Here is a 47,469-nt window from a genome sequence, read left to right as displayed (position 1 = left end):
ATTTAATTTAAATATTACAAAGATATTAACAGGATATACATGGATAATACTTATCAAATTTTTCTAATTTCTGATTCAACAGGGGAAACATTGGATAGAATTTTTTTATCCCTTAAAGCACAGTTTCAAAACATAGAATATAAAGTTAATTCGTATTCATTTACAAGAACAGAAAACCAAGTTTTAAAAATACTTGATATTGCCAAAAAAGAAAAAAATTCAATTATTTTGTATACAATAGTTGATAATAATTTGGCTAAATTTTTAGCAAATAAAAGTGATGAAAAAAAAATTCCATGTTTTGGTGTTTTAGGAAGCTTAATATTAAGTTTTTCTAAATTATTTAATCAAAAAGCCTCTCACGAACCAAGCGGTCAACATGCTTTAAATGATGAGTATTATGATCGTATTGAAGCTATCCAATATACAATGAACCATGATGATGGAAATCTTCTTAATGATATTGGAAAATCTGATATTATTTTATTAGGTGTTAGTAGAACAAGTAAAACTCCAACATCAATTTATCTAGCAAACAAAGGTTTTAAAACAGCAAATATTCCTTTGGTTAATCAAAAATCTATTCCGGATATTTTAAAAAAAGAGCCACAAAATTTCTGTGTCATAGGGCTTACCACAGAAGCAGAAAGACTTGTAGATATAAGAAAAAATAGAATGAATTCTCTTAAAGAAACCACAAGCCAGGACTATACTGATCTAGAGAAAATAAAGAAAGAAGTACAAGATTCAAAAGAGTTATTCAGGAAATATAGTTGGCCATCAATTGATGTTACAAGAAAATCAGTAGAGGAGACAGCGGCATCCATTATTAAAATTTATGATATATATATAAGTAAAAAAAATGGGTAGAAAAATAATTTTAGCCTCTAAAAGCAAAGTTAGAAAAGAAATTCTTAATAAACATGGTTTAATTTGCGAAGTTCAACCATCAAATGTTGATGAAGATATTGTTAAAGAAAGTTTAGAAAAACATAAAGCATCACCTGAAGAAGTTTCAAAAAACTTAGCAGAATTAAAAGCAAACAAAATAAGTCAAAAATTTGCTGAAGAATTTGTGATAGGAGCAGATAGTGTAATTGATCTTAACGGTAAAGTTATTTCAAAGCCAACAAACCGAGATCAAGCATATGAAATTTTAAAAAATTTAAATGGTGAAACACACCATTTAATTAGTTCTGTTTGTATATCCAAGGGAGGAAATATGATTTGGAATTATACTGATAAAGCTGCTCTTACTATGAAAAATATGACCGAAGATCAGATAAAAGAATATTTATCAAATATAAGTGATGAAGCTTTATATGCTTACAATGTATATCAAATCGAAGGACTAGGCAGAACTTTGTTTTCTAAAATAGAAGGAAATGAAAATACAATTATGGGTCTACCAGTTGAAAAAATAAAAGACTATTTAAAAAATTATAATGAATAGAAATTATCTTATTATCGGTAATCCCGTAGAACATTCTCTTTCACCAAAAATTCATAATTTTTGGTTTAATAAAAATAATATTAACGCTACTTATAAAAAAGAAACACTATTAGAAAGTAAGCTAGAAAATTTAGTTAAGAGAATAAAAGAAGGGGATATAAGTGGGGCCAATGTTACCGTTCCGTTCAAACAAAAGATAATACCTTTTCTTGATGAATTATCAGATCTTGCAAAAAAAACCCAATCGGTGAATACATTATATAAGGAGGATGATCTTGTGATTGGTGATAACACTGATGTGTACGGCTTTTCACAATCAATTTTAAATCAAAACATTAGCCTTAAAAATAAAGATGCTCTTATTGTGGGTGCTGGTGGAGTGGTTCCATCCGTAATAACTGCGCTGGAAGATTTATCGATAAGAAAAATTTATATAAAAAATAGAACACAAGAAAAGCTATATAAATTAAAAGAGATATTTACTAACATAAACCCTTTGGAATGGGATCAAGAGATTGACTGCAATATTGTAATAAACGCTACTAGTCTTGGATTAAAACCAAATGATCAAATAAACTTAAACTTTGATAATTTAAAAAACAAAACAATTTTTTATGATACAATTTATAATCCGCCTGTAACTAATTTTTTAAAGAACGCAAAAGAGAAAGGGCACGACATTATAAATGGAAAGTTAATGTTGCTTTTACAAGCTCAAAAAGCGTTTGAAATTTGGACTGGAATTAATCCCAAAATAGATGAAAAATTTTTAAATTATTTGAATGATTAGAATAGCATTAGTAGGTGATATTGGATCAGGTAAAAGTTATTTTTCAAAATTATTTAGATTTCCAATTTTTGATGCAGATTTAGAAGTAACTAAAATTTATGGAAAAGATAAAAAATTTAATAAATTAATTAGAAAAAAATTTCCTCAACAAACTTTTTCTTTCCCGCTAAAAAAAGAAGAACTCATAAAATGCATTTTATCTAATTCAGGAAATTTAAAAAAAATCTCAAAGATTGTGCATCCAATAGTTAAAAAAAAACTAGGCATTTTTTTAAAGAAGAATAAAAATAAAAAGTTTGTGATATTAGATATTCCACTTTACTTAGAAAATAAGCTTAATAGTAAAAATGATGTAATTGTTTTTGTTGATGCCAGTAATAAAGACATAAAATCGAGTTTATTAAAAAGAAAAAGATTTAATAACAAGTTGCTAAGGCTATTTAAAAAAATTCAGCTTCCATTATTGATAAAGAAAAAGAGATCTAATTTTATAATAAGAAATGATTTTACTACAAAAACAGCCAAAAGGTCTGTAAGATATATACTTAAACAATTAAGAGATGAAAGAAATAATACTTGATACTGAGACAACAGGCTTAAATGTTAAAGATGGACATAGAATTGTTGAAATTGGCTGTATAGAGTTAGATGATTTGATTCCAACCAAAAAAACATTTCATTGTTATTTAAATCCAGAAAGAAAAGTTTCTGAAAAAGCTTTTGAAGTCCATGGTTATTCAGACGAATTTCTTTCAAAACAAAAAAAATTTTCAGAAATAGCCGATAATTTTCTTAACTTTATTGAAGGTAAAAGATTAGTTATTCATAATGCAGAATTTGATATAGGCCATTTAAACAATGAAATGTTAATTCTTGGAAAAAAGAAAATTAACAATGAAATTGTAGACACTCTCGTGATGGCGAGAGAAAAATTTCCAGGTTCACCAATTAATTTAGACTCTTTATGTAAACGATATAGAATAGATAATTCTAGAAGAACAAAACATACGGCCTTGATTGACTGTGATTTGTTGGCTAAAGTTTATATTAATTTACTAGATCAAAAAGAACCTACATTAAATTTTAAAAGTGAAAACAAAGATATAATAGATGTAAATGATAATAATTTTCAATACTTCAAAAAAATTATAAAACCAACAGAAGAGGAAATCACTCTTCATAAAAAATTTTTAAAAAATAATTTGAAAAAAAATTATTTTAATTAAACATAGAATTATATAATTCGTTAAAATCTATTTTTTTCTCTAATTTTATACCTGGATGTCCAGAATTATGGACAAGATTAAGAAAGGCTTTTTCTAATTCTGGATATATTTTATTTTGTACATCACAAAGAATAATTTTTTCTAACTCTTTTTTTTCAATCACTTCATCATTAACTTTAATTATTGTGGCGTAAACTATTTCAAAGTATGATTTTTTTTCATTTGGTTCTTTATCCTCAAATTTCATTGTAGTATTAATTTCAATTAACTTATTTTTTAAAGCTTTAGACGTAATATCAATATTTAGCTGGTATTTTGAAATATTGTCTTTTACAAAAATAAAAGTTTCTATGTCTGGTGTTTCACTTGATAGATCCTTAATGAACATACCTAAGATTTTATATTTTTCTGTCATTGTCATCCTCTATATCCTCAAATTCCCCTTCTATAAAATTATTTTTTTCTGTTTGATTTTTTTTATTATTCATACGAAATCGTCCAAACAATAGTTTTCTAGTAACTGGAAATATCAAAAGAAAACCTAAAATATCAGTAGCAAACCCTGGTATGATTAATAGTATTGCAGCAAAAGCAATTGCAGCACCAGAAACAAGTTCATAAGCTGGAATTTGGTTTTTAACCATGTTGGTTAATCCAGATCTTATCGTATTTAAACCCTCGTGTTTTGCATAATAAACCCCAACCACTGCAGTCAAAAAAATCAAAAAAATTGTTTTAAAAGCCCCAATTTGTGAACCTATTTTAATAAATAGATAAATTTCTATAATTGGAACGAGTATTATAGATAGTAATAGTGTGTTCATTTGACTTTAATGTAATTTGTTAGTTGAAATAATCAACATAGTAATTACTATTAACTCATGAATTACAGCTTTGAGTATATAGATATTATTCTACTTGCTATGATTGCAGGTTTTATTTTTTTGAGATTAAGAGGAATTCTTGGAAGAAGAAGTGGTTTTGAGGGAAAACCGACTGCTCAATTCGAAAAAATTTTAAAAGATGTACAAAAAGAAAATCAACCTAAACCTAGAGAAAATTTTGATGATGTAGCACAAAAAGAATTTATTACTGGTGCTAAAATTGCATATGAAACTATTATAACTGACTTTAGTGATAGTGATAACAAGTTGACTACAAGTAAACCTTTATTAAGCAAAGAAATTTACGGTCAATTTAATGAAGCACTAAAAGAAAGAGACAAGAGAGGTCACACTGCAGAGATTACTTTTATTGGGGTTAATTCTGCAACAATTAAAGAACATAAAAAAGAAGATACTTTTTTAAAAGTAACTGTAGATTTTGTTAGTGAAGTTATTACTTGTATTAGAGATAAAGAGAAAAAAATTATATCGGGTGATCCTGAAAAAATAAAAAAAATATATGATACTTGGATTTTTTCAAGAGACACAAGATCAAATAACCCAAATTGGCAATTAATAGAGACACTTACTTAATTGAGTAATATTTCAGATAAGGATAAAAAAGACTGGCAAAATTTTTTATCGAACAAGGAAAAATTACCCAATAAAGATTTCATCAAATCTAATAAAAAAAATTTCAAAACTACCGAAATTGATTTACATGGATTTACGTTAGATGAAGCAAATAAAGAAGTTGAGAAATTTATTTTCAACAGTCATAAAAATGGATTTAATAAATTGAGAATAGTGACGGGCAAGGGTTTGCACTCTGATAATGAAAAAAATCCTTATGTTTCAAAAGATTTAAGTATCTTAAGGTATTCAGTTCCTGAATACATAAAAACTAATGTTGAGTTAATGAATTTAATTACTGAATTTAAAGAAGCTGATATTCAGGAGGGTGGGGAAGGTGCTTTTTATATTTTTTTAAAAAAGAAAAAATTATAAAATAAATTTAGAAAGATCAGAATCTTTGACTAAAGTATCTAAATTTTTATCAATATAAGCTTTATTTATTATTATTTTTTCTCCAGATCTATCTGTAGCAGTAAAACTAATGTCATCTAAAATTTTTTCAATAATAGTGTGCAATCTACGAGCACCAATATTTTCAACAGTTGCATTTACCTCTGATGCTATATTTGCAATTCTATCTATTCCATCTTCAGAAAATTCAAGTTCAACATTTTCAGTTTTAAGAAGTGCTACATATTGTTTTATTAAACTATAGTCTGGTTCTTTAAGAATTCTTTTAAAATCATCACTAGTTAATGCTTCTAGCTCTACTCTAATTGGCAATCTTCCTTGAAGTTCTGGTAAAAGATCAGAGGGTTTTGCTAGTTGAAAAGCACCTGAGGCTATGAATAAAATATGATCTGTTTTAATTGGTCCATATTTTGTATTAACCGTTGTTCCCTCAATCAAAGGCAATAAATCTCTTTGAACACCTTCTCTTGAAACATCACCGCCAACTCTATCAGTCCTTGCTGAAATCTTATCTATTTCATCTAAAAAAACTATTCCATTATTTTCTGTAGAAATCTTAGCTGCTTTTATAATTTTATCTTGTTCAATTAATTTATCAGATTCATCATTTATTAAAATTTCATGAGACTCTTTTACTGTCATTTTCTTTTTCTTTTCTTTAGGTCCCATTGATTTTCCAAGCATGTCACTAATATTGATCATGCCTATGTTTGCACCTGGCATACCAGGAATTTCAAAAGAGGCACCATTTCCTCCTCCAGCATCACTTACAGCAATTTCAATTTCGTTATCGTCTAAATCACCATTTCTTAATCTTTGTCTAAAACTTTCTCTTGTAGCAGGACTAGCTTTTTTACCGACTAAAGCATCCAAAACTTTCTCTTCAGCCATTTTTTGAGCTTTGGCTTTAACTTCTTTTCTTTTTTTAACTTTCTCCATTGAAATAGCAATCTCAATTAAATCTCTTACGATTTGCTCTACGTCCCTACCTACATATCCAACTTCAGTAAATCTCGTAGCTTCAACCTTTACAAAAGGTGCTTCGGCTAATTTAGATAATCTTCTAGAAATCTCAGTTTTTCCAACTCCAGTTGGTCCAATCATTAAAATATTCTTTGGTAAAACTTCATTTTTCATTTCACCATCGAGCGCTTGTCTTCTCCATCTGTTTCTCAAAGCAACAGCCACAGCTCTTTTAGCTTTATTTTGCCCAACCACAAATCTATCTAATTCAGAAACTATTTCTCTTGGAGATAAAGAGCTTCCAAGTGAAGCTTCATTTTTTTTATTATCCTTTGGATGAAGTTGAGTTACGTTTGATTTATCCATTATATTTTTTCAATTTTTACATTATCATTTGTAAATACGCATATATCTGCTGCTACTTTTATTGCTTTCTTTGCAACTTCTTCTGCTGTCATATCAGTTTCTATTAATACTTTACCAGCAGCTAAAGCATAATTACCACCAGAACCTATTCCAATTACATCACCTTCTGGTTCAAGAACATCACCAGTTCCTGATATAATATAACTATTATTTTTGTCACCCACAGCCATTAATGCTTCTAATCTTCTTAAATATTTATCTGTGCGCCAGTCTTTAGCAAGTTCTACAGCTGCTCTAGATAAATTCCCTGCATGTTTTTCTAGCTTACCTTCAAGCCTCTCAAATAGAGTTAGAGCGTCTGCAGTTGACCCAGCAAAACCTGCAACGACATCCCTTTTTTCAATTTTTCTTACCTTTGATGCTGTGCTTTTTACTACAGTATTACCCATGCTTACTTGACCATCACCAGCAACTACTACATCATTTTTTTTTCTTACTAATACTATTGTAGTCATAATTATAAGATGGATATTAATTTTTATTCTTCAAGTAGTGATTACTGATATTGATATATTTCTTAATCCATATATACCTTCACTTACATATGGCTAGAAAAGGTAAAATTGCGAGAAAAACAAAAGAAACAAGTATTAGTGTTGAAGTAAATATTGATGGTAAAGGTAAATACGAAATAGATACTGGCATAGGATTTTTAGATCATATGCTAGAACAATTATCAAAACACTCATTAATAGATTTAAAAGTTAAAGCCAAAGGTGATACTCATATTGATCTTCACCACACAACTGAGGACACTGGTATCGCTATAGGTGAGGCTCTCAAAAAAGCTGCAAAAAAATTTGTAGGAATAAAAAGATACGCTCATGCAATGATTCCAATGGATGAAACTTTAACTAGAGTAGCAGTCGATGTATCTAATAGACCTTACTTAATTTGGAAAGTTAAGGTTAAAGTTGAAAAATTAGGTGAGATGGATACTGAGCTATTTAAAGAATGGTTTCAAGCCTTCTCTCAAGCAGCAGGAGTTACCTTGCATGTAGAAAATATTTATGGAGAAAATAGCCACCATATAATTGAGTCTTGTTATAAAGGTTTGGCAAGATCATTAAGAACAGCATTAGAAATGGATCCAAGAAACAAAAAATCAATTCCATCAACTAAGGGCTCTTTATAAATTTAATGAATGTCACAATTGTTGACTACAATTCAGGTAATATAAGTTCAGTAGTAAATTCTTTTAAAGAAGTTGCAAAAAACAAAATAGATCTTGAGGTTACCTCAGATATTAAAAAGATAAGATCCAGTGATAAACTTGTCTTGCCGGGACAAGGCTCGTTTAAGAGCTGTGTAGATGCCTTAAACTCTATAAATGGCCTTTCAGAAACACTTAATGAATTTGTAACAAATGATAAAAAGCCACTTCTTGGAATATGTGTTGGTTTACAAATGTTTGCAGATATTGGATATGAAGAAACCGAAACTAAAGGTCTCGGATGGATACCAGGCAAAGTTTCAAAAATTAATAACCAAAGTGGAAAATTTAAACTTCCACATATTGGCTGGAATCAGATTAATATAGTTAAGGATAGTAAGATTTATAAAGATGTAGAAAATAATTCTCATATGTATTTTGTGCATAGTTATGAATTTATACCAAATGATAAAAATGTAATTTCAGCTACAACTGATTATTCATCAAATATTGTTTGTTCTGTTGAAAAAGAAAATATTTTTGGAACACAATTTCACCCAGAAAAAAGTGATAAGATTGGTCTAAAAATAATTGATAACTTTATTAATTTATAAATGAAAATTTTTCCCGCAATAGATATTAAAGATAAAAAATGTGTAAGGTTAGTTAAAGGAGACTTTGATAAGAAAACTGAATATGAAATGTCTCCTGTTGAACAAGCGGGTAAATACAAAGATCATGGATTTAAAAATTTACATATAGTTGATTTAGATGGTGCTTTAACTGGCGAAACAATTAATTTAAATATTATTCAGGAGATAGTAACTAAATTCGATCTAAAAATTGAAATAGGTGGAGGAATAAGAAATTATGAAAATATTAAGAAATATATCGAGGCAGGTGTTGAAAAAGTTATCTTGGGAAGTGCTGCTATAAAAGATAAAAGTTTTTTAAAAGAGGCGTGTGAAAAATTTCCAAATAAAATTGCTTTAGGTTTGGATGCTAAAGACGGTTATTTATCTGTTTCAGGATGGAAAGAAAATTCAAATCAATTAACTTTAGATTATTTAAAAGAAGTAAATGATTATGGCGCAAGTAGACTGATATATACTGATATTAATAGGGATGGTATGAAACAAAGCCCTAATTTTGAGGAAACAGTCAAGGTTGCCAGCACTTCAAAGTGCCCAGTAGTTATATCTGGTGGAGTTTCTTCAATTGTTGATGTTAAAAAAGCTAAAGAATTAAGTAATAAAAATATTGAAGGTATTATAGTTGGAAAAGCTATTTACGATGGAGATATTAAACTTGAAGAGTTGGTTAAGGAATTAGATGCTTAAAAATAGGATTATACCATGTTTGGATGTCAAAAATGGTAGAGTTGTAAAAGGAATTAATTTCGTTGATCTTAAAGATGCTGGTGACCCAGTTGAACAAGCTAGGATCTATAGTGATAATGGTGCGGATGAGATTTGTTTTTTGGATATTACAGCTTCTAATGAAAATAGAGATACAATTTATGAAGTAGTAAAAGAAACTTCTAAAAGATGTTTTGTTCCTCTAACAGTTGGAGGTGGAGTAAGAAGTGTTGATGATATCAATAAGTTATTAAACTGTGGTGCTGATAAAGTTTCTATAAATACTGCTGCAGTACAAAATCCAAGTGTAGTTATAGATAGTTCAAAGAAATTTGGCTCTCAATGTATCGTAGTTGCAATAGATGCTAAAAAAAATAATGAAAGTTGGGAGATCTTCACTCATGGTGGAAGAAATAGTACAGGAATTAATGCTATTGATTTCGCCACTTTAATGGAAAAAAATGGAGCAGGGGAGCTTTTGGTGACTTCAATGGACAGAGACGGTACACAGAAAGGATATGACATTGATCTGATGTCATCAATATCATCATCAGTTAATATACCCGTTATAGCATCTGGAGGTGTTGGTAATTTAGATCATTTAGTTGAGGGTATAAAAACTGGAAAAGCTAGTGCTGTTTTGGCTGCCTCTATTTTTCATTATGGAAAATACTCTATTAAAGAAGCAAAGGAATATTTGGACTCAAAGGGAATACCTGTTAGAATTTGACATGCTTGGTACACTTGAACATTTATTTAAATTAGCAAGAGAGAGAAAAGAAAATCCAGTTGAAGGATCTTATACAAATAAATTGTTATCAGATACCTCATTGAGCAAAGCAAAGATTATTGAAGAAATTGATGAATTAATAGAAGCTGTAGAAAAAAATACGAATAAAATTCATGAAGCAGCAGATGTTTTTTATCATTTAACAATGTATTTAGAAGCTAATGGTATAAAAATTGAAGAAGTTATGAGTGAATTAGAAAAAAGAAAAAAATGACATACGATGAAAATAACATTTTCGCAAAGATACTTAGAGGTGAGATTCCTTGTAATAAAATATATGAAGATGATTTTGTTTTGTCATTTCATGATATTAATCCTCAAAAAAAAATTCATGCTTTAGTAATTCCAAAGGGCAAATATATAGATCTAGATGATTTTAGTGAAAATGCCTCTTCTGAAGAGATAGTTGGTTTATTAAAAGGAATAAACACAGTTGCAAAGAAACTTGGCATATCAGTAGATACAGGAAAAGGTTATAGAGCTTTAGCAAATATCAATGAACATGGCGGCCAAGAAGTACCACATCTTCATTTTCATTTATTTGGAGGTGAAAGAGTTGGCAAGATGGTAGAGTGACATTAGAAATTAAAAGAAGCTATCTTGAAATAAAATCTTTAGATGAATTAAATGATTCATCTAAACCTTCAGAAAATTATTATATTGAATTAATTAAAGAACCAGATTTTCAATTGAATAAGTTTTTTTACAAAAATGTTGGAAAAAAATATAGATGGACTGATAGACTAATTTGGACTGATATCCAATGGATTAAATATATTAATAATAAAAATTTGAAAACTTTTGTATTAAAAAATGAAAAAAATCTAGCAGGTTATTTTGAAATTATTTATCACCCATTAAAAAATGAGAAAGAGATAGCCTACTTTGGTTTATTAGAAGAATATCATAATAAAAAGCTTGGATCCTATTTTCTGTCATGTGGAATTAAAGAAGCGTTTAAAGAAAAAATATCAAGATTATGGCTTCATACATGTACTTTAGATCATAAAAATGCATTAAATAATTATTTGGCAAGAGGCATGAGAATTTTTAAGGAAGAAACTATAAGAGTTTAGTCTGTTCTTTTTGGTAATAAAAATATTTTTTTATTTAAAATCTGATTTTCTAGAATATTTGAAATTGTTGTTAAATTTTTGTTTTGATAGATGTCAGTAATTTCCCATCCATTTAGATTTTTCGTTTTTTTATCAAAAAAAATATTTATTTTTTGATTATTCTCAATTATTTGAAGTCGTATAATATCTTTTTCTTTTTGGCTAACATCAAGCTGTTCTATTTTGCTAATTAAAAATTCTTTATCTAGTACTAAATTTAGAGAGGTTCTTTCTAATGGATAAATATAATATGCACCAGTATTCTTAAATTTTATAACTAATGATTTACCATTAGATACAAGTATTTTTCCTTTTTTATCAAAATATTCACAAAAAATTTTTTTTGGATATAAAATTGTGCAATTACCTTTTTCAGTTTTTTCATTTATTTTTTGACTAAAATTAAAGTTTATATTTTCAGTTTTTTTAAGTTTATTTATAACATCAATTTTAATAGAGGCATCTGCAGGTAAAATTTGAAAAAAAAAAATGATTAAAGAAAAATATTTTTTCATTAAAGAACATCTCTTTTTCCAACGTGGTTTGCTTTACTAACAATTCCATCAGCTTCCATCATATCCATTATTCTAGCGGCACGATTATAGCCAATTTGGAGTTTTCTCTGAAGAAATGAAGTTGATGCTTTGCCTTCACTCTTCACTATTTCTATTGCAGATTGGTATAATTCATCCTTATCACCAGTATCCTGAACATTTCCTGAGTCTTTTTCATCAGCAAAATTAAGTATTTCATCAACATAATCAGGTTCTGCTTGAGATCTGATAAAGTTATTTATTTTTTCAATCTCATTTTCAGATACAAAGGGAGCATGAATTCTTACTATTCTATTAGCTGACGACATGTAAAGCATATCACCTTTACCTAATAGCTGTTCAGCGCCTTGTTCACCAAGAATTGTTCTACTATCAATTTTTGAAGTTACCTGAAAAGAAATTCGTGTTGGAAAATTAGCTTTAATAGTTCCAGTGATTACATCAACGCTAGGTCTTTGAGTTGCCATTATGATATGAATACCAGCCGCTCTAGCCATTTGAGATAATTTTTGAATATAATTTTCTATTTCTTTTCCAGCAACCAACATTAGATCAGACATTTCATCAACAACTACAACTATGTATGGCATGGGCAATTTGTGTTTTGCATTATAACCATCAATATTTCTCACATTTTCTTTAGTCATTAGTCTATATCTACTCTCCATTTCTTTTACGACCCAACCTAAAACAGATGCTGCTTTTTTAGCTTCTGTAATCACAGGACATAATAAATGAGGTAAACCCTCATATGTTGAAAGTTCTAACATTTTCGGATCGATTAAAATAAATTTACATTTATCGGGAGCATGGCGATAGAGGAGGGAAAGAATAATTGTATTTATGCAAACAGATTTTCCTGATCCAGTAGTACCAGCTATTAATAAATGAGGCATGGTTGATAAATCACCTATTAAAGGAGTTCCTGATATACTTTTTCCTAAAGCAATAGGTAATTTAATATCTTTCTTTTTAAAATCAGAATTATCCAAAATTTCACTAAGATAAACATTTTCTCTACTAGGATTAGGAAGCTCAATACCAATTGTGCTACTTCCTGGAATGGTTGAAATTCTAGCTGACTCAGAGCTAGTATTTCTTGCAATGTCATCTGATAGATTAATAATTTTTGATACCTTTACACCTGCTGCAGGCTCAAATTCATTTAACGTCACGACTGGTCCCTGGCTTGATTTTTTAATCTTGCCATTAACACCAAAATCCAAAAGTATTTTTTCTAAAAATTCAGAATCATAATTTTGATTTTTATTTGTTTCATTTCTTTCTGATTTGGATGGAATTTTTAGAAGTTTTAATTCAGGTAATATATATTTTTTTTTATTCCCCATGTCGTTTCTATTTTCTTTAATAAAGGGTAAATCTTCTTGTATAAGATTTTTTATTTGATCTTGAGGAATGTATTCTTCTATGATTTCACTTTTGTTAGTATAATTTTTCTGTTCTTTTGTGGAAATATAAAGGTAAATTTTTTTAATATTTTGTAAAAATGATTTTAATTTAAAATTAATACTTAATAAAAAAAATAAACACACTAAAAGTATTAAAATATAGAATGAGATATTTATATGTATTAAAAAAACTTTACCTAATAAAGAATTAGATAAAAATTCTCCTACAAACCCACCATTACCATTAATGTAGAGTTCAAATGTTTCTTTGTAGAATAAGTTAAAAAAGATTGAGCCAAATACAATATAAAGTATTCCAAAAAATATATTTTCAACAGAAAAAAAAATTTGCTTTAATTTAAAAATATTAATACCAGTAAAAATTAAAGTTAATGGAATTAAGTAGGAAATAACCCCAAAAGCTTGAAACAATAAATCTGATGTAAAACTTCCCTGAAAACCAAGTAAATTATTTATTTTAGTTGTACTCGGAAAAATAAAATTTGGATCATTTGGCGAATAAGATATCAGAGCAATTAATAATAAAATTCCTAGTAAAATAAAAACAATACCAAAAATTTCTAATAATCTTTTTGTAGTAAAACTAATAAATATGTTCGCTAAGTTTTTAATATCCATAAAAATGAATCAAATATAACACTTTGTATCATCTAATTTTTGTTGTTAAAATTAAATTATATGACAGTTTGTATATTAGGACATAATCTTACTAGTTTAGCATTAGCAAAAGCACTAATTAAAATTGGATTAGAAGTAGATTTAATAGAAAATAAAAAAATAAAAACTTATCCAAAATCAAGAACTTTAGGTATTTCAAAATCAAACATAGAATTTTTTTGTAATGAAATTAGCAATATCAATAATCTGTGTTGGAAGATTAAAGATATCAAAATTTTTGGTGATAACAATTTAAATAAAGAATTAATTTCATTTACCAATAAAGATTATTTATTCTCAATTATCAAGAATTATGAGTTACACAAAAATTTAAAAAATGACTTAAAAAGAAATAAGAAATTTAAAGAAAAAAAAATTCTTAAAAAAGACGACTATGATTTGATAATTAATACTGACTTAAATCATAATATTACAAAAAAATACTTTTTTAAAAAAATTGAAAAAAATTACAATGCGTTCGCATACACATCAATTTTAAAACATAAAAAAATAAAGAATAACAAGGCCGTTCAGGTATTTACCAAAAATGGTCCTTTTGCCTTTTTACCTATATCTAATACTGAAACCTCTCTAGTTTATTCTTTTAATGGACCGATAAAGTTGAGTAAAAACAAATTTATTGAGTTAACTAAAAAATATAACAAACGGTTAGAAATTTTAAAAATCTCAGAAATCAATTATTTCCCTTTAAAATCTTCAAATTTAAGATCTTATTATTACAAAAATATTTTAGCGTTCGGAGATATGCTACACAGAATTCATCCTTTAGCAGGACAAGGATTTAATATGACATTAAGAGATGTGAAAACATTGACTAGAATAATTAAAAATAAAATTGAACTGGGTCTTCCTATTGATCAATCTATAAATTCTGAATTTGAAAAAAAAACTAAATCTCAAAATTATTTATTTTCTAAAGGTATTGATCTAATTTACGAAATTTTTAATTTTGAGAGAAAGCTAAATAATAAATTGATAAATCAAACTATTTCATTTGTTGGAAAAAATAAAAAGCTTAATAAAATATTTAAACTAATTGCAGACTACGGAGCTTTTTAATAACTATTGAATTGTAGTGTTGTTGAAATCGTCATATGAATAAGTAGTCAATATTTCGGAAATTTTTGTTTTTCTTTGTTGTAAATCTTTTGCTTCTAATAAAATTTGTTTTTCTTCGAGAGAAAATGGTGATGCCATTGCTAGAGCATTAATGGTCTCATCCAAGCTTTGTTTTTCTAGAGCCTTCCAATTAATTATAAAACCTCTTTTTTCAAATAAACTTTTTAAGTCCTTAAAAATTAATTCTAAATCAGAAAATTTAAGGTCCTCTTTTTTATCTAAAAGATCATTTTCAAAATCATTATATTTGACTTCACACTCTCTGTAATTTTTTCCACTATGTATTTCAGTTAAAACCTCAAATCTTATTAACCCTCTTAGTTCTATTAAAAAACGCTTATCTTCTGTTTCTCTAAAACTTATAATTTTCCCAAGACAACCAACATCATGAAGTTCTGGAACAAGATTATCAACATCTTTTGATTTTTTAGGTTGGATCATTCCAATTAGTTTATTGGATTTCATACTATCATTTACCATTTCAATATACCTAGGTTCAAAGATATTTAATGGAACCGCAGTCTTTGGAAAAATAATAAAATTACTTAAGGGAAATATAGGTATAATTTTTGGTAATTCAGAAGATGACATATTTATTAATATAAGGATCAATTAAGTTTTTACAAATATTTTAATATTGCTTGATAGACTTTAAAGAGGTAGATATATTCTTTTTTATAAGCGGGCATAGCTCAGTGGTAGAGCGTCTCGTTGCCAACGAGAAGGTCGAGGGTTCGACCCCCTTTGCCCGCTCCAATTTCAATGAGTGATTTAATAAATAAAAAATGTGTTCCTTGTGAGGGTGGTGTTTTGCCTTTTGATATTTCTCAAATTCATAAATATCAAAAAAAAGTAGATGGTTGGGATGTAGTTAAAAATACAAAGGAAATTTATTTTTTAGAAAAAAATTTTAAATTTAAAAATTTTATTAAAAGTCAAAAATTTGTAAACGAAGTGGGTAAAATAGCAGAGATAGAGGGACATCATCCAGATATTTTATTTGGATGGGGATATGCTAAAATTTCAATTACCACACATGCCATAGAAGGTTTGTCTGAAAACGATTTTATTCTTGCGGCAAAAATTGATAAAATTTCTAATGTCTGAAATGTCTTGTTTTTGAAAATACTAGAATAGTTTCAGTTTCGTTTGCAAATTTGATTATTTCTTTATCCCTAATTGACCCTGCAGGTTGAATTACAGCAGAAACACCTGATTGAACTAATTTTTCAATTCCATCTACAAATGGAAAAAACGCATCAGATGCAGCAACTATATCTTCATCTGGATTAACAAATTTTCTCATTTTGTTAATCGCAATTTGACAGCTATCAAGTCTACTTGGTTGGCCCGATCCTATACCAACTGTTGAGTTATTATGAGCTAAAACAATGGCATTAGATTTTACATATCTGCATACATTAAATGCAAAAATTAAATTTTTCATTTGCGAACTTGAGGGTTTTAATTTTGAAACTATTTTGAAATCTCTAGGCTTAAATTGAACTAAATCTTCATTTTGAATTAATAAAGCACCATTGTGAGAGTTAATTTTATAACTTTCATTTAACTTAAACTGATCAGCATCGATTAATCTTAAATTTTTCTTTTTTTTGAGTATTTTTAATGCTCCAGTATCAAATCCATTAGCAATTATTACTTCGAGAAAGATTTTATTTAATTCAAGGGCTAATTTATTATTTACTTTGAAGTTACATGATACAATGCCGCCAAATGCACTAATAGGGTCAGAAGCTAGAGCTGATTTGTAACATTCAACTTGATCTTTTTTAATCGATACACCACAAGGATTTGCATGTTTTACAATAACAACACCACAATCATTTGGTAAAGCTTTTGAAATTGTTAAGGCAGCAAAAATATCATTTAAATTATTATAACTTAATTGTTTTCCACTCAATTGATTTAAATTCAAACCATTAGAAGAATAGATAGCACTCATTTGATGAGGGTTTTCTCCATATCTTAATTTATTAATTATATTTGCACTAAAGACTTTTCTTTTTGGGAAACTATCATTAGTTATTTTATTAAAATAATTAGAGATCAAAGAATCATAATAAGCAGTTTCAGCAAATGCATGCTTAGACATTTTTTTTCTAAATTCAATTGTGGTTGAGCCTTTGTTCAAGTTTATCTCATTAATAAGCTCTTCGTATTGGTCTGTCGATGTTATCACTGTAACATCATTGTAATTCTTAGCAGCAGCTCTCACCATTGTTGGTCCACCAACATCTATATTTTCAATTATCTTATTATGGTTTTTGGTATTCTTTAATGTTTCTTCAAATGGGTAAAAATTAACTATAACTAGATCAATATTTTCAAAGCTATTTTTTTTTAATTCTTGTTTATGTCTTTTGTTTTTTCTCTTATTTAAAATTCCAGCGTGAATTTTAGGATGTAAAGTTTTGACACGACCATCTAATATTTCGGGTGAATTAGTAAAATCTGAAACTTCAATACATTTAAATTTAAGTTTTTTAATTGCTTTGAATGTTCCACCAGAACTGATTATTTGAATATTATATTTTTTTAAACAATTTAATAGTGGCTTTAAATTTTGTTTATCTGATAATGAAATTAGAGCTCTTTTAATTTTTGACATTATATTTTTATTAGTTCCCACTTAATATCACTATTTTTTGAATTTATTATCCCTGATATAAAAATATTTTGATTTTCAACATAAGTACTTTTGCTGTTAAAAAATAGCCCATTTTCGATATTTACTTCATAATTGTTACAATTAAATTTCCAACCTTCATCACCAATTTCAATTAGTATAGTTTTATTATCTTGAGTTTTCATGACCTTTGAAGATGGGTCTAAATGAAAACGAACATCAAATTTAAGATTTGGTAAATCTTTTTTACCTTTAATTTTATCAGTACCAATTAATTTAAAGTTTTCAGGAAAATACTCAATTTCTCTTTCATAAATTAAATTATATTGTTTCAAATAGCCATCATGCGAGGCATTTATTTTCCAATAATTTTTTTCAAAAACTATATTTTTTTGAATTATCTTTAGATTTGTATTTATTTTATATTCACCTTTAGAATTCTTACTAAATTTGCATGATGAATTATCATCTAAGACTAAAGTATTTTGTAAAGCCGAAGATCGACATAGTTCATTTAATTGATTATTTGTACCCTCATAATAACCTGCATTTGTAAATATTTTTTTACCATTTGATAAAAATTCAAAAGAAAGCGAACCAGCCTGATACTCATCTGAAAAATTTTTCTCAGGCGATGGTCCAATATCCATGAATAGATTTATTTTTTTATTTTTTAAAGATACATAATTTGAATTTTCGTAATTTTGATTTTTAAATACATAACCACATCTTTTTAAATATTGATCAAATTCAAAATTGTTAGATAAATTGTTACCATTAAAATGTGGATCAAAATTGATATTTTTCCAAAAGAACGAATAAGATTGTCCTAAATAAAAAATATATTCATCAATAAATTCAGGTATTACATTTTGTGATTCTTTAAACCATTCTCTAATTAGTATTAAGTATTTTAAGTAAAATATAGAATGTTTAATACTACGCGATTTTGGAAAACCATATTTATCAAAAACATCTTTAATAAATTTTTTTAATAAATCTAATCCAGCATTTAAATTTTTTGTTTGTTCACTGTAACAAAGAGAAAAAAGAATTATTGCAGAAATACTAATTATTTTATTTTTATAATACCTTGAATGATTTACTTGATTTAATAAATGTAAAATTTGTTTTTGAAGTATTAAGTCAAAATTTTTTTGATATTCTTTAGTACCATTATCATAAGTTAATTTAGAATTTGATAACCATGAAATAATTCTTTTTGATACAACACTTATTTCCCAACTTTTTGAGTTATATTTACTATTTATATTAATCCATTTTGTAATTACTTTTTGTACATCACTACTTGAAGATTTTAGATCTAAGCTAAAAATCCAAAAAAAATTGTTTAACTTTTTAAATTGTTTCTCACTTAGTTTCTTATTATTCCATATTTCTTCTAATGAAAAATCAGCAATATTATTCTTTTTTGTTTTGACTTTAATTAGAGATGATAGAAGGTAAGTGCTTGGTTTGTACCTAAATAAAAGATCTGTGTGTTTGGAAATTTTTTTATCATATAAAAAAGAATTAAGATAAAAATTTCTTAAATTATTCAGCATATAAAACAGATTATATTAAGAACAGATAACTAAGCTGATTTCAATAATTCTATATTTTTTTTGATATCACCGTTATTACTCTTAAAAATTGTTGTTCCTGACACAAGAATATTTGCACCTGCATCGATCGCACTCTTAGAATTTTCAAAATTAATTCCACCATCAATTTCTATATCATAATTAAATTTATTATTTTCACGAATAGTTTTTAATTTTTTAACTTTTTCTAAAACTTCAGGCATAAATTTTTGTCCTCCAAAACCTGGATTGACACTCATTATAAGAATCAAATCAATTTGATTTAAAAATTTTTCTATTTTCTCAATTTTTGTTTTTGGATTTAATGAAATTCCAACTTTCTTTTTTAATTCTCTAATTTTGTTTATTGAATCTTGTAAGTTATCAGTTGCTTCAGGATGAATAGTAATAATATCAGCCCCAGCTTTTGCATAATCTTCTATGTACTTATGAACAGGAGCAATCATCAAATGAACGTCAAATTTAAGTTTAGTATGCTTTCTTAGTGATTTAATAACAGGAGGTCCAATTGTTAGATTCGGAACATAATGTCCATCCATTACATCAACATGAACCATGTCAGCCCCACCGTTTTCTAATTTTTTTATTTCATTACCAAGTTGACTAAAGTCAGCAGAAAGTATTGATGGTGAAATTTGTATTTTTTTCATTGATAGTGATTATTAGTAGTATCAATTTTTAAAATTTAATTGAATTAAAAAATTGATAAATTTGTCTAGAAATTTCACTTTCAAGAGGAAATGACAGCATACCCATCACAGAATAACCAAGTACCCATGGCATTAAATAAAATCTAATCATAAAAAAGAACCATGCAATATATAGTGGTACTAATGGTGCAATTATAAATTTGGGGGTTATTGGTTTGAAAAGTTTAATAAAAGGATTTGTTATCTTTACAAATATTTTCATAAAAAAAAATTCAGAATCTTCTTTTTGAAAAATATTCATTGCGACCTTACCAATTAAAGTCCACATGATCATTCCTAAGGCATAATCAATTATATAGACTAAGGGATGAAAGTTTGCTGATAATCCTGATGACATTTAAGATATATATTAGAAAAAAGAACAAAAAAAAAGGGGCGAATAAATCGCCCCTTAAATTAATTTAACTTAATAAGTATTATCTACCAATTACAGTTTTACCTGCAGGTACACGACACTCATCAACCATTCTTTGAGTAGCAGCATTAGGCGCTGAAGTCATTAAACTTACAACAACCATTGCAACTAAACTAACAGTAGATCCGAAGATACCAAATGTTAACTGTGTAATACCCAAGAAACCAGCTCCACCGTTACGTACCCAAACTAGATACGCAGCACCAGATACTAGACCTAATATCATACCAGCTATTGCACCTTCTCTGTTAGCTCTGTTCCACCATACACCTAGTACAAGTGGCCAGAATAAACCAGACATCGCAAAGTCAAAAGCCCAGATTACTGAACCTAAGATACCTTGGATTTCCATTGCTGCAATTGTAGCTCCAGCAAAACCAATTACTACAAGTAATACCCTTGCAACAACTAGTCTTTTTGCAGTTTCCGCTTTTGGATCAATGATCTTATAGTAAACATCATGTGATATAGCGTTTGCAATTGCTAGAATTAAACCATCTGCTGTTGACATGGCAGCTGCCATACCACCGGCTGCAACTAGACCTGAGATTACATATGGTAATCCTGCTATTTCTGGTGTTGCTAATACAACGGCTTTACCACCCATGAAGAACTCGTTTAATTCAACAGTTCCATTTCCGTTAAAGTCGCTAATAAACATCAGATTAGCTTGGTTCCAGTTTTGGTACCAATCGATCGCTTGTACATCAGAAATTGACTTACCAATAATACCAGTAGGTAATGATGGATCAATCAATGCTAATTTTGAAAGCGTCGCTAACATTGGTGCAGATGAATATAGTAGGAAAATAAAGAATACTGACCAACCTACTGATTTTCTAGCTGCTTTTACACTTGGAGTCGTGAAATATCTCATCATCACGTGCGGTAATGAAGCTGTTCCCATCATCATCGCTAATGCCAATGAAATAAATGCCCAAGGTGAAGCATTTACTGCAGAGTGTGCTTTAGTTATTCCAGCTAAGCCTTTTGGCACTAGTGCAAGATCTTCTTTCGAGTTTGCAATAAAACCAAATTGAGCTTCTAATTCACCAATTCTGGCAACTTCATCAGCTAACATGAAGTGCGGGAAGAAACCAGCACCAATTTTGTTACTGATCCAGAATACTGGAAGTAAATAAGCTATAATTAGTACAATGTACTGTGCAACTTGTGTCCAAGTTACTCCTCTCATACCACCTAGCATTGAACATAATAAAATACTAATTAGTCCAACGTATACAGCGTATTGAAAAGGAATATCAAGGGCAACAGATGCAATAGTACCTGTAGCGTTAATTTGTGCAGTCACATATGTAAATGAGGCAACAGTTAATACTATTACCGCACATAGTCTTGCTAAATTACCACCGTATCTTGTACCTACGAAATCTGGAACTGTGTAACAGCCAAATTTTCTTAAGTATGGTGCTAATAAAGATGCAACCAACACGTAACCACCAGTCCAACCTACAAGTAACGCCATATAACCATAACCTTTGAAGTAAATACCACCTGCCATTGCAACGAATGATGCACCAGACATCCAGTCTGCTGCAGTTGCCATACCGTTGAATACAGTAGGTACTTGTCTTCCAGCTACATAGTAAGCGTCAGCTTGAGCTGTACGTGATAGCCAACCAATAATTGCATAGATGGCTACTGTAAAAGCAACAAAACAAATTCCGATTGCTTTTGCAGACATACCAGCTGATTCTGCAATTGCCATTATGATTATGAAAGCTAAAAATCCACCTGTATAGATTCCATAAACTTTAGGCAAGTTGTCTATAAAATTACCTTTGATCATTAGTCGCCTCCTTTTTCAGAAAAGCCGAACTCTTCATCAATTTTTTCTTGTCTATTCGCAAACCAGAAAATTAGGATTACGAAAATTCCAAGAGAACCTTGACAAGTGAACCAATACGTTAGTGGATAACCAAAAGGTCCACCGACTTCGTTCATCTCAGCTCCAAAAAGGAAGATACCCATTGAGAACACAGCCCAGATTGCTAAAGTAATAAATAGCAATGCCCTGGTCTTTTCCCAGTGTTGTGCTTGTTTAGACATTATATCTCTCTCCTTGTTAGTTATAACTGGCAAAAACTCTAACCATTATGAAATAGATTTAAAGTATTAAAATTGCTCAAAATAGGGACATTTTAGTCTAAAACTGTTAAAAATTTAAGATTTTATGTCAAAATACAAATTAACATGGCGTGATTTGAAATTTTCAGATTTCAAAATTTATCTTTTTGGTTTGTTTAAAGCCTTTATTCCAAAGAAAAAACTAAAAAATTTAAATGATTTAGAAGAGTTTATTCAAACTAAATCAGCATGGGTAGCACAAGTTACCCTTTATAGTTATTTAAAAACAAGAATGGGAACAAGATACGTTTTACATTTTGAAAATGATGAGTTTATGAAGTCAGTTAATCTTGCAAAGTGGAATATTTATGCAGTTTCTCTTCAAGATTTAACTTTTTATGTATTTTCATATTTAAAAATTAATTTTAACTTTCAAGATTTTGATAAAGTTGATGAAATCTTTAATAAAATTTTAGATGACGAATTATCAAATCAAATGCCGCAAGACTTAAATGAAAAGTGCCGAAAATCATTTTTAGAAAGATTAAAAAATATAGATTGGGATAATCAAATTAATGATTATCCATTCAATCCAAGTGCTCTATCATTATATGAGTGGGCTCCGATTGCTGAAGAATTAAAAAATTTGGATCGTAAAATTGTTTTAAATTCAATGATACTTAAATGGGATATCATTAAAAAAGAATTTAGTGAGAGAATTGAGTTTTAAATATTTTTTCTATTTTCAACCAAACTGTCAACTACAGACGGATCTGCTAGTGTTGTAGTATCTCCTAGTTGATCATGTTCATTTGCTGCAATTTTTCTTAAAATTCTTCTCATAATTTTTCCAGATCTTGTTTTCGGTAAGCCTGGTGAAAAGTGAATTATGTCTGGAGTTGCTAAAGGTCCAATTTGCTTTCTTACCCAAAGTTTTAAATCTCTCTCGAGCTCCCCATTTTCTTGTTCTCCTGCATTTAAAGTAACATAGCAATATAATCCATTACCCTTTATATCATGTGGGTAGCCAACTACTGCAGCTTCAGCTACTTTTGGATGAGCAACAAATGCACTTTCAATTTCAGCTGTTCCAAGATTGTGTCCTGAAACAATAATAACATCATCAACTCTTCCAGTTATCCAGTAGTAGCCATCTTTATCTCTTCTGCATCCATCACCTGTAAAGTATTTTCCATCAAATTGAGAAAAATAAGTGTCTATAAATCTTTGATGATCACCATATACAGTTCTCATTTGACCAGGCCATGATTGTGAAATACACAATCGACCTTCACCTGGACCTTTAATCTCGTTTCCATCTTTATCAACTAGTGATGGCTTTATTCCATAAAATGGCTTTGTAGCAGAGCCAGGTTTTAAGTTAATTGCACCTGTTTGTGGAGCAATCATAATACCCCCAGTTTCAGTTTGCCACCACGTATCCACAATTGGTGACTTTGAATTGCCAACTGTTTTATAATACCACATCCATGCTTCAGGATTAATTGGTTCACCAACTGTTCCTAATAGCTTTAATGTTTTCCTTGAAGTTTTCTTAACTGGTCCATCGCCTTCTCTCATTAAGGCTCTAATTGCTGTAGGTGCAGTATAAAATATATTTACTTTATATTTATCAATGATTTGCCACCAACGCGAGCTATCAGGATATGTAGGAATTCCTTCAAACATAATTGTTGTCGCTCCATTAGCTAGAGGTCCATAAATAATATAACTATGACCAGTTACCCATCCAATATCAGCTGTACACCAATAAATATCTTTTGGTTGATAGTTAAATATGTATTCATGAGTCATTGAAGCATAGACCATGTATCCACCTGTTGTATGAAGAACTCCTTTAGGTTTTCCTGTTGATCCTGATGTATAAAGTATGAACATTGGATCTTCAGCGTTCATCTCCTCAGGTTCACAATGCGATGGAACATCTTTAATTAATTCATGGTACCATACATCTCTATCGTAATCCCAACTTACAGAGTTACCTGTTCTTTTAACAACAATGCATTTTTTAACATTTGGACAACTTCTTAAAGCCTCATCTGTAATTTCTTTTAAAGGAATTGTTTTTCCACCCCTTACTCCTTCATCAGCAGTAATGATGTATTCTGACTCGCAATCATTTACTCTTCCTGAAATTGAATCTGCAGAAAAACCTCCAAAAATAATTGAATGAATTGCACCTATTCTTGTACATGCTAACATTATAACTGCTAGTTCAGGCACCATTGTTAAATATATAGTTACTCTATCACCTTTTTTTATACCTAGTTTTTTTAATCCATTTGCAGCTTTTGAAACCTTTTGGTGTAGTTGTTTATAAGAAATCTTTTGGGAGTCTTTTGGATCATCACCCACCCAAATAATTGCTGTTTCATCACCTTTATCTTTTAAATGTCTATCGATGCAGTTTGCAGAGGCATTTAAAGTTCCATCTTCAAACCATTTTATTCTAACTTCTGATGTGCTGTATTTTACATCTTTAATTTTCGTATATGGTTTGATCCAACTAATCCTTTTTCCTTCTTTAGCCCAAAATTCATTATTGTTTTTTATAGACTCGTTATATTTTTTTGTATATTGAGCTTTATTAGCCAAACTTCTTTTAATCCATTCAGATCTTGTTTTGATTACTAACTCTTGATCAAAACCTTCTGATTTTTTTGAGATTTTCTTTCTTTTTTTCGATTTTATTTTTTTTACTTTTTTACTTTTGGAAACTTTTTTTGATTTTTTAGAAACCCTTTTAGTTGGTTTTCTCTTTTTTGTTCTTTTAGAAGATTTTTTTTTAGATTTTGTTTTTTTCTTTTTTGGCATGGCTATGTTTTACTCATTCTTAGAAGAATTTTCCAGCTTTTAGAGTCTATACTCATTACTGATAATCTACTTTGTTTAATTAATGATAATTGGCTTAATTCCTTATTTTTTTTGATTTCTTCAAGCGTTACTGATTTTTTTAATTTCTCTTTAAATTTAACTGTAATAGCAACAAACCTCCCAGTTTTATCTGTTTTGTCTAAGTAAGCCTCTTTAATAACCTCAACTATACCAACAATTTCTTTTCCAATGTTAGAGTGATAAAAAAAACAAAGATCACCTTTTTTCATTGATCTTAAATTATTAGCTGCTTGATAATTTCTTACACCGTCCCATGGCGCACCTTTAGAGCCAGATTTAATCTGTTGATCAATTGACCAAACATCTGGTTCTGATTTTAATAACCAATAGTTCATTATATTTTAACTCCCGCACCTTTAAGAAAACTTGCCACCTCATCTAATTGCCATCTTGGTTTTGCTGGAAAGTTTAATTCATCTAATAAACCTAATTTATATTTTTCTAATCCCACCAAACCAATCATTGCAGCATTGTCACCACATAATTCAATTGGCGGAAAAATAGATTTAAAACCTCTTTCATTACAAATTGTTTTGAACATTTCTCTCAAGTTTTTGTTAGCTGCTACACCACCTGCTATTACAAAAATGTTGTCTTTTGTATTATTTATTTTTTCATATTCATCAAAAGCTATATTAGTTTTTTTATACATAATTTGCTCAATAGTGTTTTGAAATGAAGCTGCAATATCAAATTTGTCTTGTTCATTTTTAATTTCTTTTGAAATTTTTAAAATAGCTGTTTTTAACCCTGCAAAAGATAAATTACATCCACCTCGATTAAAAATTGGTTTTGGTAGATCAAATCTTTCCTTATTTCCTTTTTCAGCTAAAATTTCAATTTGAGGGCCACCAGGAAACTCAATACCAATTAATTTTGCAGTTTTATCAAATGCCTCTCCAAGAGCATCATCTATAGTTGTTCCAATTCTTTTATATTTATTGAGCCCCTCAACGACTAGATATTGACTATGTCCTCCAGAAATTAACAACAACAAATATGGATAATCTAAGTTAGAATTTAGTTTTGGACTTAATGCATGACCTTCTAAATGATTTATAGCAATAAAGGGTTTGTGTAGAGAATTCGCAAATGCTTTACCAAAACTTAAACCAACAGATAAACAAACCACCAACCCAGGACCGGCTGTAGATGCTACAGCATCAATATCGCCAAATTTAATTCCACTATCCTCAATTGCTTTTTTGGTTATAAGATCTATTTTTTCTAAATGAGATCTTGCTGCTAATTCAGGCACTACTCCACCAAATTCTTTATGAACATTTGTTTGACTTGAAACAATATTAGACAATGCAACTGGTTGATTTTGATCATTTTCAGTTACAATTGCAGCAGCAGTTTCATCACAACTGGACTCGATACCAAGAATTATGGGTTTTTTACTCATACAAATTATTATTATTAATAGTAAAACTATTACAAAAGTAAAACTATGAAAAAAATAATTATAGGAAGTAGAGGTAGCAAACTAGCTTTATTGTATGCCCATAAAGCAAAAAGGAGTTTATTAAATAACACAAGTTTAGTTGCTGATGACATCCAAATAAAAGAAATAATTACAAGAGGCGATCAAGTACAAGATAAAAGATTATCAGAAGTTGGTGGAAAAGGATTATTTTCTAAAAATATTGAACAAGAATTATTGGATAATAAAATTGATATTGCTGTTCATGCTTTAAAAGATATGCCAGCTATAGAAACAGAGGGATTAACAACTAATTGTTTCTTAGAAAGAAATGATCCAAGAGAAGTTCTTATTACTAAAAATAATAAAAAAATTGGTGAACTAGATTCCAATGCAATTGTAGGTACTTCGTCATATAGAAGAGAGTTTCAAATAAAAAAAATTAGAAATGACTTAGAAAGTAAATTGATAAGAGGAAATGTTAACACAAGAATTGAAAAACTAGATGAAGGCCAATATGATGCGATTGTATTATCTTATGCAGGATTGGATGCTTTAAGTTTAAATGGTAGAATCTCTCAAACATTTTCTGTATCTGAAATATTACCAAGTGCAGGACAAGGTATCATTGCGCTACAATGTAGGTCAGATGATCAGGAAATTAAAACAACACTCAATAAAGTAAACGATCACCAAACAAAATTAAGAGCACTCACAGAAAGAAATGTATTAAAAGTTTTAGATGGTGATTGTGAAACTGCTATTGGTGTACATTCTATAATTGAAGAAGACAAAATAACTCTTGAGGCAGAATTATTTTCTTTAGATGGCACACAAAGATTTTATGAAAAAAAAAGTTCAAATATTTTAAATTGTGAAAAACTAGGTATAGAGGTTGGTAGAATTCTAAAAGAAAAATCAAAAGATAGTTACAAAAAAAAATAATGCATATTTTATTAACTAGACCAATAGAAGACAGTATTGAAATGATAAAAAAATTTAAATCATTAGGTCATGATGTATCCCATTTACCATTATTGAATATAGAAAAAGTAAATCATGAAAATTTCAATTTTGATAGTTATGATGCATTTATTTTTTCAAGCTCTAATTCAATTAAATTTCTAGACATAAAAAATATTAATAAAGATATTAAATGTTTTTCAGTAGGACCGTCAACTGAAAGAAAAATTCGCTCGCTAGGATTTCAAAATGTAATACCAGCTGAAGGAAGTGTTAATAGTTTGATAGAAATTATTCAAAATAACTTTGATACTTCAGATGGTAAATTACTATATATCAGCGGCGAAACTATTGCTTATGAATTAGACAAAGATTTAAAAAACAAAGGGTACAATATTGATAGATTAATTAATTACAAAACTAGTCATAATCATTTTAACGATAGAAATTTTATAAAAGAATTAAAAGAAAAAATACCAAATATTGTTTATATTTATTCTGAAAATAGTGCGAAAAGTTTTTTGAAATTCATTAATAATTCAGGCTTGAAAGATGATTGGATGGATACAAACTTAATGTGTATGGGCGAAAAAGCCTCTACAATACTTAATGAGATAAAATGGAAAAAAATTTTTCTTTTTAATCCTGGAGAAGAAGAGTTTTTGTTATATAAAATTTAATTATGGAATTATTTAATAATTTTTCAGATATCTTTTTGTCAGTTTGGAACAAGGGAATTCTTGGTGTAGATATTTTTCAAATTTTAATTGGAGTAGGAATTTTTCTTTTATTTTTAATATTTAGAGGAATCATAAGTAAATTAATAATTAAAAAGTTAGAATTAATTTCTAAAAGAACCACAAACAAACTAGATGATACATTTGTTAAATCAATGGTGGGTCCAGCAAGATTTTTGCCAATTGTCTTAGGTTTCTTTATTGCAAGTTATTACATGACATTTTCAGTTGAAGGCAGGGAAGTTGTAGATACTATAAATAGAACATTAATTACCATTCTTATTTTTTGGGTCATACACCAAATTATAGAACCTATTTCTTATATCTTAAGTGGTTTAGATCAAATTTTAACTAGAGAGTTAATTGGTTGGATTATCAAATCATTAAAGATTTTAATTTTTATTTTAGGTCTTGCAGCAGTTTTAGAATTATGGGGAATAAAAATAGGACCAATCATTGCAGGTTTAGGATTATTTGGTGTTGCAGTTGCTCTTGGTGCTCAAGATTTATTTAAAAATTTAATTTCTGGTATTTTGGTTTTAGTTGAAAAAAGATTTAAAATTGGTGACTGGATTTCTGTTGATGGAGTTATTGAAGGTATAGTTGAAAAAATTGGATTTAGATCCACGACAATCAGAAAATTTGATAAATCTCTAGCAATAATTCCAAACTTTCAATTTGCTGAAAATGCAGTTGTAAACGTAAGTGAAACATCAAACTGGTTGATTAGTTGGAATATCACATTGCAATACGACACCACAGTTGAACAACTTAAAACTATTAGAAATGAAATTGAGAAATATATATTAGAAAACAAAGACTTTGATACCAAGGTTGGTGTTGCAGTTAGAGTTGATAAATTTTCAGACAGTTCAATCGATATGTATGTCCGTTGCTTTACAAATAGTAGAAGTTGGAATGATTGGCTTTCAGTAAAAGAAAGATTAGCAATAAAAATTAAAGAAATAGTTGAAGGAAATAAAGCATCATTTGCGTTCCCGAGCCAATCAATTTATGTCGAAAAAAAATGATCGCTATATTCTATTTAGTTTTACAAATTTTAAAGCTTTATTCTTATGTAGTTGTAGCAAATGTTGTTATAAGCTGGTTAATAGCTTTTAACGTTCTTAATACAGGAAATAGATTTGTTTATGCTATTTTAGAACTTACTTACCGATTAACTGATCCAATTTTAGTAAAGATAAGAAGATTTCTACCTAACCTGGGATCATTAGACATATCTCCAATTATATTACTTTTGTTGATTTGGTTTATAGAAATGTGTATGAAGCTCTACATCGCACCATTAATTTTTTAATTTATGATTTTAATAGACGGAAAAAAAGCAGCAGCTGAACTAAGAGAAGAACTTAAACAAGAAGTTACGGAGCTAAAAAGCAAACATAATAAAGTTCCTGGACTAACTGTAATATTAATTGGAGAGTTGGCACCAAGCAAAATTTACGTAAGAAACAAAGAAAAATCTGCTACAGAGGTTGGATTAAAATCAGAAGTAATTAGATACCCAGAAAATGTTGAGGAGAAAACTGTATTAGATAAAATTGATGAGCTTAATAAAGATGATAGTGTCTCTGGTATATTAGTTCAGTTACCTTTACCAAAACATATTGATAAACAAAAAGTGATAGAAGCAATCTCACCATCAAAAGACGTTGATGGTTTTCATCCAATGAATGTTGGAAATCTATCATCTGGATATGAAAGTTCTGTACCTTGCACACCACTTGGATGTTATTTATTAATTAAAAAAATTGAGCCAAACTTAAGTGGAAAAAAAGCAGTAGTTGTTGGAAGATCAAATTTAAATGGAAAACCAATGACTCAATTACTTTTAAAAGAAAATTGTACAGTAACTATTACCCATTCAAGAACCAAAGATCTTAAAGCAGAGTGTTTAGAGGCAGATATTATTGTAGCTGCGGTTGGAATTCCAGAATTAGTTAAAGGGGATTGGGTTAAAAAAGATGCAATCGTAATTGATGTAGGAATTAACAAGACAGATAATGGTATTGTTGGCGATGTTGCTTTTGATGAAGTTTCAAAAAATGCAAAAGCTCTAACTCCTGTTCCGGGTGGGGTGGGGCCAATGACAATTGCTTGTTTGTTAAAAAATACTATTGAGTGTTTTAAAAGATCCCAAAAATAAGGACTTTTTAAAAAAGTTTAATTGTCTCAACGACTGTATTGATCAAATATTTTCTCTTTACTTTGATAATGTTTCAAAATGAAGAAGCCAAAGTATGAATATAGAATTGCTATAATCATGATATTGCTTACGGCTGTTCCAATAGGAGCAACACAACTTGGTTGGTATCTTTATGGAAAACAAGTTGGTTTTGATTATGGTATGATAGCAGGAACTTTTGCAGTAATATTGGCAGGTTATTTAATGTACGAAAAAGGTTGGAGAAACGAAGATGAGGATGAGGATTAATTAATGGAAAAAATAATTTTTTTTGGATTAGCACTACCAATTCTTGGTTTTGTTTTTTATTTAGGTGGCTCAGCAATAATGAAAGGTTTCAAAGCTAAGGTTGAGTTTGCACCAAAAAAAAATCAAGATGAAGAGATAGATCAACCTCAATCAGAATTAGATACCAACACTACTAACACAAATAATAATCTTAGTTCAGAGTTAGCTAATTTAAATAATCTTCTTAAAGATGGGGTTTTGACCCAAGAAGAATTTGATAAAGCGAAAAAAAAAATTCTAGATAATTAATTATAATTTAATAATTTTTTAAGTGGACTTATTTCACCAATTTTAAAGATAATAGCATCCTCTTTATTAAAACCAAATTTTTCAGCACTATCTTTAAATCTCATTCGAGGTTCCATTATAGGTTCTAATGATAAAACAAAAGTACCCCAGTGGGTTCCCAAAACTTTTTTACTTTTTAAATCTTTAGCAATATTAAGAGCCTCTTCAGGAGTTGTATGATAAATCGACTTGTCAAACATTGGTCTAAAATCATATGCTCCTATATTAATCATTGATAAATCCATTGGTCCATATTCTTGTCCAAGATCTTTATAGATGTTTCCATATCCAGTATCACATGCAAAAAATATTTTTTTGTTTTTATATTCAATTAAAAAATTTCCCCATAATGTTTTATTGGTATCAGTTAGACTTCTCTTCGACCAGTGAACAGCAGGTAATAATGTAATCTTTAAATCTTTGTTAATTTGTATTTCATCATACCAGTCCATTTCATTAACATCTTTAAATTTTCTGAAATACTTGCCAAGTTTAAGAGGGAGCAAAACCTTTGCATCTTTATAAGGAAATTTTCTTATGGTTGACATATCCTGGTGGTCATAATGATTGTGTGTAAGTAGAAACACATCTGTTTTTGGAATTTCTTTTAACTGAATAGCAGGCTCAACATATCTTTTTGGACCAAATATTAAAGGACCTGCATTCTTTGAAAAAACTGGATCAGTAATGATTGTTGTTTCACCTAATTTAATTAAGAATGTAGCATGCCCTATCCAAGCAATATAATCGTCATCTTTAAATTTATCTAAATTTTCTTTAACTGTTTTTTTATCAATGACATGATCTTTGGGAACAGTAATATCAATTTTCTTTTTTTCTTTAATAAATGTTCTATAGGAAAACTTTATATCATTAGCTCTAACAGGTGATCCTTCAGGATTTCTAAAAGTTCCATCTGGTAAATGATGATAAGGTTTTTCTGCCATTGTTAAATTAATACAATTATAAAAAATAATTCCAATTAGAAAAAAAATTTAATCAATTTTTTTCCATAAGCCATAAATTATTTTCAGATAAAAAATAAATTTTACCATTGTTTGGATGAACTTGAATATCTCTAATTCTTCCAATCTTATCCTTAAAAATTATTTCTTCTAGAACATTTTCTAAATCATTGAAGATTAATTTTCTTAAAGATTTGTCTTTTAGTGACGTGATTAAAGCGTGGCCATTCCATTCTTTAAACTCATTTCCTTTGTAAATTGTGATAGCACTTGTAGCAATAGATGGAACCCAATATTGAATTGCCTTTGTAAAACCTGGTTTCCATTTTGGTCCAATTGGAATTCCAGAATAATTTTTTCCACCCCAGCCTAAAATTTTCCAACCATAATTTTCACCTTTTTTAATTTCTCCAAACCAATCACCACCTCTAGCACCATGGTTGCTTGCATAAATTTTTCCATCAAAAGAAGAATAGGTAAGTCCTTGTGGATTACGAACACCAATTTGATAAATTTCGGGTAACCAATTTGATTTACCCTCAAATTTAGGATTATCTTTTGGAATACTACCATCTAAATAAATTCTAATAATACTTCCAGGATGGTTGGTTGGATCTTGAGCAATCATACCACCACCTCTTTCACCAGCTGACGCAAACAAATAATTATCCTTTATAGCCAATCTTGATCCAAAATGATAACCAGAGTCTATTGGTGGGTTTGCTTGAAATATATTTTTAAAATTTAAATTTTTTTTATCTAATGTTGCTTTAGCTATTGAAGTGCTTGTCTTCCAATTCCCTCTATCTTCCGTGTAGGAAATCCATAATTGATTATTTTGATAGAGAATATCTAAAAGTCCACCTTGACCAGATACTGTATAATTTAAATTATGATTTACAATTTCTGTATTACCATTTGAAACGTTAACAATTTTAATTTGTCCATTTTTTTCAGTTATGATTAATTCGTTTTCATTAATAAAAGATGATCCCCAAGGCTCATCAAGATTTGTAATTTTAGTAAATGATAAGTTTTTTGAAAAACTTTTTTCAGAACAAAAGAACAAAAAGAATAGTATAAGAAAATATTTTTTCACTTTAAGAAAGTTTTGATCTACCACCATCGACAGCAATGATTTGACCAGTCATCCAAGAACTTTCATCTGTAAGTAAAAATTTCGCAAGTGCCGCTGAGTCTTGTCCTTCACCTAATCTTTTTAGCGGATGTGCTTTTGCAATACCTTCTGCTAAAACTTTATTTTTTAACATTGGTTCAGCTATTTTTGAATTTGTTAAACTTGGAGCTATACAATTTACTCTAATATTGGGCGCAAATTCTGCAGCAAGAGAAACTGTTAAACCTTCAACGGCCGCTTTAGCAGATGCAATAATTGCGTGATTAGTAAAACCACGTTGAGCTGCTACTGTAGAAAATAAAACAATAGAACCTTTATTTTTTTTTAAACTTTCTTGATAACCTTTTAAAGCTTCAACTGCTGAATAAAGATTTAACTTCATACAATTGTTTAAATCTTGCTCTTTGATCATTCTAACAGGTTTAAGATCTATTGAACCCACACAATAAGCAACACCTTTTGCTTCAGGAATGTCAGATTTTACTTTTTCAATAAAGTTATTTTCTAGAACATCCGCAACTGTATATGCACAATCAAGTTGACTTGCTAATTGTTGAACACTTTCTTCATTTCTTGCAACTAGATGTATGTCATGACCGGAATCTTTTAATTTTTTTGCTAAACTAGAACCAATTGAACCAGTTGCACCAAAGATAATATATTTATCTGACATATAAATTTATTTTAGTTATATTTAATTATGAAATTGTTTTTTATACTTGGCAACCAATTATTTCCATTAAATTATTTAGATAAATTTAAAAAAGATCACTTATTTTTTTTAGCAGAGGATTACGAACTTTGTACATATGAAAAACATCATAAGCAAAAAATATTATTATTTTTGTCATCAATGCGATCATATTTGGATAGACTTAGAAAAGATAAATTTAAAACAGAATATTTAGATATTACCAATAAAACTTTCAAATCAAGTTACACTGATAAATTAAAATCAATAATTAAATCAAAAAAAATTACTGAAGTTACAAGTTTTGAAATAGAAGATAAATTTTTTGAAAACAAAGTTTCAAATTTTTTTAAAAAAGAAAAAATAAAATGGAATATTGTTCAAACTCCAATGTTTCTTAATTCGAGAGACAATTTTAAAAAATATCTAAACAAATCTAAAAAGCCGTTTATGGCAACATTTTACAAAGATACTAGGAGAGAGCTTAATATATTGATGGATAAACAAGGCAATCCACAAGGTGGTAAATGGAGTTTTGATGAAGACAATAGAAATAAATTACCAAAAAACATATCAATTCCTAAATTTCCAAATATCAATGAAACTCCACATACAAAAAAGTTAAAACCAATAATTGAAAAAAATTTTAAAGATCACCCAGGCAATACAAATCAGTTCTGGTTTGCAACTGAATATGATGATGTTTTAAAGTTATTGAATTTTTTTATTAAAGAGAAATCAAACTTATTTGGTGACTATGAAGATGCAGTTGATCAGAAAGATAATATTTTGTTTCATAGTGCTTTAAGTCCTTATATTAATTTGGGAATAATCACGCCTGAATTCATTATTAAAAAAATTTTAGACTTTCATAAAAAAAATAAAATTAGAATGAACTCACTTGAGGGCTACGTGAGACAAGTCATTGGATGGAGAGAATTTATGAGAGGAATTTATCAGGGCTATTCAAAAGAAATGGAAACTAAAAATTTTTTTAATCAAAATAGAAAAATGAAAAAGAGTTGGTACGAAGGAACAACTGGACTTCCACCATTAGACTATGCAATTAAAAATGCAAAAGATTATGGATGGTCACACCATATAGAAAGACTAATGATCCTCTCAAACATTATGAATCTTTGTGAAATCAAACCAACAATTGTCTACAAATGGTTTATGGAAATGTTTGTGGATTCATCTGATTGGGTGATGGTTCCAAATGTTTATGGAATGGGTTTATTTAGTGATGGTGGAATTTTTGCGACCAAACCTTATATTTGTGGATCAAGCTATTTTATGAAAATGATGGATTTTAAAAAAGGTGATTGGTGCAATATAATGGATGGTCTTTACTGGAGATTTATTGATAGAAATAGAAAATTTTTCCTTACAAATCCAAGGCTATCAATGATGGTAAGAATTTTTGATAAAATGAAAACAGATAGAAAAAAAATGATTTTATCTGAAGCTGATAAATTTATTAAATTAAATACTAATTAATATGTATATTTCAATCACAGGCCTAAAACCAAAAAATTTTCTCTCTAAAATCAAATTTTGGATGTTAGCAATTCCATCTTTTAGAGCAGCTCAAAAAGCTGATGGTAATTTATTTTGTGAAGTTAAAGAAGTTGATGGATACAAACACACTTTAACAGCATGGAAAGACAGAAATTATATGATGGAATATATTCATGGAATAACTCACTCGAAAGCCATGAAAGAGTTTAGTTCAATTGCTACAGGTTCAACTTATGGTTTTGAGAGTAACGAAATACCATCATGGGAAGAAGCTTTAGATCTTTGGAAAACAAATTATAAAGAATATTAGCTTGAAGAAACAAAACTTACCCTCAAAAATTTGTCCCGTCTGTAAAAGACCATTTGTATGGAGAAAAAAATGGAAGCTAAATTGGGATAAAGTAAAATATTGTTCAAAGAAATGCTCTGGTTTAAAATAAAAAAATGAACATTCTCGTTTTGCAACACATTAAAATTGAAGACCCAGGCTACATTAAAAATCTAATGTTAGCTGATGGTTTTAAGTTAACAACCATAGAATTAGATGAGGGAGAAAAAATACCCAACGATCTAAGTAAATTTGATGGAATGTTTTGTATGGGTGGACCAATGGATACTTACATGGAGGATCAATATCCCTGGTTAATAGATGAAAAGAAAAGAATAAAAGAATTTGTTGTTGATTTAAAAAAACCATATTTAGGATTCTGTTTAGGTTGTCAGCTTTTAGGTGAAGTAGTTGGTGGCAAAGTGGTTAAGTCTAATCCAGCAGAGATTGGAATTATGGATATTAATTTTAGTAAAGAAAAAGTTAATGATAAGCTTTTTAATGAATTTCCTGATCAAATTAAAAGTCTTCAGTGGCACTCTTATGAAGTTCAAGGAATTGAAAACAATAAAGATGTAACATTAATTGCCTCATCTCCAGTTACAAAATTTCAAATTTTTAAATATCAAAATCATGCATATGGAATTCAATTTCATATCGAAATTAAAGACACAACAGTAAATGAATGGGGGTGTGTTCCTGAATATAAAAAAGCTTTAGAGGAGCAATTAGGTGAGGGAGCTTTAGAAAAATTTGACCAAGCAGCTAAAGATAATATGAAAGATATGAATGAATATTCTCGATCACTCTATGAGAATTTTAAAAAGATATTGTGAAAAAATATAAAATAGGGTTTCCTGTAAAATTTAAAAAAGCAAAATATCCAACTAAAAAAAAATTAGTTGGTAAGTATTGTGTTTTAGAGCCTGTAAATGTTAAGAAACATGCAAAAGATCTCTATGAAAATTTTTCAATTGATAAAGAGGGAATTGATTGGATCTATATGCCAACAGGTCCTTATAAATCTTTTTCTTCGTTTAAAAAATATCTAACAACAGAAAAGTTATCTGGAAATCCTTTCTTTTATTCTATCTATTCAAAAAAACTTAAAACTTATTGTGGATTAGCAAGTTATTTAAGAATTACACCTGAGGTAGGAACGATCGAAGTGGGTTGGATAACATATGCTAAAAATTTACAAAAAACAGTTGAAGCGACTGAAGCTATGTTCCTTATGATGAAGAACGCTTTCGAAATCTTGGGGTATAGAAGATATGAATGGAAATGTGATAGTCTTAATAAAAGATCTAATAAAGCTGCATTAAGATTAGGTTTTAAATTTGAAGGAGTTTTTAGACAGGCTACAATCTATAAAAAGAGAAATAGGGATACCTCTTGGTATGCTATCATTGATAAAGATTGGAATAAGATTAAAAAAGGTTATCAGGCTTTTTTAAAGCCATCAAATTTTAAAAATTCCAAACAAATTAAAAAGTTAAAATTTTAGTTTAAATTTTCTTTAATAAAATCTTTTAAATATTCAGAGCTTTGTGCACCTGATACACATTGACCATTAATTTCAAAAAAAGGAACCCCTGAAATATTTTTTTCCTTTGCTATGTTTTGATAAGAATAAATTTTATTTTTATTATTTCCTGAAAAATAATTAATAACTTTTTCTTTTGAAATATTATTTTGTTCAGCTATTTTAAATAATACGTTTTCGTCACCAATATCTTCACCCATTATAAAGTAGCTTGTATAAATCTCTTTTTTGATTTCATTTTCTTTTCCACTGTCCTTTGCTAATAAAATCAGTAAATGTGAAAGAACAGTATTTGGCGTTTTAATTATTTTTTCTAAATTTAAATTTAATCCAACTTCTTTTGCTTTTTGTGTCATTGATGCATACATTGGGGCCGCTAATTCCTTACCACCAAATTTAATTTTTAGATAATCTCTTCTTGATATTCCACTTTCAGGCATATCAGGATTTAGTTGAAAAGGCACGTGTTCAACTTCTATCTTTTTATTTTTGTAATCTTCTAATGCTTTTTCTAGGTTTGTTTGACCTATAAAACACCAGCCACATATTGTATCTGCGTAAACTTTAATTTTCATATTTTATGTAAACTTGCTTACGATTTTAGGAATATGATTTTTAAAATTAAAAAAACCTTTGTTACAGAATTGCCAAGAAAAAGAGTCTAAGCCTCTGTATAAAAATTTATAATTTTTAAGATTAAGCTTTATTAAAAAATCCAAACTTTCTCCAATTGATGGATATAAAATATAGAAATCCTCATCAATATTTTTTAAATCATTGATGTCTAATATTTGACATTCAATATTTTTTTGTTCTAAACGTTTTTTTTGATCTTCATTTAAATGCTCCTTAAATTTCACTACGTTTTCACTTAACTTTATTTCTCTATTTTCATTATTTTGTTTAATTAGAATAATTTTTTTAAATTGAGTGTCAGTGAAATTTGAACTTTCAAAGGAAAGATTATTATCAAAAATTACCAAAGTTTTTTGTTCATCAATTGATGGATTGGTAAAATTTTGTTTAATTATTGTATACGTTTTTTCACTAATTTTAGGAGTAGCGTTTTCGTTTAGCTTTATTTGATTAAATCTATTATTAGTAAATTTTTTAATATTCCATTCAGAAGCCAAATAATGTTTTCCTTGAGTTTGTATACCCGCAACCCATCGCCATCCAAGCGTATTTGAAGCTGGATCTCCATCTAATAAATGTTTTAAAAAAAATTCAGCTCCCAGCTGCCAAGGTAGGTCTAATGTAAAAATCCAAATACTAGCAAACCACATCCTAGTATGATTGTGTAGATAATTTGTATTTTTTAGTTCTTTTACCCAATAATTAAAACATTCAATATTTGTATTACCTTCAATAGCATTAAGATAATTTTCATTATCCTTGTATTTGTTTTTTATTGAATTTAATTCTACTAAAAAATCTGTCCATACATTTGGACGTAATTCTAACCACCCTTTCCAATATGTTCTCCATAAAACTTCTTGAATAAATTTTTCATTTTTTGAAAAAGAAAATTTATTTAGTGATTTTTTAATAACCTCGATTTCATTTATAGCACCATGTGAAATATAGGGTGAAAGACAAGATGTATTGTCTCTTTTATCAGGCCCATAATCAAAGTTTCTGGCTTTTGAATAATCTTTCAATCCATTTTCAATGAAATAATTTAATTTTTCTAGAGCTGAAGCTCTTGTAGGAATAAAATTCATAATATTTTTTATTATAGTTTTGTTTTGTGAAAATTTATAAATCTTTCAACATTTTTCTTATTAAAAGATTTATTTTCTTCAAAGGACACTTTTTTCATTGAATAGGCATTACTTTTTGTAATTCTTGAATGAATTATCACATTACCTTTATAAAGTTTTAACTTCACAGAGCCATTTACTTTGCTTCTTTTTAAATCAACAATTTTTTGAAGCTTGATTCTTTCTTTTGAAAACCAATATCCATTGTAAATTAGTTCTGCATATCTAGACATAATTGCATCTTTTTTATGCATAGTTTCCTTATCTAGCGTTACAGACTCAATTGCTCTATGTGCGATAATTAAAAGAGTTCCACCAGGTGTTTCATATACTCCACGAGACTTAATTCCTAAAAATCTATTCTCAACTAAATCAACTCTTCCAATACCATTTTTTCCAGCAATTAAATTAAGTTTCTGTAATAATTTAGAAGGGCTTAATTTTTTTCCATTAACACCAATAGGATCTCCATTCTTGAAATTTATCATCACAAAAGAGGGCTTGTTTGGAGCTTTTTCAGGAGACACTGTTCTTTGAAATATAAATTCTGGTGCAAAATTTTTTGGATCTTCCAAAGCCTTACCTTCAGTTGAAGTATGAAATAAATTATCATCTACTGAAAAGGGTGGTGCTCCTTTTTTATCTTTTGGTATTTCAATATTATTTTTCTTAGCATAATTAATTAAATCAGTTCTTGATTTTAAATTCCATATTCTCCAAGGAGCAATTACTTTTATTTTAGGACCAAAATAATGATAACCCAATTCGAATCTAACTTGATCATTCCCTTTTCCAGTGGCTCCGTGTGATACAGCATAAGCTTTATATTTTTTTGCAACTCTAATCTGATCTTTTGCAATGAGTGGCCTTGCAATTGAAGTACCTAATAAATAAACACCTTCATAAATAGCGTGTCCCCGAATCATTGGATAAACATAATCTTTTACAAAAATATCTTTAAGATCTTGAATAATGATATTTTTAACACCTAGCTTTTTTGCATTTCTAAAGATTTTTTTTCTATCTATTTCTTGCCCCACATCTGCAGTGTAGCAAATAACTTCAGCATTATAATTTTCTTGAAGCCATTTTAAAATAATAGATGTATCTAAGCCGCCAGAGTAGGCTAATACAATTTTTTTCTTAGAATTCATTTAATTAACTACAAGCACTTTTTGCAGCTTTATATGCTTTAGTAAATCCTAGTAGTGAGTAATGATCGATTGTTTGTGACCCTTTAGCATTAAATCCAGTTACCATAATTCTTGAACCTTTCATCATCACTTTGATCATTTTTTTTTCATTTTTATTACTTGTCATCCAGGCAAAACCTTGTTGTTTAATATCAAAATTAAATTTATTTTTTCCAGATGTTGCAATTACTTTATTGTTTTTATTAAATTCATACCCTGGTGTAGTGCTAATCTCATCCGCAATTTTATCTCCAGGTCTAAAACTTACAAATAATCTTGCATCTCTTTTATTAGATTTTGGTGCTTGTAAAACAGGAGACGATTGTGCAAAACACGTATTTCCAGTAGCTTCAACCAAAACCATCGTTTCCCAATCTTTGTATTTTCCAACCTTTTTTACTTCTTCAGCAAAACTTTGAAATGTACTTAAAATAAAAATAAAAAATAATTGGGTTAAAACTTTTTTAATCATGGGCATGGGTTAGGGTAAATTTTTTGAACTTCATTAATTTCTTCAATAACTTCATCAGTTAATTTTACATTTACACTTTCTATATTAGTTTTCAACTGTTCCATTGTAGTTGCTCCTATTATTACACTAGTCATAAATGGTTGGATTTCACAAAATTTTAAAGACATTTGCGTAAAATCGATGTTATGTTTTTTTGAAATTTCATAATAAGCTTCAACGGCTTTAGTTGTATTGGGTTTATTGTATCTCGTCCAAAAATCACCATCCCTCTCTAATCTAGAATTTTTAGGCATTTGGTTGTTTCTATATTTCCCAGTTAGATAGCCACTTGCTAATGGAGAATAAGCTAACAATCCAATTTCATCTCTTATAGAGATTTCTGCTAATCCAACTTCATAAGATCTATTTAATAAGCTATACGGATTTTGAATAGACATCATTCTTGGTAAATTATTTTCTCTTGAAAGCTGAAGGCATTTATTCACTCCCCAAGGAGTTTCATTAGAAAGTCCTACCTCTCTTATTTTTCCTTCTTTCACAAATTTTTGTAAATTTCCAAGAACATCTTCAAACTTATTCCAGTTATCATCTTCTTTATGCTCATAACCTAAACGACCAAACATATTTGTTTTTCTTTCAGGCCAATGTAGTTGGTAAAGGTCTATGTAATCGGTCTTTAATCTTTTAAGACTGTCATTTAAAGCAATTGTTATATTCTTAATTCCATAATTATTTTCACCATTTCTAATGTAATCTCTTGCCGGTCCAGCTACTTTTGTTGCTAATATTACTTTGTCTCTTTTTTTTGTTTTTTCAAACCAATTTCCAATTACTATTTCAGTATGACCAAAAGTTTCTTCTTTTGGTGGGACAGCATATAATTCTGCCGTATCCCAAAAATTTACCCCTTGGTCCAATGCAAAATCCATTTGTTCAAAACCTTCTTCTTGAGTATTTTGTTCACCCCAAGTCATTGTACCGAGACAAATTGTGCTAACGTCAATGTCAGTATTTCCTAGTTTTTTATAATTCATCTTTATTTACTAATGTTTTGTTAATATTTTATGGTGTCTTGAATAATTGTTATTCTAACATTATATATATTATATGAATTTAGATAGAGAAAATATGATTAAATCGCAACAGGCTCAACAAGCTACTGCGGTAATGGATGAAGGTTTAAGAGCCTACATGCTTAAAGTTTACAATTACATGGCAACTGGAATTTTATTGACTGGAATAGTCTCGTTAATAACTTTTAAAATGGCAGTTGTGTCAGTTTCAAGCACAGGAATAGTTTTAACTGGATTTGGAAATGCGATTTATAATTCTGCTTTGATGTGGGTGGTGATGTTAGCTCCTTTAGCAATCGTATTTTATATGAGTTTTGGAATTAACAAAATGGGTTTTGCAAAAGCTCAAACTTTATTTTGGGTTTATGCTGGACTAATGGGTTTATCTTTATCTTCAATATTGCTTGTGTACACAGGCGCAAGTATTGCAAGAGTATTTTTTATTACAGCTGCTACTTTTGGTGCAATGAGCATCTATGGTTACACAACAAAAAGAGATTTAACAAAGTTTGGTTCTTTTTTGATGATGGGTCTAATTGGTATAATCATAGCTTCATTAGTAAATATTTTTATGAAGTCGTCTATGATGTACTTTGTAATATCTGTATTAGGTGTTCTAATTTTTGTAGGTTTAACAGCTTACGATACGCAAAAAATTAAGAACATGTATGTTGCAAGTGACTCAGGTGAGTTGATGGGTAAGAAAGCTGTAATGGGTGCATTAACACTATACCTAGACTTCATCAACTTAATGATAATGCTTCTAAGACTTTTTGGTCAAAGAAGATAATCATTATTTCTGTAGTTTTTTCCAATTGGTGTTTTTTAAGAGAGATTTTAAGTCGTAAGAATTTTTTAAAATTTTACCGCTTACATCTGTTATTGAATATCTAAGATTAGGATTTTTTGGCTTAAAATTTTTACAAATTTTATATAGAGCATTCTCTGCAGCATTTTTAAAAACACTAAAACCTACCTGCTTGCTGGAAATGCTTAAACCATAATCACGCCATGAACCCTCCGAAACCATTTTAGCATATAAGTCTAAAATAATTTTAAGTTCCTCTTTTTCAAAAAAATATTTTTCCTCAATCTGTTTTTGATTAGAGTTATTTACTACAAGTCTTAAATTTCTATTCATTAATTTTATATTTATTTATCAAACCAATTTGAAAAGCTGTGAATATAAAAGTGATAGGCAGCAAACCCCATACTTTAAAATTTACCCAAAATTCTTCTGATTGAGTTCTCCAGACAATTTCATTTAATAAAGCAAGTCCAAAGAAAAAATAAACCCATCTTTTATTTAAAACTTCCCAACCTTCCTCTGTTAAAGCAATAGATTTTCCCATCAATTTTTTTAGAACTGGCTCTTTTGTGAAATATTTCCCAAATATCAAAGCTAAGCCAAATAGAATGTTTATAATTGTAGGTTTAATATAAATAAAAACTGGATTATCGAAGTAGATTGTTAAACCACCAAAAAAAGTAATTAAAATTCCACTTAACAATGGAACTTTAGGAATAGTTTTTTCTAACACCCACATAATTGCTAAAGCTAATAGGGTTGCGACAATAAATGGTGGAATAGCAATTTTTAAATCTTTACCACTGTCATAATAAAAGTAAAAAAATATTACTAAAGGCCCAAAATCAATTAAAAATTTTATAAAAGATTTATTCACATCAAGATACTAACATATCCACAATTTCACAAAACCTTAAAATTTTTGATATTGATTTTTAATTTTAAATACCCATACTAAAGTCAATGGCAATTCAAAAAGCTAAATTCTCAATTGGCGAAATTGTAAAACATAAACACTTTGATTTTAGAGGTGTCATTTATGATGTTGATTTTGAATTTAATAATTCTGAAGAATGGTATCAATCTATTCCAAAAAATGTACGACCACGAAAAGATCAGCCTTTTTATCATTTGTTAGCTGAGAATGATGAGATTACTTATGAAGCATATGTTTCAGAGCAAAATCTTTTAGTTGACGATTCTGATGAACCAATCAAACACCCTCTGATAGAAGAAATTTTTTCAGGAAAAAAGGGTGCTGGCTATTTTAAACAGTCAAATTAATAGATTAATCACTTTTAAGACATAATTGGTTCAAACCTTTGTCATACATATATTGTTAATGTTTATTATATCTGATCAAGAGTGCTAAACGTTAACCCCTTATTATCTCCCTCTGCATTCTTGATCAGAGAGATTTAGATATTAAATATCCCTTAAAATAAAAATAATATAATACATCTAAAATGTTTAAAATTTTTGAGCCAAATAAAATTTTTTTAGTTACCTCAAGACTACCAAAATATGTAGTTGGTTTATTTTGCATCGTCTTAATTATTGGATTAGCTGAAGCATTAATATTTTCTCCTGAGGATTATAAACAAAGTGATGCAGTAAGAATTATGTATGTACATGTTCCGGCAGCTTGGATTTCGTTAGGTATCTTTACATCAATAACTATTTTATCTATTTCAGGTTTTATTTTTAAAAGTAAAAATTTATTTTTAATTGCAAAAAGTTTGGCTCCTTCAGGGTTCGTTTTTAATTTAATAGCTCTTGTAACAGGATCTATTTGGGGAAAACCGACTTGGGGAACTTGGTGGGCGTGGGATGCAAGAATTACATCTATGTTAATTTTGCTACTTTTTTATGGAATGTATTTAATTGTTTGGAGAATTTATGAAGATAAAGAAAAAGTTTATAAAATTTCGATGATTATTACTTTGATTGGAATAATTAACGTTCCAATAATTAAGTATTCTGTTGATTGGTGGAATACACTTCATCAACCAGCATCAATAAATATTTTGGCTAAATCTTCAATACACAGTTCAATGTTATTTCCTTTAGGAATAATGACTGCGGCATTTGCTCTATTTTCTCTACTGATTTTTTTAATGAAATATAATACAGAACTGATAAAAATTAAAAATAAAGGCTTAGATAGATTATGATAAATGAATTACTAAACATGAATGGCTACGGACTTTACGTATGGTCTGCGTTTGGTTTTACTCTTTTTAGTTTTGGATGTTTGTATATTGTTACAAAGATTCAGTACGTTAAAGAACAATCTAAATTTGTAAAAAAATTTGGAAACTTAGATACAAGCAAAGCTGCTCAAGCTAGAACACAAAGAATTAATCAAGAAATATTATCTGGCGCATCAAATATTTAATTTAATAAATGTTTGGTCGTAAGGTTAAGTTAAGGATTTTGTTTATATCTTTAGCTTTTATTACTTTAATCCTTACTATTTTTCTAATTCTTAAATCTTTAGAGGAAAACGTAGTTTATTTTCAATCGCCGTCAGAAATAAGAGAAATTACAGAACTATCAAAAAAGAAAATTAGGATTGGAGGAATGGTAAAAAAAAACTCAATAAGCATGAATACCAATCAAGTGAATTTTATTATTACTGATTTTAAAAATGAAATAAATGTATCTTATATGGGTGTTCTGCCTAATTTATTTGAAGAAGAAAAGGGAGTAGTTGCAGAGGGATATTTAAAAGATAGAAATTTTTTTTCAGCAACAAAAATACTTGCAAAGCATGATGAGAATTATATGCCCCCTGAAGTCAAAGAGGCGTTGAAGGAGAAGTAAATTGTTACCAAGTGTTATAGGTAAGTATTCGTTAATTTTTGGATTTTTGATTTCATTTCCGATTTTTTACTATTCATTCATTGATTATAAAAAATCAGGCAATCTAAACACAAAGATTATATCTTTTAGTTTTTTACAATTATTGTTTATTTTAATTAGCTTTATCTGTTTAATTATTTCGTTTGTTATTTCAGATTTTAGTAATGAAACTGTTTTCAATAACTCTCATACCACTAAACCTTTATTTTATAAAATTGCTGGAACCTGGGGAAACCATGAAGGAAGTTTATTATTGTGGTTATTAGTTTTGACATTATTTGTTTTTATTTTTTTATTAAATTCAAAAAAACAAATAAAAAGTTATAGAATTTTAACAACCATATTCCAACAGATTATCATTTTTGGATTTTTTGTATTTGTTATAAAAACATCAAATCCATTCTCGCATATATTTCCAGTTCCTAATGAGGGACTTGGCTTAAACCCAATTCTACAAGACCCTGCCCTAGCCATACATCCTCCCATTTTGTATTTAGGGTATGTGGGTGCATCAATTATTTTTTCATCAGCTTTATCAGCTACAGTTTTAAATTATATTTCTAGTTCTTGGGCTTCTCACATAAAAGCATGGACATATATTTCCTGGATTTTTTTAACTCTTGGTATCTTGTTAGGATCTATTTGGGCATATTATGAATTAGGATGGGGTGGTTTTTGGTTTTGGGATCCTGTGGAAAATGTATCTCTTATGCCTTGGTTAGCTTTAACTACATTAATACATTGTTTAATAGTTTTAGAAAAAAGAACTTTACTTAAATCTTGGGTAATAATTCTTTCAATTACCACATTTACTCTAAGTATGAGTGGAACTTTTTTGGTGAGATCAGGAATATTAAATTCAGTTCATACGTTTGCTAATGACCCTGAAAGAGGTATTTTTATTTTATTATTTTTATTTTCATTAATTATATTGTCTCTAGTAATATTTTTTTTCTTTAATAAAAATCAAGATAGAAACTCAAGTAATTTTTTTTGGTTGAGTAAAGATACTTCGCTATTAATAAATAATTGGTTTATGATGTATTTCTTATCAGTAGTTTTGATAGGAACACTGTATCCAATTTTTTTAGATGTAATTTCGTCTGAAAAAATTTCTGTTGGACCACCTTTTTATCATAAACTCATAGCTCCATTTTTACTTTTTTTCCTAATTGCCATGGCTATTGGACCAAAATTAAGTTGGATAAAATCGAAATTTGTAGAAAAATTTTCATTAATTTCTTTTTTTGTAATTTCATTACTTTTGAGCTCTTATTTAGTTTTTAAATTAAAAATAGATTTTCTGATAAATACTTTATTATTGAGTACTGCCTTTTTTCTTTTTTTGATTACTCTTAAAGATTTTTTTATCAATAAAACTAAAAATATTTCTCAGAAAATCTCTCACTTTGGTTTCGGATTGTTTATATTAAGTGTTCTTTTAAATAATTTTCTCTCTTCTGAAATAATAACCAATCTTAAAGTAGGTGAAAGTTATGATGATGGCAAAGTAAAAATTTATTTAGAGAAAGTTGAGAAATTTAAAAAACAAAATTATGAATCTGTAATTGGATATTTTGATATTACAGATCAAAAAAATAAGACTGAAAAATTCAAACCTGAACTAAGAATTTATAATCAACCTGTGATTATCACTAGTGAGGCTGATATCAAAACAAACCTATTTTATGATAAGTTTTTAGTAATTAATGTTGTTCAAAATCAAAATTATTTTAATCTTAGATATCAATCAAAACCTTTAATGAGTTGGATTTGGATTTCTGTACTTATAATTTCAATGGGTGGATTAACTCAGACTCTTAAACACATCT

At 28.6% G+C, this 47,469-nt stretch carries 61 protein-coding genes and 1 tRNA gene; 36 read left to right on the top strand and 26 right to left on the bottom strand.

What is annotated here, in order from left to right; genetic code table 11:
- Positions 1 to 39 precede the first annotated feature (39 nt).
- Genes ACTT9D_RS02505 through dnaQ form a run of 5 tightly spaced genes read left to right on the top strand, consistent with a single transcriptional unit; the run spans position 40 to position 3,469 of the window.
- The gene (locus tag ACTT9D_RS02505) at positions 40 to 870 is read left to right on the top strand and encodes a pyruvate, water dikinase regulatory protein (RefSeq protein WP_440930297.1); all 831 of its coding nucleotides are present in this window, start codon (positions 40 to 42) and stop codon (positions 868 to 870) included.
- The gene (locus ACTT9D_RS02500) at positions 863 to 1,453 is read left to right on the top strand and encodes a Maf family protein (RefSeq protein WP_440930296.1); all 591 of its coding nucleotides are present in this window, start codon (positions 863 to 865) and stop codon (positions 1,451 to 1,453) included. Before ACTT9D_RS02505 ends, ACTT9D_RS02500 begins: the two co-directional genes overlap by 8 nt.
- The gene (gene aroE / locus ACTT9D_RS02495; RefSeq protein WP_440930295.1) at positions 1,446 to 2,243 is read left to right on the top strand and encodes a shikimate dehydrogenase; all 798 of its coding nucleotides are present in this window, start codon (positions 1,446 to 1,448) and stop codon (positions 2,241 to 2,243) included. Before ACTT9D_RS02500 ends, aroE begins: the two co-directional genes overlap by 8 nt.
- The gene (gene coaE / locus ACTT9D_RS02490; RefSeq protein WP_440930294.1) at positions 2,236 to 2,823 is read left to right on the top strand and encodes a dephospho-CoA kinase; all 588 of its coding nucleotides are present in this window, start codon (positions 2,236 to 2,238) and stop codon (positions 2,821 to 2,823) included. The genes aroE and coaE overlap by 8 nt, the downstream gene beginning before the upstream one ends.
- Positions 2,804 to 3,469 (top strand): DNA polymerase III subunit epsilon, encoded by a 666-nt coding sequence (gene dnaQ / locus ACTT9D_RS02485; RefSeq protein WP_440930293.1) that lies wholly within the window; start codon positions 2,804 to 2,806, stop codon positions 3,467 to 3,469. The genes coaE and dnaQ overlap by 20 nt, the downstream gene beginning before the upstream one ends.
- Here dnaQ and ACTT9D_RS02480 read toward each other — a convergent pair.
- Together ACTT9D_RS02480 and ACTT9D_RS02475 are read right to left on the bottom strand one after the other, a co-directional pair.
- Positions 3,462 to 3,884 carry a protein-export chaperone SecB gene (locus ACTT9D_RS02480; protein WP_440930292.1) on the bottom strand — a complete coding sequence of 141 codons (423 nt, stop codon included), beginning with the start codon at positions 3,882 to 3,884 and terminating at the stop codon, positions 3,462 to 3,464. The genes dnaQ and ACTT9D_RS02480 overlap by 8 nt on opposite strands.
- A complete protein-coding gene (locus ACTT9D_RS02475) occupies positions 3,868 to 4,293 on the bottom strand; it encodes an FxsA family protein (RefSeq protein WP_440930291.1) in 426 nt (141 codons plus the stop codon). Before ACTT9D_RS02475 ends, ACTT9D_RS02480 begins: the two co-directional genes overlap by 17 nt.
- 57 nt (positions 4,294 to 4,350) lie before the next feature.
- On the opposite strand from ACTT9D_RS02475, the gene ACTT9D_RS02470 reads away from it, so the two are divergent.
- Together ACTT9D_RS02470 and ACTT9D_RS02465 are read left to right on the top strand one after the other, a co-directional pair.
- Positions 4,351 to 4,947, top strand: coding sequence for a Tim44/TimA family putative adaptor protein (locus tag ACTT9D_RS02470; RefSeq protein WP_440930290.1), 597 nt, complete (start codon positions 4,351 to 4,353; stop codon positions 4,945 to 4,947).
- Positions 4,948 to 5,361, top strand: coding sequence for a Smr/MutS family protein (locus ACTT9D_RS02465; RefSeq protein WP_440930289.1), 414 nt, complete (start codon positions 4,948 to 4,950; stop codon positions 5,359 to 5,361).
- On the opposite strand, the gene hslU is transcribed toward ACTT9D_RS02465, so the two are convergent.
- Positions 5,356 to 6,729, bottom strand: a complete 1,374-nt coding sequence (gene hslU / locus ACTT9D_RS02460) for an ATP-dependent protease ATPase subunit HslU (RefSeq protein WP_440930288.1) — start codon at positions 6,727 to 6,729, stop codon at positions 5,356 to 5,358. The two genes, ACTT9D_RS02465 and hslU, sit on opposite strands and share 6 nt — an antisense overlap.
- On the bottom strand, positions 6,729 to 7,244 hold the full coding sequence (gene hslV / locus ACTT9D_RS02455) for an ATP-dependent protease subunit HslV (RefSeq protein WP_440930287.1): 516 nt from the start codon (positions 7,242 to 7,244) through the stop codon (positions 6,729 to 6,731). The genes hslU and hslV overlap by 1 nt, the downstream gene beginning before the upstream one ends.
- Positions 7,245 to 7,333: 89 nt before the next feature.
- On the opposite strand from hslV, the gene hisB reads away from it, so the two are divergent.
- The 7 genes from hisB to ACTT9D_RS02420 are packed head-to-tail and all read left to right on the top strand — an operon-like array spanning position 7,334 to position 11,166.
- The gene (hisB, locus tag ACTT9D_RS02450) at positions 7,334 to 7,924 is read left to right on the top strand and encodes an imidazoleglycerol-phosphate dehydratase HisB (RefSeq protein WP_440930286.1); all 591 of its coding nucleotides are present in this window, start codon (positions 7,334 to 7,336) and stop codon (positions 7,922 to 7,924) included.
- A gap of 5 nt (positions 7,925 to 7,929) precedes the next feature.
- Positions 7,930 to 8,556: an imidazole glycerol phosphate synthase subunit HisH gene (hisH, locus tag ACTT9D_RS02445; RefSeq protein WP_440930285.1), complete on the top strand. Its 627-nt coding sequence runs from the start codon at positions 7,930 to 7,932 to the stop codon at positions 8,554 to 8,556.
- Positions 8,557 to 9,282 carry a 1-(5-phosphoribosyl)-5-[(5-phosphoribosylamino)methylideneamino]imidazole-4-carboxamide isomerase gene (hisA, locus tag ACTT9D_RS02440; RefSeq protein WP_440930284.1) on the top strand — a complete coding sequence of 242 codons (726 nt, stop codon included), beginning with the start codon at positions 8,557 to 8,559 and terminating at the stop codon, positions 9,280 to 9,282. It abuts the gene before it with no gap.
- On the top strand, positions 9,275 to 10,030 hold the full coding sequence (hisF, locus tag ACTT9D_RS02435; RefSeq protein ID WP_440930283.1) for an imidazole glycerol phosphate synthase subunit HisF: 756 nt from the start codon (positions 9,275 to 9,277) through the stop codon (positions 10,028 to 10,030). Before hisA ends, hisF begins: the two co-directional genes overlap by 8 nt.
- 1 nt (position 10,031) lies before the next feature.
- Positions 10,032 to 10,304: a phosphoribosyl-ATP diphosphatase gene (gene hisE / locus ACTT9D_RS02430; protein ID WP_440930282.1), complete on the top strand. Its 273-nt coding sequence runs from the start codon at positions 10,032 to 10,034 to the stop codon at positions 10,302 to 10,304.
- Entirely contained in the window at positions 10,301 to 10,666 is a 366-nt protein-coding gene (locus tag ACTT9D_RS02425) for a histidine triad nucleotide-binding protein (protein WP_440930281.1), read from the top strand. The genes hisE and ACTT9D_RS02425 overlap by 4 nt, the downstream gene beginning before the upstream one ends.
- The gene (locus ACTT9D_RS02420) at positions 10,663 to 11,166 is read left to right on the top strand and encodes a GNAT family N-acetyltransferase (RefSeq protein WP_440930280.1); all 504 of its coding nucleotides are present in this window, start codon (positions 10,663 to 10,665) and stop codon (positions 11,164 to 11,166) included. Before ACTT9D_RS02425 ends, ACTT9D_RS02420 begins: the two co-directional genes overlap by 4 nt.
- On the opposite strand, the gene ACTT9D_RS02415 is transcribed toward ACTT9D_RS02420, so the two are convergent.
- Both ACTT9D_RS02415 and ACTT9D_RS02410 read right to left on the bottom strand, forming a co-directional pair.
- Positions 11,163 to 11,720, bottom strand: coding sequence for a LolA family protein (locus ACTT9D_RS02415; RefSeq protein WP_440930279.1), 558 nt, complete (start codon positions 11,718 to 11,720; stop codon positions 11,163 to 11,165). The two genes, ACTT9D_RS02420 and ACTT9D_RS02415, sit on opposite strands and share 4 nt — an antisense overlap.
- Positions 11,720 to 13,807, bottom strand: a complete 2,088-nt coding sequence (locus tag ACTT9D_RS02410) for a DNA translocase FtsK 4TM domain-containing protein (protein WP_440930278.1) — start codon at positions 13,805 to 13,807, stop codon at positions 11,720 to 11,722. The genes ACTT9D_RS02415 and ACTT9D_RS02410 overlap by 1 nt, the downstream gene beginning before the upstream one ends.
- Before the next feature lie 60 nt (positions 13,808 to 13,867).
- On the opposite strand from ACTT9D_RS02410, the gene ACTT9D_RS02405 reads away from it, so the two are divergent.
- Entirely contained in the window at positions 13,868 to 14,926 is a 1,059-nt protein-coding gene (locus ACTT9D_RS02405; protein WP_440930277.1) for a ubiquinone biosynthesis protein UbiB, read from the top strand.
- Between the two features lie 3 nt (positions 14,927 to 14,929).
- Here the strand turns inward: ACTT9D_RS02405 and ACTT9D_RS02400 are convergent, their stop codons facing one another.
- Positions 14,930 to 15,577, bottom strand: coding sequence for an LON peptidase substrate-binding domain-containing protein (locus ACTT9D_RS02400; RefSeq protein WP_440930276.1), 648 nt, complete (start codon positions 15,575 to 15,577; stop codon positions 14,930 to 14,932).
- Between the two features lie 90 nt (positions 15,578 to 15,667).
- Here ACTT9D_RS02400 and ACTT9D_RS02395 point away from each other — a divergent pair.
- Positions 15,668 to 15,742 (top strand) — tRNA-Gly (locus ACTT9D_RS02395).
- 6 nt (positions 15,743 to 15,748) lie between these two features.
- Positions 15,749 to 16,093, top strand: a complete 345-nt coding sequence (locus tag ACTT9D_RS02390) for a 4a-hydroxytetrahydrobiopterin dehydratase (protein WP_440930275.1) — start codon at positions 15,749 to 15,751, stop codon at positions 16,091 to 16,093.
- Here the strand turns inward: ACTT9D_RS02390 and purH are convergent.
- The 6 genes from purH to ACTT9D_RS02360 form a co-directional block, all read right to left on the bottom strand.
- A complete protein-coding gene (gene purH, locus ACTT9D_RS02385) occupies positions 16,083 to 17,615 on the bottom strand; it encodes a bifunctional phosphoribosylaminoimidazolecarboxamide formyltransferase/IMP cyclohydrolase (protein ID WP_440930274.1) in 1,533 nt (510 codons plus the stop codon). The genes ACTT9D_RS02390 and purH overlap by 11 nt on opposite strands.
- A complete protein-coding gene (locus ACTT9D_RS02380) occupies positions 17,615 to 19,198 on the bottom strand; it encodes a heparinase II/III family protein (RefSeq protein WP_440930273.1) in 1,584 nt (527 codons plus the stop codon). The genes purH and ACTT9D_RS02380 overlap by 1 nt, the downstream gene beginning before the upstream one ends.
- A gap of 29 nt (positions 19,199 to 19,227) precedes the next feature.
- Positions 19,228 to 19,887 (bottom strand): ribulose-phosphate 3-epimerase, encoded by a 660-nt coding sequence (rpe, locus tag ACTT9D_RS02375; protein ID WP_440930272.1) that lies wholly within the window; start codon positions 19,885 to 19,887, stop codon positions 19,228 to 19,230.
- Positions 19,888 to 19,915: 28 nt separating this feature from the next.
- Positions 19,916 to 20,284 (bottom strand): hypothetical protein, encoded by a 369-nt coding sequence (locus ACTT9D_RS02370; RefSeq protein ID WP_440930271.1) that lies wholly within the window; start codon positions 20,282 to 20,284, stop codon positions 19,916 to 19,918.
- A 79-nt stretch (positions 20,285 to 20,363) separates the two neighbouring features.
- Positions 20,364 to 22,172, bottom strand: coding sequence for a sodium:solute symporter family protein (locus ACTT9D_RS02365; RefSeq protein ID WP_440930270.1), 1,809 nt, complete (start codon positions 22,170 to 22,172; stop codon positions 20,364 to 20,366).
- On the bottom strand, positions 22,172 to 22,432 hold the full coding sequence (locus ACTT9D_RS02360; protein WP_014953970.1) for a DUF4212 domain-containing protein: 261 nt from the start codon (positions 22,430 to 22,432) through the stop codon (positions 22,172 to 22,174). Before ACTT9D_RS02360 ends, ACTT9D_RS02365 begins: the two co-directional genes overlap by 1 nt.
- Before the next feature lie 124 nt (positions 22,433 to 22,556).
- On the opposite strand from ACTT9D_RS02360, the gene ACTT9D_RS02355 reads away from it, so the two are divergent.
- Positions 22,557 to 23,180 carry an esterase gene (locus ACTT9D_RS02355; protein WP_440930269.1) on the top strand — a complete coding sequence of 208 codons (624 nt, stop codon included), beginning with the start codon at positions 22,557 to 22,559 and terminating at the stop codon, positions 23,178 to 23,180.
- On the opposite strand, the gene acs is transcribed toward ACTT9D_RS02355, so the two are convergent.
- From acs to tsaD, 3 genes are read right to left on the bottom strand one after another with little or no spacing between them, the layout of a single operon-like run.
- On the bottom strand, positions 23,177 to 25,285 hold the full coding sequence (gene acs, locus ACTT9D_RS02350; protein ID WP_440930268.1) for an acetate--CoA ligase: 2,109 nt from the start codon (positions 25,283 to 25,285) through the stop codon (positions 23,177 to 23,179). The genes ACTT9D_RS02355 and acs overlap by 4 nt on opposite strands.
- 2 nt (positions 25,286 to 25,287) lie before the next feature.
- Positions 25,288 to 25,701: an EVE domain-containing protein gene (locus tag ACTT9D_RS02345; RefSeq protein ID WP_440930267.1), complete on the bottom strand. Its 414-nt coding sequence runs from the start codon at positions 25,699 to 25,701 to the stop codon at positions 25,288 to 25,290.
- Positions 25,701 to 26,774, bottom strand: coding sequence for a tRNA (adenosine(37)-N6)-threonylcarbamoyltransferase complex transferase subunit TsaD (gene tsaD / locus ACTT9D_RS02340; RefSeq protein ID WP_440930266.1), 1,074 nt, complete (start codon positions 26,772 to 26,774; stop codon positions 25,701 to 25,703). Before tsaD ends, ACTT9D_RS02345 begins: the two co-directional genes overlap by 1 nt.
- Before the next feature lie 45 nt (positions 26,775 to 26,819).
- On the opposite strand from tsaD, the gene hemC reads away from it, so the two are divergent.
- The 7 genes from hemC (at position 26,820) to ACTT9D_RS02305 (ending at position 31,235) form a co-directional block, all read left to right on the top strand.
- On the top strand, positions 26,820 to 27,737 hold the full coding sequence (hemC, locus tag ACTT9D_RS02335) for a hydroxymethylbilane synthase (protein WP_440930265.1): 918 nt from the start codon (positions 26,820 to 26,822) through the stop codon (positions 27,735 to 27,737).
- Entirely contained in the window at positions 27,737 to 28,435 is a 699-nt protein-coding gene (locus tag ACTT9D_RS02330) for a uroporphyrinogen-III synthase (RefSeq protein WP_440930264.1), read from the top strand. The genes hemC and ACTT9D_RS02330 overlap by 1 nt, the downstream gene beginning before the upstream one ends.
- 2 nt (positions 28,436 to 28,437) lie before the next feature.
- Positions 28,438 to 29,523: a mechanosensitive ion channel family protein gene (locus ACTT9D_RS02325; RefSeq protein ID WP_440930263.1), complete on the top strand. Its 1,086-nt coding sequence runs from the start codon at positions 28,438 to 28,440 to the stop codon at positions 29,521 to 29,523.
- A complete protein-coding gene (locus ACTT9D_RS02320) occupies positions 29,520 to 29,810 on the top strand; it encodes a YggT family protein (protein ID WP_440930262.1) in 291 nt (96 codons plus the stop codon). Before ACTT9D_RS02325 ends, ACTT9D_RS02320 begins: the two co-directional genes overlap by 4 nt.
- 3 nt (positions 29,811 to 29,813) lie before the next feature.
- A complete protein-coding gene (gene folD, locus ACTT9D_RS02315; protein ID WP_440930261.1) occupies positions 29,814 to 30,659 on the top strand; it encodes a bifunctional methylenetetrahydrofolate dehydrogenase/methenyltetrahydrofolate cyclohydrolase FolD in 846 nt (281 codons plus the stop codon).
- 78 nt (positions 30,660 to 30,737) lie between these two features.
- Positions 30,738 to 30,947 (top strand): hypothetical protein, encoded by a 210-nt coding sequence (locus ACTT9D_RS02310; protein WP_014953981.1) that lies wholly within the window; start codon positions 30,738 to 30,740, stop codon positions 30,945 to 30,947.
- A 3-nt stretch (positions 30,948 to 30,950) separates the two neighbouring features.
- Positions 30,951 to 31,235 carry an SHOCT domain-containing protein gene (locus ACTT9D_RS02305; RefSeq protein ID WP_440930260.1) on the top strand — a complete coding sequence of 95 codons (285 nt, stop codon included), beginning with the start codon at positions 30,951 to 30,953 and terminating at the stop codon, positions 31,233 to 31,235.
- Here the strand turns inward: ACTT9D_RS02305 and ACTT9D_RS02300 are convergent.
- From ACTT9D_RS02300 to ACTT9D_RS02290, 3 genes are read right to left on the bottom strand one after another with little or no spacing between them, the layout of a single operon-like run.
- Positions 31,232 to 32,221 (bottom strand): MBL fold metallo-hydrolase, encoded by a 990-nt coding sequence (locus ACTT9D_RS02300; protein ID WP_440930259.1) that lies wholly within the window; start codon positions 32,219 to 32,221, stop codon positions 31,232 to 31,234. The genes ACTT9D_RS02305 and ACTT9D_RS02300 overlap by 4 nt on opposite strands.
- Before the next feature lie 52 nt (positions 32,222 to 32,273).
- On the bottom strand, positions 32,274 to 33,365 hold the full coding sequence (locus tag ACTT9D_RS02295; RefSeq protein ID WP_440930258.1) for a PQQ-dependent sugar dehydrogenase: 1,092 nt from the start codon (positions 33,363 to 33,365) through the stop codon (positions 32,274 to 32,276).
- Complete coding sequence (locus ACTT9D_RS02290; protein ID WP_440930257.1) at positions 33,340 to 34,050, bottom strand: SDR family NAD(P)-dependent oxidoreductase; 711 nt, start codon at positions 34,048 to 34,050, stop codon at positions 33,340 to 33,342. Before ACTT9D_RS02290 ends, ACTT9D_RS02295 begins: the two co-directional genes overlap by 26 nt.
- A 27-nt stretch (positions 34,051 to 34,077) precedes the next feature.
- Between ACTT9D_RS02290 and ACTT9D_RS02285 the strand changes: the two genes are divergently transcribed.
- From ACTT9D_RS02285 to ACTT9D_RS02265, 5 genes are read left to right on the top strand one after another with little or no spacing between them, the layout of a single operon-like run.
- A complete protein-coding gene (locus ACTT9D_RS02285; protein ID WP_440930256.1) occupies positions 34,078 to 35,568 on the top strand; it encodes a cryptochrome/photolyase family protein in 1,491 nt (496 codons plus the stop codon).
- Position 35,569: 1 nt separating this feature from the next.
- Positions 35,570 to 35,899 (top strand): hypothetical protein, encoded by a 330-nt coding sequence (locus ACTT9D_RS02280; RefSeq protein ID WP_440930255.1) that lies wholly within the window; start codon positions 35,570 to 35,572, stop codon positions 35,897 to 35,899.
- 1 nt (position 35,900) lies between these two features.
- Positions 35,901 to 36,029: a DUF2256 domain-containing protein gene (locus ACTT9D_RS02275; RefSeq protein ID WP_440930254.1), complete on the top strand. Its 129-nt coding sequence runs from the start codon at positions 35,901 to 35,903 to the stop codon at positions 36,027 to 36,029.
- A 4-nt stretch (positions 36,030 to 36,033) separates the two neighbouring features.
- The gene (locus ACTT9D_RS02270) at positions 36,034 to 36,753 is read left to right on the top strand and encodes a type 1 glutamine amidotransferase (protein ID WP_440930253.1); all 720 of its coding nucleotides are present in this window, start codon (positions 36,034 to 36,036) and stop codon (positions 36,751 to 36,753) included.
- On the top strand, positions 36,750 to 37,424 hold the full coding sequence (locus ACTT9D_RS02265) for a GNAT family N-acetyltransferase (protein WP_440930252.1): 675 nt from the start codon (positions 36,750 to 36,752) through the stop codon (positions 37,422 to 37,424). Before ACTT9D_RS02270 ends, ACTT9D_RS02265 begins: the two co-directional genes overlap by 4 nt.
- Here ACTT9D_RS02265 and ACTT9D_RS02260 read toward each other — a convergent pair.
- Genes ACTT9D_RS02260 through ACTT9D_RS02240 form a run of 5 tightly spaced genes read right to left on the bottom strand, consistent with a single transcriptional unit; the run spans position 37,421 to position 41,925 of the window.
- Positions 37,421 to 38,038, bottom strand: coding sequence for a DsbA family oxidoreductase (locus tag ACTT9D_RS02260; RefSeq protein ID WP_440930251.1), 618 nt, complete (start codon positions 38,036 to 38,038; stop codon positions 37,421 to 37,423). The two genes, ACTT9D_RS02265 and ACTT9D_RS02260, sit on opposite strands and share 4 nt — an antisense overlap.
- 3 nt (positions 38,039 to 38,041) lie before the next feature.
- On the bottom strand, positions 38,042 to 39,187 hold the full coding sequence (locus ACTT9D_RS02255) for an FAD-binding domain-containing protein (protein WP_440930250.1): 1,146 nt from the start codon (positions 39,185 to 39,187) through the stop codon (positions 38,042 to 38,044).
- Between the two features lie 11 nt (positions 39,188 to 39,198).
- Positions 39,199 to 40,380, bottom strand: coding sequence for an argininosuccinate synthase (locus ACTT9D_RS02250; RefSeq protein ID WP_440930249.1), 1,182 nt, complete (start codon positions 40,378 to 40,380; stop codon positions 39,199 to 39,201).
- 4 nt (positions 40,381 to 40,384) lie between these two features.
- Positions 40,385 to 40,891 (bottom strand): invasion associated locus B family protein, encoded by a 507-nt coding sequence (locus tag ACTT9D_RS02245; RefSeq protein ID WP_440930248.1) that lies wholly within the window; start codon positions 40,889 to 40,891, stop codon positions 40,385 to 40,387.
- Positions 40,888 to 41,925 (bottom strand): aldo/keto reductase, encoded by a 1,038-nt coding sequence (locus tag ACTT9D_RS02240; RefSeq protein WP_440930247.1) that lies wholly within the window; start codon positions 41,923 to 41,925, stop codon positions 40,888 to 40,890. Before ACTT9D_RS02240 ends, ACTT9D_RS02245 begins: the two co-directional genes overlap by 4 nt.
- 73 nt (positions 41,926 to 41,998) lie before the next feature.
- Here ACTT9D_RS02240 and ACTT9D_RS02235 point away from each other — a divergent pair, with 73 nt between their 5' ends.
- Positions 41,999 to 42,754: a Bax inhibitor-1/YccA family protein gene (locus tag ACTT9D_RS02235; protein ID WP_440930246.1), complete on the top strand. Its 756-nt coding sequence runs from the start codon at positions 41,999 to 42,001 to the stop codon at positions 42,752 to 42,754.
- Between the two features lie 3 nt (positions 42,755 to 42,757).
- Here the strand turns inward: ACTT9D_RS02235 and ACTT9D_RS02230 are convergent, their stop codons facing one another.
- Complete coding sequence (locus tag ACTT9D_RS02230; protein ID WP_014954000.1) at positions 42,758 to 43,105, bottom strand: DUF2794 domain-containing protein; 348 nt, start codon at positions 43,103 to 43,105, stop codon at positions 42,758 to 42,760.
- Positions 43,098 to 43,649 (bottom strand): septation protein A, encoded by a 552-nt coding sequence (locus tag ACTT9D_RS02225; RefSeq protein WP_440930245.1) that lies wholly within the window; start codon positions 43,647 to 43,649, stop codon positions 43,098 to 43,100. Before ACTT9D_RS02225 ends, ACTT9D_RS02230 begins: the two co-directional genes overlap by 8 nt.
- A gap of 86 nt (positions 43,650 to 43,735) precedes the next feature.
- Between ACTT9D_RS02225 and hspQ the strand changes: the two genes are divergently transcribed.
- The 5 genes from hspQ to ACTT9D_RS02200 all read left to right on the top strand — a co-directional run.
- Entirely contained in the window at positions 43,736 to 44,056 is a 321-nt protein-coding gene (hspQ, locus tag ACTT9D_RS02220; protein ID WP_014954002.1) for a heat shock protein HspQ, read from the top strand.
- 182 nt (positions 44,057 to 44,238) lie between these two features.
- The gene (gene ccmC / locus ACTT9D_RS02215; RefSeq protein WP_014954003.1) at positions 44,239 to 44,946 is read left to right on the top strand and encodes a heme ABC transporter permease CcmC; all 708 of its coding nucleotides are present in this window, start codon (positions 44,239 to 44,241) and stop codon (positions 44,944 to 44,946) included.
- Entirely contained in the window at positions 44,943 to 45,170 is a 228-nt protein-coding gene (gene ccmD / locus ACTT9D_RS02210) for a heme exporter protein CcmD (protein WP_440930244.1), read from the top strand. The genes ccmC and ccmD overlap by 4 nt, the downstream gene beginning before the upstream one ends.
- 8 nt (positions 45,171 to 45,178) lie before the next feature.
- A complete protein-coding gene (gene ccmE / locus ACTT9D_RS02205) occupies positions 45,179 to 45,598 on the top strand; it encodes a cytochrome c maturation protein CcmE (protein WP_440930243.1) in 420 nt (139 codons plus the stop codon).
- A gap of 1 nt (position 45,599) precedes the next feature.
- Positions 45,600 to 47,469: heme lyase CcmF/NrfE family subunit (locus tag ACTT9D_RS02200; protein ID WP_440930242.1), on the top strand; the 1,870-nt coding region annotated here is incomplete at its 3' end.

Source organism: Candidatus Pelagibacter sp. (assembly GCF_052049815.1).
In the GTDB taxonomy this organism is placed as follows: domain Bacteria; phylum Pseudomonadota; class Alphaproteobacteria; order Pelagibacterales; family Pelagibacteraceae; genus Pelagibacter.
The sequence above is the reverse complement of the archived record's forward strand: the minus strand, read 5'-3'. Positions and strand labels throughout refer to the sequence as shown.

Bases quoted from the DNA above. Each gene is read 5' to 3' on its own strand.
- ACTT9D_RS02365 (WP_440930270.1), bottom strand. From the start codon at position 22,172: ATGATCAAAGGTAATTTTATAGACAACTTGCCTAAAGTTTATGGAATC.
- ACTT9D_RS02250 (WP_440930249.1), bottom strand. From the start codon at position 40,380: ATGAATTCTAAGAAAAAAATTGTATTAGCCTACTCTGGCGGCTTAGAT.
- ACTT9D_RS02290 (WP_440930257.1), bottom strand. From the start codon at position 34,050: ATGTCAGATAAATATATTATCTTTGGTGCAACTGGTTCAATTGGTTCT.
- ACTT9D_RS02305 (WP_440930260.1), top strand. From the start codon at position 30,951: ATGGAAAAAATAATTTTTTTTGGATTAGCACTACCAATTCTTGGTTTT.
- hisB (WP_440930286.1), top strand. From the start codon at position 7,334: ATGGCTAGAAAAGGTAAAATTGCGAGAAAAACAAAAGAAACAAGTATT.
- ACTT9D_RS02300 (WP_440930259.1), bottom strand. From the start codon at position 32,221: ATGGCAGAAAAACCTTATCATCATTTACCAGATGGAACTTTTAGAAAT.
- ACTT9D_RS02240 (WP_440930247.1), bottom strand. From the start codon at position 41,925: ATGAATTATAAAAAACTAGGAAATACTGACATTGACGTTAGCACAATT.
- ACTT9D_RS02475 (WP_440930291.1), bottom strand. From the start codon at position 4,293: ATGAACACACTATTACTATCTATAATACTCGTTCCAATTATAGAAATT.
- folD (WP_440930261.1), top strand. From the start codon at position 29,814: ATGATTTTAATAGACGGAAAAAAAGCAGCAGCTGAACTAAGAGAAGAA.
- ACTT9D_RS02480 (WP_440930292.1), bottom strand. From the start codon at position 3,884: ATGACAGAAAAATATAAAATCTTAGGTATGTTCATTAAGGATCTATCA.
- ACTT9D_RS02285 (WP_440930256.1), top strand. From the start codon at position 34,078: ATGAAATTGTTTTTTATACTTGGCAACCAATTATTTCCATTAAATTAT.
- ACTT9D_RS02355 (WP_440930269.1), top strand. From the start codon at position 22,557: ATGTCAAAATACAAATTAACATGGCGTGATTTGAAATTTTCAGATTTC.
- ACTT9D_RS02320 (WP_440930262.1), top strand. From the start codon at position 29,520: ATGATCGCTATATTCTATTTAGTTTTACAAATTTTAAAGCTTTATTCT.
- hisH (WP_440930285.1), top strand. From the start codon at position 7,930: ATGAATGTCACAATTGTTGACTACAATTCAGGTAATATAAGTTCAGTA.
- hisF (WP_440930283.1), top strand. From the start codon at position 9,275: ATGCTTAAAAATAGGATTATACCATGTTTGGATGTCAAAAATGGTAGA.
- ACTT9D_RS02325 (WP_440930263.1), top strand. From the start codon at position 28,438: ATGGAATTATTTAATAATTTTTCAGATATCTTTTTGTCAGTTTGGAAC.
- ACTT9D_RS02415 (WP_440930279.1), bottom strand. From the start codon at position 11,720: ATGAAAAAATATTTTTCTTTAATCATTTTTTTTTTTCAAATTTTACCT.
- ACTT9D_RS02360 (WP_014953970.1), bottom strand. From the start codon at position 22,432: ATGTCTAAACAAGCACAACACTGGGAAAAGACCAGGGCATTGCTATTT.
- hisE (WP_440930282.1), top strand. From the start codon at position 10,032: ATGCTTGGTACACTTGAACATTTATTTAAATTAGCAAGAGAGAGAAAA.
- ACTT9D_RS02280 (WP_440930255.1), top strand. From the start codon at position 35,570: ATGTATATTTCAATCACAGGCCTAAAACCAAAAAATTTTCTCTCTAAA.
- ACTT9D_RS02295 (WP_440930258.1), bottom strand. From the start codon at position 33,365: ATGGTGGTAGATCAAAACTTTCTTAAAGTGAAAAAATATTTTCTTATA.
- ACTT9D_RS02310 (WP_014953981.1), top strand. From the start codon at position 30,738: ATGAAGAAGCCAAAGTATGAATATAGAATTGCTATAATCATGATATTG.
- hemC (WP_440930265.1), top strand. From the start codon at position 26,820: ATGAAAAAAATAATTATAGGAAGTAGAGGTAGCAAACTAGCTTTATTG.
- purH (WP_440930274.1), bottom strand. From the start codon at position 17,615: ATGTCAAAAATTAAAAGAGCTCTAATTTCATTATCAGATAAACAAAAT.
- ACTT9D_RS02230 (WP_014954000.1), bottom strand. From the start codon at position 43,105: ATGAATAGAAATTTAAGACTTGTAGTAAATAACTCTAATCAAAAACAG.
- ACTT9D_RS02260 (WP_440930251.1), bottom strand. From the start codon at position 38,038: ATGAAAATTAAAGTTTACGCAGATACAATATGTGGCTGGTGTTTTATA.
- ACTT9D_RS02400 (WP_440930276.1), bottom strand. From the start codon at position 15,577: ATGTCATCTTCTGAATTACCAAAAATTATACCTATATTTCCCTTAAGT.
- hisA (WP_440930284.1), top strand. From the start codon at position 8,557: ATGAAAATTTTTCCCGCAATAGATATTAAAGATAAAAAATGTGTAAGG.
- hslV (WP_440930287.1), bottom strand. From the start codon at position 7,244: ATGACTACAATAGTATTAGTAAGAAAAAAAAATGATGTAGTAGTTGCT.
- ccmE (WP_440930243.1), top strand. From the start codon at position 45,179: ATGTTTGGTCGTAAGGTTAAGTTAAGGATTTTGTTTATATCTTTAGCT.
- tsaD (WP_440930266.1), bottom strand. From the start codon at position 26,774: ATGAGTAAAAAACCCATAATTCTTGGTATCGAGTCCAGTTGTGATGAA.
- ACTT9D_RS02255 (WP_440930250.1), bottom strand. From the start codon at position 39,187: ATGAATTTTATTCCTACAAGAGCTTCAGCTCTAGAAAAATTAAATTAT.
- ACTT9D_RS02235 (WP_440930246.1), top strand. From the start codon at position 41,999: ATGAATTTAGATAGAGAAAATATGATTAAATCGCAACAGGCTCAACAA.
- ACTT9D_RS02245 (WP_440930248.1), bottom strand. From the start codon at position 40,891: ATGATTAAAAAAGTTTTAACCCAATTATTTTTTATTTTTATTTTAAGT.
- ACTT9D_RS02345 (WP_440930267.1), bottom strand. From the start codon at position 25,701: ATGAACTATTGGTTATTAAAATCAGAACCAGATGTTTGGTCAATTGAT.
- ACTT9D_RS02330 (WP_440930264.1), top strand. From the start codon at position 27,737: ATGCATATTTTATTAACTAGACCAATAGAAGACAGTATTGAAATGATA.
- coaE (WP_440930294.1), top strand. From the start codon at position 2,236: ATGATTAGAATAGCATTAGTAGGTGATATTGGATCAGGTAAAAGTTAT.
- dnaQ (WP_440930293.1), top strand. From the start codon at position 2,804: ATGAAAGAAATAATACTTGATACTGAGACAACAGGCTTAAATGTTAAA.
- ACTT9D_RS02410 (WP_440930278.1), bottom strand. From the start codon at position 13,807: ATGGATATTAAAAACTTAGCGAACATATTTATTAGTTTTACTACAAAA.
- ccmC (WP_014954003.1), top strand. From the start codon at position 44,239: ATGTTTAAAATTTTTGAGCCAAATAAAATTTTTTTAGTTACCTCAAGA.
- ACTT9D_RS02470 (WP_440930290.1), top strand. From the start codon at position 4,351: ATGAATTACAGCTTTGAGTATATAGATATTATTCTACTTGCTATGATT.
- ACTT9D_RS02390 (WP_440930275.1), top strand. From the start codon at position 15,749: ATGAGTGATTTAATAAATAAAAAATGTGTTCCTTGTGAGGGTGGTGTT.
- ACTT9D_RS02425 (WP_440930281.1), top strand. From the start codon at position 10,301: ATGACATACGATGAAAATAACATTTTCGCAAAGATACTTAGAGGTGAG.
- ACTT9D_RS02370 (WP_440930271.1), bottom strand. From the start codon at position 20,284: ATGTCATCAGGATTATCAGCAAACTTTCATCCCTTAGTCTATATAATT.
- ACTT9D_RS02500 (WP_440930296.1), top strand. From the start codon at position 863: ATGGGTAGAAAAATAATTTTAGCCTCTAAAAGCAAAGTTAGAAAAGAA.
- hslU (WP_440930288.1), bottom strand. From the start codon at position 6,729: ATGGATAAATCAAACGTAACTCAACTTCATCCAAAGGATAATAAAAAA.
- ccmD (WP_440930244.1), top strand. From the start codon at position 44,943: ATGATAAATGAATTACTAAACATGAATGGCTACGGACTTTACGTATGG.
- ACTT9D_RS02405 (WP_440930277.1), top strand. From the start codon at position 13,868: ATGACAGTTTGTATATTAGGACATAATCTTACTAGTTTAGCATTAGCA.
- aroE (WP_440930295.1), top strand. From the start codon at position 1,446: ATGAATAGAAATTATCTTATTATCGGTAATCCCGTAGAACATTCTCTT.
- hspQ (WP_014954002.1), top strand. From the start codon at position 43,736: ATGGCAATTCAAAAAGCTAAATTCTCAATTGGCGAAATTGTAAAACAT.
- acs (WP_440930268.1), bottom strand. From the start codon at position 25,285: ATGCCAAAAAAGAAAAAAACAAAATCTAAAAAAAAATCTTCTAAAAGA.
- ACTT9D_RS02505 (WP_440930297.1), top strand. From the start codon at position 40: ATGGATAATACTTATCAAATTTTTCTAATTTCTGATTCAACAGGGGAA.
- ACTT9D_RS02380 (WP_440930273.1), bottom strand. From the start codon at position 19,198: ATGCTGAATAATTTAAGAAATTTTTATCTTAATTCTTTTTTATATGAT.
- rpe (WP_440930272.1), bottom strand. From the start codon at position 19,887: ATGAAAAAAATACAAATTTCACCATCAATACTTTCTGCTGACTTTAGT.
- ACTT9D_RS02270 (WP_440930253.1), top strand. From the start codon at position 36,034: ATGAACATTCTCGTTTTGCAACACATTAAAATTGAAGACCCAGGCTAC.